This is a genomic window from Lysinibacillus sp. NPDC093712 (assembly GCF_050280025.1).
GTDB lineage: Bacteria > Bacillota > Bacilli > Bacillales_A > Planococcaceae > Lysinibacillus.
In genome coordinates this window covers 1,075,576-1,133,246 of the sequence record NZ_JBNNUU010000001.1, presented here as the reverse complement: position 1 = coordinate 1,133,246, position 57,671 = coordinate 1,075,576, and the positions used below count along the sequence as shown (strand labels likewise).

At 35.8% G+C, this 57,671-nt stretch carries 52 protein-coding genes, 2 pseudogenes and 1 other annotated feature (1 of these 55 running past the window's edge); of the genes and pseudogenes, 45 read left to right on the top strand and 9 right to left on the bottom strand.

The window, feature by feature from the left end; translation table 11 throughout:
- Positions 1–365, bottom strand: partial view of an ABC-F family ATP-binding cassette domain-containing protein gene (locus ACQKNX_RS05910; RefSeq protein ID WP_427428023.1) — the 5' end (the start) only. It extends 1,240 nt beyond the left edge of the window; the window shows 365 of its 1,605 coding nt (coding positions 1–365); it begins with the start codon at positions 363–365; its stop codon lies beyond the left edge, outside the window.
- A gap of 237 nt (positions 366–602) precedes the next feature.
- Positions 603–819: a binding site (T-box leader), on the top strand.
- Between the two features lie 45 nt (positions 820–864).
- On the opposite strand from ACQKNX_RS05910, the gene argS reads away from it, so the two are divergent.
- The 6 genes from argS to recQ all read left to right on the top strand — a co-directional run bounded on the left by argS (position 865) and on the right by recQ (position 8,370).
- Complete coding sequence (gene argS, locus ACQKNX_RS05905; RefSeq protein WP_427428022.1) at positions 865–2,538, top strand: arginine--tRNA ligase; 1,674 nt, start codon at positions 865–867, stop codon at positions 2,536–2,538.
- 197 nt (positions 2,539–2,735) lie between these two features.
- Positions 2,736–3,917, top strand: a complete 1,182-nt coding sequence (locus ACQKNX_RS05900; RefSeq protein ID WP_427428021.1) for a CynX/NimT family MFS transporter — start codon at positions 2,736–2,738, stop codon at positions 3,915–3,917.
- Positions 3,918–4,173: 256 nt separating this feature from the next.
- Complete coding sequence (locus ACQKNX_RS05895; RefSeq protein WP_427428020.1) at positions 4,174–4,533, top strand: hypothetical protein; 360 nt, start codon at positions 4,174–4,176, stop codon at positions 4,531–4,533.
- Between the two features lie 200 nt (positions 4,534–4,733).
- Positions 4,734–5,261, top strand: coding sequence for a DUF6241 domain-containing protein (locus tag ACQKNX_RS05890; protein WP_427428019.1), 528 nt, complete (start codon positions 4,734–4,736; stop codon positions 5,259–5,261).
- Between the two features lie 230 nt (positions 5,262–5,491).
- Positions 5,492–6,583: a TcaA NTF2-like domain-containing protein gene (locus ACQKNX_RS05885; protein WP_427428018.1), complete on the top strand. Its 1,092-nt coding sequence runs from the start codon at positions 5,492–5,494 to the stop codon at positions 6,581–6,583.
- 8 nt (positions 6,584–6,591) lie between these two features.
- Positions 6,592–8,370, top strand: coding sequence for a DNA helicase RecQ (gene recQ, locus ACQKNX_RS05880; RefSeq protein WP_427428017.1), 1,779 nt, complete (start codon positions 6,592–6,594; stop codon positions 8,368–8,370).
- An 84-nt stretch (positions 8,371–8,454) separates the two neighbouring features.
- Here the strand turns inward: recQ and msrA are convergent, their stop codons facing one another.
- Positions 8,455–8,976 carry a peptide-methionine (S)-S-oxide reductase MsrA gene (gene msrA / locus ACQKNX_RS05875; protein WP_427428016.1) on the bottom strand — a complete coding sequence of 174 codons (522 nt, stop codon included), beginning with the start codon at positions 8,974–8,976 and terminating at the stop codon, positions 8,455–8,457.
- 172 nt (positions 8,977–9,148) lie between these two features.
- Here msrA and ACQKNX_RS05870 point away from each other — a divergent pair, with 172 nt between their 5' ends.
- From ACQKNX_RS05870 to ACQKNX_RS05855, 4 genes are all read left to right on the top strand, one after another.
- Positions 9,149–10,099: an LCP family protein gene (locus ACQKNX_RS05870; RefSeq protein WP_427428015.1), complete on the top strand. Its 951-nt coding sequence runs from the start codon at positions 9,149–9,151 to the stop codon at positions 10,097–10,099.
- A gap of 63 nt (positions 10,100–10,162) precedes the next feature.
- The gene (locus ACQKNX_RS05865; RefSeq protein WP_427428014.1) at positions 10,163–11,362 is read left to right on the top strand and encodes an AI-2E family transporter; all 1,200 of its coding nucleotides are present in this window, start codon (positions 10,163–10,165) and stop codon (positions 11,360–11,362) included.
- A 168-nt stretch (positions 11,363–11,530) separates the two neighbouring features.
- A complete protein-coding gene (locus tag ACQKNX_RS05860) occupies positions 11,531–12,097 on the top strand; it encodes a MarR family winged helix-turn-helix transcriptional regulator (RefSeq protein ID WP_427428013.1) in 567 nt (188 codons plus the stop codon).
- Between the two features lie 41 nt (positions 12,098–12,138).
- Complete coding sequence (locus ACQKNX_RS05855; RefSeq protein ID WP_427428012.1) at positions 12,139–13,167, top strand: serine hydrolase domain-containing protein; 1,029 nt, start codon at positions 12,139–12,141, stop codon at positions 13,165–13,167.
- A 45-nt stretch (positions 13,168–13,212) separates the two neighbouring features.
- On the opposite strand, the gene ACQKNX_RS05850 is transcribed toward ACQKNX_RS05855, so the two are convergent.
- Positions 13,213–14,376, bottom strand: a complete 1,164-nt coding sequence (locus tag ACQKNX_RS05850; protein ID WP_427428011.1) for an aminotransferase class I/II-fold pyridoxal phosphate-dependent enzyme — start codon at positions 14,374–14,376, stop codon at positions 13,213–13,215.
- Between the two features lie 249 nt (positions 14,377–14,625).
- On the opposite strand from ACQKNX_RS05850, the gene ACQKNX_RS05845 reads away from it, so the two are divergent.
- Positions 14,626–15,438: a hypothetical protein gene (locus tag ACQKNX_RS05845; protein ID WP_427428010.1), complete on the top strand. Its 813-nt coding sequence runs from the start codon at positions 14,626–14,628 to the stop codon at positions 15,436–15,438.
- Positions 15,439–15,482: 44 nt separating this feature from the next.
- On the opposite strand, the gene ACQKNX_RS05840 is transcribed toward ACQKNX_RS05845, so the two are convergent.
- Positions 15,483–16,277, bottom strand: a complete 795-nt coding sequence (locus ACQKNX_RS05840) for an enoyl-CoA hydratase/isomerase family protein (RefSeq protein ID WP_427428009.1) — start codon at positions 16,275–16,277, stop codon at positions 15,483–15,485.
- 358 nt (positions 16,278–16,635) lie between these two features.
- Here ACQKNX_RS05840 and ACQKNX_RS05835 point away from each other — a divergent pair, with 358 nt between their 5' ends.
- Positions 16,636–17,511 (top strand): tyrosine-type recombinase/integrase, encoded by an 876-nt coding sequence (locus tag ACQKNX_RS05835; RefSeq protein WP_427428008.1) that lies wholly within the window; start codon positions 16,636–16,638, stop codon positions 17,509–17,511.
- A gap of 44 nt (positions 17,512–17,555) precedes the next feature.
- On the opposite strand, the gene ACQKNX_RS05830 is transcribed toward ACQKNX_RS05835, so the two are convergent.
- From ACQKNX_RS05830 to ACQKNX_RS05820, 3 genes are all read right to left on the bottom strand, one after another.
- Positions 17,556–18,410 (bottom strand): transglutaminase family protein, encoded by an 855-nt coding sequence (locus tag ACQKNX_RS05830; protein WP_427428007.1) that lies wholly within the window; start codon positions 18,408–18,410, stop codon positions 17,556–17,558.
- Positions 18,411–18,471: 61 nt separating this feature from the next.
- The gene (locus ACQKNX_RS05825; RefSeq protein ID WP_427428006.1) at positions 18,472–19,437 is read right to left on the bottom strand and encodes an alpha-E domain-containing protein; all 966 of its coding nucleotides are present in this window, start codon (positions 19,435–19,437) and stop codon (positions 18,472–18,474) included.
- Positions 19,391–20,881 (bottom strand): circularly permuted type 2 ATP-grasp protein, encoded by a 1,491-nt coding sequence (locus ACQKNX_RS05820; RefSeq protein ID WP_427428005.1) that lies wholly within the window; start codon positions 20,879–20,881, stop codon positions 19,391–19,393. The genes ACQKNX_RS05825 and ACQKNX_RS05820 overlap by 47 nt, the downstream gene beginning before the upstream one ends.
- Positions 20,882–20,957: 76 nt before the next feature.
- Between ACQKNX_RS05820 and ACQKNX_RS05815 the strand changes: the two genes are divergently transcribed.
- The 11 genes and pseudogenes from ACQKNX_RS05815 (at position 20,958) to ACQKNX_RS05765 (ending at position 28,910) form a co-directional block, all read left to right on the top strand.
- Entirely contained in the window at positions 20,958–21,371 is a 414-nt protein-coding gene (locus tag ACQKNX_RS05815) for a hypothetical protein (RefSeq protein WP_427428004.1), read from the top strand.
- 518 nt (positions 21,372–21,889) lie between these two features.
- Positions 21,890–22,852, top strand: coding sequence for a tyrosine recombinase XerC (locus ACQKNX_RS05810; protein WP_427428003.1), 963 nt, complete (start codon positions 21,890–21,892; stop codon positions 22,850–22,852).
- A gap of 70 nt (positions 22,853–22,922) precedes the next feature.
- Entirely contained in the window at positions 22,923–23,426 is a 504-nt protein-coding gene (locus ACQKNX_RS05805; RefSeq protein ID WP_427428002.1) for a DinB family protein, read from the top strand.
- Between the two features lie 320 nt (positions 23,427–23,746).
- Complete coding sequence (locus tag ACQKNX_RS05800) at positions 23,747–23,899, top strand: transcriptional regulator (RefSeq protein WP_427428001.1); 153 nt, start codon at positions 23,747–23,749, stop codon at positions 23,897–23,899.
- Positions 23,900–24,099: 200 nt separating this feature from the next.
- Positions 24,100–24,255, top strand: coding sequence for a transcriptional regulator (locus ACQKNX_RS05795; protein WP_427428000.1), 156 nt, complete (start codon positions 24,100–24,102; stop codon positions 24,253–24,255).
- The gene (locus ACQKNX_RS05790; RefSeq protein ID WP_427427999.1) at positions 24,252–24,422 is read left to right on the top strand and encodes a transcriptional regulator; all 171 of its coding nucleotides are present in this window, start codon (positions 24,252–24,254) and stop codon (positions 24,420–24,422) included. The genes ACQKNX_RS05795 and ACQKNX_RS05790 overlap by 4 nt, the downstream gene beginning before the upstream one ends.
- Before the next feature lie 359 nt (positions 24,423–24,781).
- The gene (locus tag ACQKNX_RS05785) at positions 24,782–26,503 is read left to right on the top strand and encodes a sensor domain-containing protein (RefSeq protein WP_427427998.1); all 1,722 of its coding nucleotides are present in this window, start codon (positions 24,782–24,784) and stop codon (positions 26,501–26,503) included.
- 237 nt (positions 26,504–26,740) lie between these two features.
- Positions 26,741–27,025: a CD3324 family protein gene (locus ACQKNX_RS05780; protein WP_427427997.1), complete on the top strand. Its 285-nt coding sequence runs from the start codon at positions 26,741–26,743 to the stop codon at positions 27,023–27,025.
- A 124-nt stretch (positions 27,026–27,149) separates the two neighbouring features.
- A pseudogene (locus tag ACQKNX_RS05775) lies at positions 27,150–27,582 on the top strand (GNAT family N-acetyltransferase).
- 14 nt (positions 27,583–27,596) lie between these two features.
- Complete coding sequence (locus tag ACQKNX_RS05770; protein WP_427427996.1) at positions 27,597–28,169, top strand: GNAT family N-acetyltransferase; 573 nt, start codon at positions 27,597–27,599, stop codon at positions 28,167–28,169.
- Positions 28,170–28,406: 237 nt separating this feature from the next.
- Positions 28,407–28,910, top strand: coding sequence for a GNAT family N-acetyltransferase (locus tag ACQKNX_RS05765; RefSeq protein ID WP_427427995.1), 504 nt, complete (start codon positions 28,407–28,409; stop codon positions 28,908–28,910).
- 206 nt (positions 28,911–29,116) lie between these two features.
- Here the strand turns inward: ACQKNX_RS05765 and ACQKNX_RS05760 are convergent, their stop codons facing one another.
- The gene (locus ACQKNX_RS05760; RefSeq protein ID WP_340824578.1) at positions 29,117–29,584 is read right to left on the bottom strand and encodes a MarR family winged helix-turn-helix transcriptional regulator; all 468 of its coding nucleotides are present in this window, start codon (positions 29,582–29,584) and stop codon (positions 29,117–29,119) included.
- Between the two features lie 227 nt (positions 29,585–29,811).
- On the opposite strand from ACQKNX_RS05760, the gene ACQKNX_RS05755 reads away from it, so the two are divergent.
- The 6 genes from ACQKNX_RS05755 (at position 29,812) to ACQKNX_RS05730 (ending at position 35,191) form a co-directional block, all read left to right on the top strand.
- Positions 29,812–31,011 carry a MalY/PatB family protein gene (locus tag ACQKNX_RS05755; protein ID WP_427427994.1) on the top strand — a complete coding sequence of 400 codons (1,200 nt, stop codon included), beginning with the start codon at positions 29,812–29,814 and terminating at the stop codon, positions 31,009–31,011.
- Positions 31,012–31,031: 20 nt separating this feature from the next.
- Positions 31,032–32,318, top strand: a complete 1,287-nt coding sequence (locus ACQKNX_RS05750; protein ID WP_427427993.1) for an amidohydrolase — start codon at positions 31,032–31,034, stop codon at positions 32,316–32,318.
- 41 nt (positions 32,319–32,359) lie between these two features.
- Positions 32,360–32,566, top strand: coding sequence for a DUF3311 domain-containing protein (locus ACQKNX_RS05745; protein ID WP_427427992.1), 207 nt, complete (start codon positions 32,360–32,362; stop codon positions 32,564–32,566).
- Between the two features lies 1 nt (position 32,567).
- Positions 32,568–34,055, top strand: coding sequence for a sodium:solute symporter family protein (locus tag ACQKNX_RS05740; RefSeq protein ID WP_427427991.1), 1,488 nt, complete (start codon positions 32,568–32,570; stop codon positions 34,053–34,055).
- Between the two features lie 62 nt (positions 34,056–34,117).
- Positions 34,118–34,774, top strand: coding sequence for a carboxymuconolactone decarboxylase family protein (locus tag ACQKNX_RS05735; protein ID WP_427427990.1), 657 nt, complete (start codon positions 34,118–34,120; stop codon positions 34,772–34,774).
- 33 nt (positions 34,775–34,807) lie between these two features.
- Positions 34,808–35,191, top strand: a complete 384-nt coding sequence (locus ACQKNX_RS05730; protein ID WP_427427989.1) for a RidA family protein — start codon at positions 34,808–34,810, stop codon at positions 35,189–35,191.
- Between the two features lie 62 nt (positions 35,192–35,253).
- Here the strand turns inward: ACQKNX_RS05730 and ACQKNX_RS05725 are convergent, their stop codons facing one another.
- On the bottom strand, positions 35,254–35,868 hold the full coding sequence (locus ACQKNX_RS05725; RefSeq protein WP_427427988.1) for a TetR/AcrR family transcriptional regulator: 615 nt from the start codon (positions 35,866–35,868) through the stop codon (positions 35,254–35,256).
- Positions 35,869–36,035: 167 nt separating this feature from the next.
- Here ACQKNX_RS05725 and ACQKNX_RS05720 point away from each other — a divergent pair, with 167 nt between their 5' ends.
- From ACQKNX_RS05720 to ACQKNX_RS05645, 16 genes and pseudogenes are all read left to right on the top strand, one after another.
- Positions 36,036–37,220 carry a YhgE/Pip domain-containing protein gene (locus ACQKNX_RS05720; protein WP_427427987.1) on the top strand — a complete coding sequence of 395 codons (1,185 nt, stop codon included), beginning with the start codon at positions 36,036–36,038 and terminating at the stop codon, positions 37,218–37,220.
- 665 nt (positions 37,221–37,885) lie between these two features.
- Positions 37,886–39,928: a helix-turn-helix domain-containing protein gene (locus tag ACQKNX_RS05715; protein ID WP_427427986.1), complete on the top strand. Its 2,043-nt coding sequence runs from the start codon at positions 37,886–37,888 to the stop codon at positions 39,926–39,928.
- A gap of 411 nt (positions 39,929–40,339) precedes the next feature.
- Complete coding sequence (locus ACQKNX_RS05710; RefSeq protein WP_427427985.1) at positions 40,340–42,508, top strand: acetate--CoA ligase family protein; 2,169 nt, start codon at positions 40,340–40,342, stop codon at positions 42,506–42,508.
- Between the two features lie 4 nt (positions 42,509–42,512).
- Positions 42,513–42,968 (top strand): MaoC family dehydratase N-terminal domain-containing protein, encoded by a 456-nt coding sequence (locus ACQKNX_RS05705; protein WP_401016724.1) that lies wholly within the window; start codon positions 42,513–42,515, stop codon positions 42,966–42,968.
- 69 nt (positions 42,969–43,037) lie between these two features.
- On the top strand, positions 43,038–43,454 hold the full coding sequence (locus ACQKNX_RS05700) for a MaoC/PaaZ C-terminal domain-containing protein (RefSeq protein WP_427427984.1): 417 nt from the start codon (positions 43,038–43,040) through the stop codon (positions 43,452–43,454).
- A 26-nt stretch (positions 43,455–43,480) separates the two neighbouring features.
- Positions 43,481–44,644, top strand: coding sequence for a thiolase C-terminal domain-containing protein (locus ACQKNX_RS05695; RefSeq protein ID WP_427427983.1), 1,164 nt, complete (start codon positions 43,481–43,483; stop codon positions 44,642–44,644).
- Between the two features lie 11 nt (positions 44,645–44,655).
- A complete protein-coding gene (locus tag ACQKNX_RS05690; RefSeq protein ID WP_427427982.1) occupies positions 44,656–45,072 on the top strand; it encodes a Zn-ribbon domain-containing OB-fold protein in 417 nt (138 codons plus the stop codon).
- Between the two features lie 36 nt (positions 45,073–45,108).
- Positions 45,109–46,305 (top strand): acyl-CoA dehydrogenase family protein, encoded by a 1,197-nt coding sequence (locus ACQKNX_RS05685; RefSeq protein WP_427427981.1) that lies wholly within the window; start codon positions 45,109–45,111, stop codon positions 46,303–46,305.
- An 18-nt stretch (positions 46,306–46,323) separates the two neighbouring features.
- Complete coding sequence (locus tag ACQKNX_RS05680) at positions 46,324–47,460, top strand: acyl-CoA dehydrogenase family protein (protein ID WP_427427980.1); 1,137 nt, start codon at positions 46,324–46,326, stop codon at positions 47,458–47,460.
- Positions 47,461–47,545: 85 nt separating this feature from the next.
- Positions 47,546–49,024: an aldehyde dehydrogenase family protein gene (locus ACQKNX_RS05675; RefSeq protein ID WP_427427979.1), complete on the top strand. Its 1,479-nt coding sequence runs from the start codon at positions 47,546–47,548 to the stop codon at positions 49,022–49,024.
- 70 nt (positions 49,025–49,094) lie between these two features.
- Positions 49,095–50,375, top strand: coding sequence for an MFS transporter (locus tag ACQKNX_RS05670; protein WP_427427978.1), 1,281 nt, complete (start codon positions 49,095–49,097; stop codon positions 50,373–50,375).
- 1,914 nt (positions 50,376–52,289) lie between these two features.
- Entirely contained in the window at positions 52,290–54,269 is a 1,980-nt protein-coding gene (locus ACQKNX_RS05665) for a Na+/H+ antiporter (protein WP_427427977.1), read from the top strand.
- Between the two features lie 267 nt (positions 54,270–54,536).
- Positions 54,537–55,679 carry an MFS transporter gene (locus tag ACQKNX_RS05660; RefSeq protein WP_427427976.1) on the top strand — a complete coding sequence of 381 codons (1,143 nt, stop codon included), beginning with the start codon at positions 54,537–54,539 and terminating at the stop codon, positions 55,677–55,679.
- Between the two features lie 154 nt (positions 55,680–55,833).
- Positions 55,834–56,135 (top strand): annotated as a pseudogene (locus ACQKNX_RS05655) (glycosyl transferase family 2); the annotation flags it as partial.
- Positions 56,136–56,274: 139 nt separating this feature from the next.
- A complete protein-coding gene (locus ACQKNX_RS05650) occupies positions 56,275–56,772 on the top strand; it encodes a DinB family protein (protein WP_427427975.1) in 498 nt (165 codons plus the stop codon).
- Between the two features lie 238 nt (positions 56,773–57,010).
- Positions 57,011–57,220 (top strand): hypothetical protein, encoded by a 210-nt coding sequence (locus tag ACQKNX_RS05645; protein ID WP_401016701.1) that lies wholly within the window; start codon positions 57,011–57,013, stop codon positions 57,218–57,220.
- Positions 57,221–57,671: the final 451 nt, after the last annotated feature.

The window sequence follows — 57,671 nt, the reverse complement described above, 5'->3', positions numbered from 1 at the left end:
TCACCTTCTAATTCAGCAGCACGCATGCCATCTTCATCAGAGAAATCTTCTTTTGCATAAATTGCATCTTTTTCAATTTTTACGTCATATAGGCGTTTGTTACCCATAATAACTGTATCAAGCACAGTATGCTCATCGTATTCAAAGTGATTTTGTTTAAGGACAGATAAACGTTCGTCCTTACCCATTGATACATTTCCTTCTTGTGCTTCAATTTCACCAGAAAGAATTTTTAGGAATGTTGATTTTCCTGCCCCATTTGCCCCGATTAAACCGTAGCAATTTCCTGGGTTGAATTTTATATTTACGTCTTCAAATAGTTTACGATCGCCATAGCGAAGACCTACATTACTTACTTGAATCATGCAAGTTCCTCCTTTTTTCACAATGGCTCTAGTATATCATGAAATATGTTCCATAGTCTATAAACATTATGACATCAACGTTTACCGATAATAGTTCTGTAACTAATAGAGCAATGAATAGTACAAGTTGTTCATTATGACTGAATAAAGATACAAATACTCATTTTAGAAGAAAAAATAATGTTGAAGTTGACTTTCAAGATTGGATAATATAGAATATTCCAAAATCAATAATTGCTAAATTCTGTGAAAAAGAAAGTAATTCATTTTGTGCTGCTAAGCGAATTAGGGATGGTGGAAGCCTAATGCAGACCGTATGAATGAAACGCACTTTGGAGAAGTTTCTCGAAATGTCAGTAGAGAATATCGGGGCGTCACCTCGTTATCAATAGAAAGTGGTCATAATAATGGCAACTAGAGTGGTACCACGGGAATCTATGCTCTCGTCTCTTATTGAGACGAGGGCTTTTTTTATTTTGGAAAAGGGGGAAATGGACAAATGAATTTACAAATTGCGAAAAGTATTGCTATAGCGCTTAAATATCAAGTGAAAGTAGAAGACATTGAAAATTTACTTGAAAAACCTAAACATGTAGACCTTGGTGATTGTTCCTTACCATGTTTTAAACTGGCTAAAAAGCTCGGAAAATCTCCTCAAATAATTGCATCTGATATTCAAAAAAATTTAACGTGTGATTTGATTCAGTCGATTGAAATAGTCGGCGGATATGTCAATTTATTTTTAAATCAACACATCATTACCCAACAAATACTAAGCAATATAATGAAAGAACAAAAATTATATGGAGCGAGCCCATTAAATAAAGGCAACGTTGTTTTCGATTTTTCTTCTCCTAATATTGCGAAGCCTTTTTCAATGGGTCATCTGCGCTCAACGGTCATTGGGAATGCACTTGCCAATATCGCTGAGAAAAATGGCTATAAAGCCATTCGCATTAATCATTTGGGGGACTGGGGAACACAGTTTGGAAAACTAATTGTTGCTTATAGACATTGGGGAAATCAACAGACAATTAAAGCTACGCCTATTAAAGAATTATTGAAAATTTATGTAAAGTTTCATGAAGAAGCAGAAAAAGATTCTACTCTAATTGAGCAAGCGCGAGCTGCATTTAAATCGTTAGAGGATAAGGATGATGAGGCACTTAAGCTTTGGCAATGGTTTAGAGATGTTTCATTGGAAGAATTCATGACACTTTATCAACTTCTTGGTATTGAATTTGATGCTTACGATGGCGAAGCTTTCTATAATGATAAAATGCAAAATGTAGTAAATGAATTACAAGCAAAAGGGTTGCTGACATTATCAGAAGGTGCTTATGTTGTTGAATTAGAGGAAATGCCTCCTTGTATCATTACTAAAACAGACGGCGCGACACTATATGCAACACGTGATTTAGCAGCTGCTTTTTATCGTATACAACAGTATCATCCTGAAAAAATATTCTATATTGTAGGACATGAACAAACGCTGCATTTCAAACAGTTATTTAATGTGGTGGAGAAAATGGGTTATGAATGGGCAAAAGATTTAAGTCATGTAGCTTTTGGGATGATCTTAAAAGAGGGCAAAAAAATGTCAACACGTAAAGGAAAGGTTGTTTTACTCAATGACGTGTTGACTGAAGCTATAGAGACGGCAAAACAAAATATTCAAATGAAAAATCCAAATTTACAAAATAAAGAACAGGTTGCTAAGCAAGTAGGTGTCGGTGCAGTTATTTTCAATGATTTAAAAAATTATCGCTTACATGATATTGATTTTTCAATTGAGCAAATGCTGCATTTTGAAGGAGAGACAGGTCCATATATTCAATACACGTATGCTCGTATTTTCTCAATTTTAGATAAAGCTGATGTTCAACTTGAGGAAATGACTTATCAACCATTAGGCGTGCAAGCATGGCCAGTCATTCTATTACTAGAACAATTTCCTCGCGTTATTACAGATGCTTATGAACAAACTGATCCGTCATTAGTTGCTAAATATGCATTACAATTAGCACGCGCTTTTAATAAATATTATGCTAATAATAAGATTTTATCGAATGATGATCTACAAAGTTCTCGTTTAACTTTATGTCATTGTGTAGCAATCATGCTAGAAGAATCGTTAGCACTTTTAGGTATTAGTGCACCAAAAAATATGTAATGTTGTTTGTATTATAATGTACAGTGTTATTTTCTTGAACTGAGCAATTTTATATGTAATTTACCGAAATATTGACTGTATGCAGAAAAAATGGTAAAAATAATATAAGAAATCAGATGTCTGACAACGACGAAAGTTAATCAGGTGCAGGTTGAAAGAGAAATAATGAATTTGGCGTGAAGAAAGGTATTAATCGCATGAATAATAAACAATGGACGACTTCAATAGTATTCGCTATTGTCAGTATATTTTTCGTTGCCCTCAATATGCGACCTGCTGTAACAGGGATTGGTCCCTTGTTTAATGTGTTAATAGAGTCGCTACAAGTATCCAATACACAAATGAGTTTACTGACATCCATTCCAGTGTTCTGTATGGGACTGTTTGCACCACTTGCTGTTCCGTTACAAAAACGTCTTGGTACGAAGTCTGCTATTGCACTGCTTTTAGCACTGCTTGTATTTGCTAATGGATTACGGTTGTTAAAAGAAAGCTATGCATTGCTAGTCGTGACAAGTTTTATAGCAGGGTTTGCTATTGCCATTATCGGTCCTATGTTAAATGCATTTATTAAAGAAAAATTCCCGAGTCGCTTTACTACAGTTGTTGGGGTGTATTCTTTTGGTATTGGAACAGGTGCCACATTAAGTGCGGCATTAACAGTATCATTTTACAATGGCTTTCATCAAAATTGGACAGTTGCACTTGGTAGTTGGGCAGTGCTTGCAGTAATTGCTCTTATGATTTGGTTGCTTGTTATCCAAAACAAACAAGGTCATCAGTCTGTACAAGGAGAATATCCTGAAAAGGAAACTGCACGTAATCCGTGGAAAAACGGTCGAGCGTGGACGATTTTACTTTATTTTGGTCTGCAAACATCGCTCTTTTTCTCTATGATGTCTTGGCTAACACCAATGCTACAAGATAAAGGCTTTTCACTTGTTGCTGCTAGTTCGATGCTTACATTTCTATCTATCGTACAAATGATCGGAAATATTGTCGTACCGATGCTAATGGAAAAATGGCGAAGTCGCATTCGTTGGCTTTTAACATTAGCCATTATGGGGGTCATCGGTTTTGCATTATTATGGATAGCAACAGGATTAATGTTATGGGTGGCTGTCCTCATTATAGGGGTAGTGCTCAGTGGATTGTTTCCAATCGGTTTATTATTACCATTGGATGAAGCACGTAACAATGAAGAAGCCAATAGCTGGTCATCAATGGTGCTGTCCGGGGGATTTATGATGAGCGCCGTTATTCCGACGTTAATTGGTTATTGCTATGATTTAACGGGCAACCATTCGTTCACCTATGCAATATTTTTAGTTTTAATGCTCGGTATTATTGGTACAGCACTCGTATTAAAGGAAAAATAAATACATTTACAAGACATGCTTGAATGGTTGAGCATGTCTTAAATGATTTCACTACATTTTAATTCAAAAGGCAGTAACGACAAGGATTTAACTCTTGTCGCTACTGCCTTTTGTTATTGTTATGTTTAGTTAAAATATATGAGATTAAATCTTTTTTTAAAAGAGGTTGTTAAACCGAATCAAAATTCTCCTTTAGAAAGCGTTAGAAAGTTAGCTAACTCTAGCAATTAAAAAAATACTATTGGAGGAATTAAAGATGAGATGTAGTAAAGGTTATGTCATAACAGGAGCAAGTGAACCAGTTATTTACACTTGCGTGAATAAGGATAGTAAAAACGTATATGTGACATTAGAAGGCGTAATAGGTGAGACATGGCCGTTCCAAGGATACGTTAAATTCATGTTACAACGTGAAGCGGATAACGCAGATGGTTGGATAGATGTTTCAACTCATTACGGTGGTTATTGGGGAAATTCAACAACTACGAAAAAACATTTTAGATTTAGTAACATTGGCTATATAGGGAAAGTTATGTTGGTGACTGCAGAATTTTATACTAATAGCAACTATACAAGCAAACTCAAATCATCAGCTTCGCATATGTTTGTGCGTTAATCTTAATTTTGTGTTGCTAGCAAAAAACAAGAGTCTCTCGTTTAGGCGGGAGACTTCTGTTTTGTGTTGAATTTTAGGAGACGTTGTGATAATTTTTGGGTAAATTATTAATTAATAAAGAAAGGTGGTAAAAAATGAAGTTGAGTCATGTTTTAGTTATAGTTGTTTTAACGGCGTTTCTGAGTATAAGTGGTACTTTTTTGATAATAAAAAAGAACTATGCAAACGATGAATCTGAAAGTGCCACAAGTCAACTAGAAAACAGTCAATCAATTTCGAAAGTAGATGAAGAGGAAGAGTTTGTATCGACAGTGGATATATACTTCGGTTGGGAAAATCCAACTCATTCCAAGATGATTGATGAATGGAAAACTGGAGATGAACCCTTTGTCGATAACCTAGTGCAAGAAGTTATTCAACAAATGTCACATCAAAAGATAATTGCAGATGAGAAAGAATCATCGATTATGATTACTCCCGAACGAATTAGTACATTGTTGCAAATGGTGGAGGAAAATAAAGATAGTTTCGATCATAGCGAAAAATACGTAGAGATATTAAAGCGTTGGAAACAAGATGATTTTTCAACGGTAGATCAAGACCATAACGAGATGTGGTTTATTCAAGGAACAAAACAAGGTGGTATAGCCACGGGTATTGCGTCAAAAGAACAAGAGCAAGACTACATATTCCGAGTTTTTGGTATTCCAGTAGAAAAACAGAATTAAATTCTGTTTTTCTTTTTTTATGTAGTATACGGAGAATGAATGAAAAAATCAGTTCGTTGTTACTATTAATAAATACTAGGTTTTTCGCTTTTTTTGATAGAAAGCGTTTATTCTAAAGAAAATAAATAAATAATAATATTATGTAAACTTGAAACGAATGACATCCTTGTTTATGATAGAATAGGAAAGAAGATGAGAAAGAAAGTACTGGTGAATGTATGAGAAACAAAATGCTAATCGTTGGAGCGGCAACCTTCCTATTAACTGGCTGTAGTGATCAGTCCGTTGCAGAAATGTTTAACAAGGAAAAGGCTGAAGTGAAATCGGAAAAGCCTGTGGAGAAGCAGGAGGAAAAGCTTGTTCCAGAGGTGAAGGTTGTAGGAGAGAACGGAATTGGTGCAGGCATTATAGTGAAAAAAGAGCCAAAGATGCTCTATATTGTAACGAATGGAGCACTCGTATCCTCAAAGCCAACAGCACTTGTGCAATTTAGTAACGATAAGCTTGTAGAAGCTGAAGTACGCTATATGTCGACAGCCTATAATATAGCCGTGCTACAAGTGAAGTATAACGCTACGGTCAACGTTCCAACAGTTTATAATGGGAATTTGGATAACCTAGCCGTGTATGTCGATGGTTTACCACACACAATCAAAAAATATAATGACAAGGTAGCTGCGTATTATATAGATGGAGAGGAAGCATTACCGCCTGGTAGCCCTGTAATGGAGGCAGAGAAAGGTCAAATCGTGGGCATTTATTTTAATCGACAGCAACAAGGTGTTTCACAACCATACATATTGCCATTGCAAGATATAGTACAGTTACTTGATGAATGGATTACAGACGGCATGAAGGCAAAAGATCGTTTGTCTCAATCAAAAAATCTATCTACGTATAGTGAAAACGGAGACAAAGAAGCAGTACAACAAGCTATCGAGAAATATGGTAAGGATGTTTTTGCGTATAATGAGGACGAGGTAAAAATATTTATTGACACATTTCATGAGCATCTAAAAGCAGCTGTTGCGATTAATGATGCAAGTGTAATGAAGACTGTCACTGGAGCAGATGATTTACAGAGCGCGCTTAATGACATGGTTGCCTATTATGCGTCTAAGCAAGCAAAAATTCATTTTTCGAATACGACAATTAAACGTATAGAGAAAGTTGGGCAAAACATTGTTGTGCGCGCTAAAACGGAATATGTGCTGACCAATTCTGCGGGGCAGGAGGCACTGGCCAATTCCATCATGACATATGAAATTTTTAAAAATGATCAGGGCGAGTATAAGTTAATTCGTCTTACAGCAGAGGAGTGAGAAATAATATGGAGCAAGCAAAACAAATGCTACAGCACCACTTTGGGTACGATTCGTTTCGCACCGGACAAGCCCAAATTATTGAGCAAACGTTAAGTGGACAGGCGAGCCTATGTGTTATGCCAACAGGTGGGGGGAAATCGATTTGCTATCAAATTCCTGCCCTGATGCTTGATGGCTTAACGATTGTGATCTCACCGTTAATATCACTCATGCAGGATCAGGTAGAGTCGTTGCGAGCAGCAAATATACCAGCTGCTTATATTAATAGTACGTTATCTACACAAGAAGTAGATGAAACAATGCAGCTAGCGAGTGCAGGCTATTTAAAGCTTCTATATATTGCCCCTGAAAGATTAGAAAGCGCCTCCTTTTTACAGGCGTTATCACAATTATACGTTCCATTGCTAGCAGTTGATGAGGCTCACTGTATTTCACAATGGGGACATGATTTTAGACCAAGTTATCGTGCGATTCAAAAATTGTTTACACTGTGGCCGCAAAAACCAACTGTTCTCGCATTAACTGCTACTGCGACACCGGCCGTTTGCGAGGATATCCGCCAATTATTAACGATTGATGAAGAGGCAACGCTTATTACTGGTTTTGAACGTGAAAACTTAGCTTTTACAGTATTAATCGGTGAAAATAAAGAACGATACATTAAAAATTATATTGAAAAAAATAAAACAGAAGTAGGTATTATTTACGCGGCGACACGTAAATCTGTCGATAGTTTGTATGAAATACTTGTTCGTGCTGGTGTATCGGTCGCAAAGTATCATGCAGGTCTATCAGAGGACATGCGCATGTCTGAGCAGGAACGTTTTTTAAAGGATGAGGCTCGTATTATGATTGCAACGAATGCGTTCGGGATGGGAATAGATAAAAGTAATGTTCGCTTTGTTATTCACTATCAAATGCCGCGAAATATGGAGAGCTACTATCAAGAAGCGGGGCGTGCAGGGCGTGATGGACTGCCAAGTGCCTGTATATTGCTATATGCTTCAGGAGATGTACAAACACAAAGATTTTTAATTGAGCAAACACGTGATGAAGCACGAATTGCACAGGAATTAGAAAAATTACAAACAATGGTTGATTATTGTCATACAGAAGGTTGCCTTCAAAATGCGATATTAACGTATTTTGGTGAAGAAGCAGGCGAACCGTGTAATCGTTGCAGTAATTGTAATGACAGCCGTGAAGTGAAAGATGTCACTGTAGACGCGCAAAAGGTTTTGGCTTGTGTCGTACGGATGGGGCAAAAATTCGGTAAAACAATGGTTGCACAAGTATTAATCGGCTCTAAAAATCAAAAGGTTCTTGAATTTGGGTTTTCAAGACTTTCAACATATGGCATTTTAAAAGGTCAGTCTTCCAAGGAAGTTTCAAATTTTATTGAATTTTTAATTGCGGAAGGGTTACTAGCTGTGAAGCATGGGACATTTCCAACGATTTATGTTTCAGAGGAAGGGAAATCTGTGCTTTTAGGCAGTCGAATAGTTATGCGAAAAGAAGCGGTTACTGTTCGAGTCCTTGCAGATAATGATCCGTTATTTGAACACTTACGATTATTACGAAAAGAGATTGCGGATGAAGAAAAGGTACCACCATTCGTTGTGTTCTCTGACAAAACGTTGCGTGAGTTATGTGATAAAAAGCCAATAGAGCTCGAGGGACTAAGACAGATTAGTGGTATAGGTGAAGTGAAATTTGAGAAATATGGTAAGCGTTTCTTTGAGGCAATGCAGTCATTTAATCTTACCTCAAAAATTAATGAGTAAAAGAAAAAGAATCCATTGTGTTTTTCACAATGGATTCTTTTCTTGTTGAAATGAAATAGGAGGGCCTCGCTACACTAAATCCGCTTATTTCTTCCAATGGTCTGAAATAAATTCATCACGCCCAGATATAGCGCGATCTTGCTTATAATGTTCTGATTCTTTTTTATAATAATCTTGATGGTAATCTTCTGCTGGGTAAAAGTGTTGAGCATCACGAATAATGGTTACAATAGGTTTATCAAAGAGACCACTATTCGCAAGTTTTTCTTTTGATGCCTCTGCAATTCGTTTTTGTTCTTCTGAATAAGTGAAAATTGCAGTTGAGTATGATTCACCTCTGTCGTGAAATTGACCATAGGCATCTGTTGGATCAATTTGCATCCAATAAATATCAAGTAATTGTTCATAGCTAAATATCGACGAATCAAATTCGATTTCTACTACTTCTAAATGCCCTGAGTCGCCCTTTTTAACATCTTCATATGTTGGATTTTCTAAATGGCCACCCATATAGCCAGATGTGACCTTATGTATGCCGTCCCACTCAACAAATGGCTTAACCATACACCAAAAACAGCCACCTGCAAATGTCGCTTTTTCAATCATGTTCATCATCCTTTCTATTGTGAAAATATTATAGCATTATTTTGCTCATAACTGGCAAATAGGGTGTAAAATAACGAATAGAGAGATGTTGATGAGGTTAGAGAGAAAAAATGAAACTTTCCTTACTAGCAATCGTTACATTACTATAAAAAAATAGAGGAGTTATTTTGATATGGAAGAGCAAGACTATACAAGACGCTCGCAACGTCCAAAAAAATGTCGATTGCGTAAAGGGAGAGCATTGTTTACGTTCTTATTACTCTGTGTCATTGTAATTGCGGGATATAGCATTATGCAATATCGTAGTGGTTTACAATTAGCAACTGACACAAAGGTAGCACAAGAAGATTTTAGTGGGGACCAAATCAATAGTGATATTGAAAACTATTTATTATTAGGGATTGATACACGTGGTGAAGAAAAATCACGAACTGATACAATGATGGTATTATCTTGGAATAAGAAAACCAATGATGTCAAGCTTGTTTCATTTATGCGGGATATTTATGCAGACATTCCTGGCTACCAATCCTATAAACTAAATACCGCATATTATTTAGGTGGTGTTCAGCTATTAAAAGATACATTAAGTAATATGTTTGGATTACCAATTCATCACTACGCACTTGTAGATTTTAAAAATTTTGAATCACTTGTTGATATTTTAGCACCAAATGGTGTGGAAATAGATGTTGAAAAAGATATGTCTGAAAAAATTGGCGTTACGCTTACTAAAGGTACTCATAATCTCAATGGGCAGGAATTACTTGGCTATGCAAGGTTCCGTCATGATGCGGAAGGAGATTTTGGTCGAGTTGCCCGCCAGCAAAAAGTAATTGAAGCATTAAAAAATGAAATATTAGCACCCCAAAATGTATTAAACTTACCAAAATTTATTGGTGCAGCCCAAGGCTATGTGACAACTGATTATTCATCTTCAGGCGAAATACAACAAGTTTTAAAAATGGTCTCTAAAGGGAAAATATCAATAGAGAAAGCGACAGTACCAATTGAAGGCAGCTATGATTTCCAAAACTTTAGCCATGCAGGGTCTGCGATTGTTATTGATGAGCAGAAAAATAAAGAGTTTTTAAGTAAATTTTTAGGTATTTCTTTAGAGTGATGTTTCGCAAAAACCAACATTATCCTGTAAAATATAGGGGAGCATTTGGATTGGGGTGTGAATATGAGAGAACAAAGACCAAGGGAGCATTCAAACTTTTTTTCGACGAAGTTTATCCGCTTTTTAGGTGGTAAAAATTTATTATTTACGTTGATTATTTTATTATTACTCGCATGTGTGATTTTTATGTTTGGAAAAGTTTCCTTCATATTTACCCCGCTACAAGTATTATTCGAAGTTGTTATTTTACCAGGGGTGCTTGCCGTAATAGGATATTATTTATTACGACCATTATTAGGAATACTTGAAAAGTGGCGTATACCTAGAGCTTGGGGCATCTTAATTTTGTATATCGGTGTCATTGGCGTCATTACGTTACTTGTCGTGCTAGTTTATCCTTTTTTACGTGATCAATTTACGAATTTAGCACAAGAATTCCCTGTGTATTTTATGGCACTAACCCAAAATGTTGTGGAATACTTGAATAACTCACGCGTAAATGAGTATTTAGCCAATATGGATTTTAACTATGAAAAAGTAGTGATGAATTTCACTACAGACATTATTGAAACAGTAAAAGATACAGCAGCTAATTTAGCGCAAGGTGTTGCTACTGGTATAACAGGATTTCTTTCAACCTTAACGGGCATTATTTTGTCGCTCGTTACAGTACCTTTTATTTTATTTTATTTACTGAAAGATGGAGAAAAACTACCGAGATTCGTCATGAAAATTTGCCCGCCACGCATGCGCACAGGGTTACATGATGTTTTACACGATATGGACAAGCAAATTAGTTCTTACATACAAGGGCAAATTTTAGTTTCAATGTGTATTGGAGCAATGGTAACGATTGGCTTCTTAATTATCGGCATGAAATATGCATTGCTACTTGGCTTCCTAGCGATGATTACAAGTGTAGTACCATATTTAGGACCGGTGATAGCTATAACGCCAGCAGCCATTATCGCACTTGTTAATTCTCCATTCATGCTAGTGAAACTTGCCATCGTTTGGACAGTAGTGCAGTTGATTGAAGGGAAGTTTATATCTCCACAAATTATGGGGAAATCATTAAGCATCCACCCAGTTTCCATTATTTTCGTATTATTAACAGCAGGTTCGCTATTTGGTGTCCCAGGTGTTATTTTAGGGATTCCGGGCTATGCAATATTTAAAGTCCTTGTAACACATTTATTTAAATTATTTAAGAAACGATACAATCGCTATGAGGATGAAGAAGTACAAAAATATGATGTGTAAAAGGAACAGCTACTGCGAGCATGCGGTAGCTGTTTTTTTCGTTGGATTTAAAATCCTGTGTTGTCATGCAGGATTTTTTTGTTCATCTTTATCGATGTGAGAAAAAATAGACAGTATATTGACTAAAATGTAAAATAGACAGTATAATGACTAAAATGGAGGTTGAATATGGATATTTACAAAGAACTTTTTTTAATGCAGCAAACGTATGCTACTTTATTTTCATTATCTAATAAAATTCAGGTAAAAGGCGATAAATCCCTTGAACTTTTAACATCAAGACAGTATATGGCGATGTTGTCAATTGCGCATTTACCAAAGGATGAAACGACTTTAAATAATATAGCTAGAAAATTAGGCACGACAAAGCAGAGTACTAAGCAACTGATTACAATCATTGAAAATAAAGGATATGTCAACGTCGTTCCTAGTAAAAAAGATAAACGTGCGATAAATGTAAAAATTACTAAAGCTGGAGAAAAAGCATTGCTTGTTGTTTCAGAAAAAGGAATCTACCTTTTAGAAGAACTTTTCCAAAAATTTTCATCTGAAGAATTAGAAACAATGTGGCATTTATTAAAGAAACTTTATCGTTTTGACGGTGAAGAACAAGACGGATTTGAAGAAGATGGAGATTTACCAATAGATGAAGACAATACGGAATTACAATTAAGAGTTTTGAAGGAATTTGAAAGACGAAGAGTTAACGCAATTAAGAATGGAAATATGATGTGAAAATAAATTATGAAAAGTAAACTTTAAGGAGGTCACTTAGTATGTTTGAAATCGGTGAAGAAACATTACGATTAATTAGAAAGACCTGTAGAGGTAAAAACCATTTAAAATTAACGCTTGGTTATTTAACAGACAACCATACTGTTATAAAAGTTTTTAATGAAAATGGTGAACTGGATTCATCAATAAAATATCATTATGAAATTGGTTCGATTACAAAGACTTTCACTACGTCCTTACTATCAAAATATGTCTTTGAAAATAAGTTGTCACTAAATGATTCAATCCAAATGTATATAGAAGAACTTAAGGGAGAAGATTATTATCCTACATTGCTTCGTCTTGCTACTCACACTTCTGGCTTTGGGGCAAAACTGCCACTAAATAATTGGCAATATTTAAATCTATTTTTAGATTTGATTAAGGGAAGTGGTGATATAAATAAGCATAATCCGTTAAATATGGATTTTAACAAAATGAAAATGTTAATTGAAAATAATAAACTGAAGGAAAAGGATTATTCATGGAAATATTCAAATTTTGGTATAGCACTTATTGGCTATGGGCTCGGAATTGTATCTGCTAAGGGTTATTGGAACACTATGAATGATTATCTTCAACATGAACTTGGACTAAATGATACTTATTTAGGCACAACGAATAATAATTTACAAGGTTATGACAAAAAAAACAATGATTGTGGTAATTGGCAATGGAACGAGGGAAATCTTATTTCACCTGCTGGCGCAATAACTTCAACTGCTGAAGATTTACTTCAATATGCAAAAATCATTATGAACGAAGATAAGAAATACATGTCTATTAGTCATCAGAAACATGGACACGGAACCAAAAAATATGATATGGGTCTTGGCTGGTGGCTATTAAAGAACAACAATCATGTGATGTTACATGGTGGGGGAACAGGTTGTTTTAGTACGTTTTTAGCAATTGATAAAGAAAAGAAAGTTGCATCTGTTGTTTTGGCCAATTACAGATTAGGTAGAAATGATGATGAAAAAATAGGGATTTCATTATTAGAAAGTCTACAAAAATCAAAAAATAGATAACAAAAAGCATGTGAAAGGAAAATCCTCATCACATGCTTTATATATTTAGATGGATACGTTTTTTAGACGATCTACAGCTTCTTGTAATAGCTCTTTTGGCTGTACTAGTGCAAGTCGCAAGTAACCTTGTCCTGCTGTTCCAAAAACAGTTCCCGGTACTGTGACAACACCGATTTGCTCAATTAGCTTAAATGCTAATTTGGTACAGTCAATATCGTACGGATATTTTGCCCAAACGAACATACCACCATCAGAAGGCGCTGCATCCCAACCTAGTTCATGTAAGCCGTTCATTAGTGTTTTATGACGCTCTGAGAAAGTTGCACGCAAGTTCGCTGTAATTTCTTCTGCATTATCTAATGCTACTACAGCAGCATCTTGAATCGGTTCAAAAATACCAAAGTCTAAATTCGATTTAAGTTGCTTTAAGACAGCAATCATTTCGGCATTACCAGCAATATAAGCAATTCGCGTTCCAGCTAAGCTGAAGCTTTTTGAAAGCGAATTAATTTCCATCCCAACTTCTTTTGCGCCAGGTGTTGCTAAAAAGCTAATAGGACCATCACCAGAAAAATAAAACTCTGAGTAAGCTGCATCATGAAGCACAATAACGTTATATTTTTTAGCAAAAGCAATGACCTTTTCGAAATATGCAAGAGAAGGCATAGCAGGTACAGGATTTCCTGGTAAATTTAAAATAAGTAGTTTAGCCTTTTGTGCAATTTCTTCCGGCACTGCATCTAAATCCGGTAAATAATCGTTTTCAGCCGTTTGAGGCATATAGTAAGGTGTTGCACCAGCTAGATGAATGCCAGCATCGTAAGCGACGTACGCTGGATTCGTTGATAGTACAATGTCTCCTGGATCACAAAAGGCGATAGGTAAATGTACTAAACCTTCTTGAGAACCAATCGTTTGAATAATTTCATTAGTAGGATCTAAATCGACGTTACTACGACGTTTATAGTAACGGCTTACCGCATCGTAAAAGCGTTGTGTTCCTGATAGCGTATAGCCATATGATTCTTCTAAGCTAGCTCGATACGATAAATGCTCACGAATTTTCGCATGAGGTGGAAGATCTGGGCTACCTAAGCTTAAATCGATTAAAGACATTCCTTTTTCTTGTTGTTGCTTTGCGAAGCTCTTTAAATCTCCGAAGATTGCTGGGGTGAATAAAGACATTTTTTTTGATGGTACGATTTTCAAAACTAGTACACTCCTTATAGTTGTATAACAGAATAATAGTAGTTCACATTTTAACATACTAAAGCACAGAAAGGGGGAGTTATTCTGAAAAAAGAATATATTCTATTAATGGAGAAGATGCTTGCATAGACTAGCGGAAAAATTTAAGCTAATATGAGAAAAGCTCGCGCATATGATAGCGTCTGGCCCATATCAGCAAAAATAGAGTGATGATTTTGCTATTATTAAGCGAGGAAGGTGTGTGTGTTGATGAAGGTATGCTCGTTAAGTGGACCGAGTGGAACAGGGAAAAGTACTAGTGCTCTAGTTTTTGCACATAAAATAGGGGTAGAAGCAATAATTGATGATGGTTTACTAATTGTCAATGGAATTAAAGTAGCGGGCATATCTGCGAAATTTGAAAAAAATACGATAACAGCTGTACGACGCGCGATTTTCACTGAGGAAACTCATCGTGAGGAAGTCATTAAAGCGCTCGATTCATACAGTGTTCAATCTATTTTACTCATCGGCACGTCCGATAAAATGACGAAAAATATTGCCCAGCGTTTAGAGCTAGGATCAATTGAAACCTATTATTATGTCGAGGATATTCGTTCGCAAAAGGAAATTCAAAAAGCGAAATTTATTCGTCAGACACAAGGAAAGCATGTTATGCCGATACCATATCGCCAAGTTGAGCAAAATTTCTTTAAACGACTCATTCAAAAGGGGAAAGAGATTTTCACTCCTAAGCGCGAAAAAATCGGTGAAACAACAATCGTTCGACCTGATTTCCAACAAGAATATATTGAAATTGAAAAACAAGTGTACGTTCAATTACTTACGTACTGTTGTAATCAGCAAGATATTGTGCAAAAGGTTGAGCAAATACAGTTTAGTCTTGGAGAACAGGCAAAGGCGACCATTTCATTGCAATTAAAAATGCCGATTGATTATTTATTACCACGTCGCTTATATCAATTACAAGAAGAGTTACAATGTTCGTTCTTTCAACATTTTGGCTATGAACTAGATGTCATCAATCTTTACGTTCATTCCGCTTTGCATAAACGAAAATAAAATACAGGTACTCCATACGCGAAAAGGCGAGAGTACCTGTATTTTTATTTTGACGACCGTGTAAATTGCGGTTGACGTTTTTCGACAAAGGCGCGACAGCCTTCTGTAAAATCGCTGCCTACAAATGGTGTAGAACCTTGCCAAAGTGCTGGTACACTATCGACACACTCTTGTACTGATTGTTTTACAGCTAGTAATGATTCTGGTGACATACCAGCAACAAGCTTACCTATTCGAATCATAAACTTATTTATGTCCTTTTCAGCAACTAAGTAGTTGAGCATGCCAAGCTTAAATGCTTCTTCAGCTTTAAACATCCGACCAGTAAATACTAAATCCTTCGTTGTAGAAGGGCCGACTAGTTGGACAAGGCGCTGAGCGAATTTGTTATTTAATGTAATGCCTAATTTGCCTACGGGAATGCCTAATTTCGCTTTTTCAGAGCCGATGCGAATATCACAAGCTAAAGCGAGCTCCAAGCCAGCACCCATCGCCGGACCATTAATAACACCAATAGTTGGAATTGGTAAACGTTCAATTGTTGAAATCGTTTTTTCCATATGTAAAAATGCTTCCTCTGCTTTTTCAAGTGAAATGGCGTTAAATTCTTTAATATCAGAGCCTGCAGTAAAGTTTTCACCGGATCCACGTAAAATAAGCACTTTATTTTTCGGATTATCCAACACTTTTAGGGCAATGTTAGCTAATTGATCCCACATATTTGCTGTTAGCGCATTTTTCGCCTGCGGTCGGTGAATAGTAATGATCGCAAGCCCAGCCGTTTCCTGATAAATAATTTTGGCATCCTCAGCTTCAAGACGAGTCGTTCTTACTTGCATAATTGAAAAGCCCCCTACATTCAGATAGTACTTATATTATATAACACAAAGGAGGGTAAACACTAAATAATACGAATTTTCATGTATTTTCAGCCTGTTATACAAAATTACAAACATTTTCAAGCGATTGTACTACAACAGAATATTGCTATTGTAATAAAGCAAAAGATATGAGAAACTACTATAGGAACATTTGTTTCTTTATTAAAAAAGGGACTTTTCCATATGAGAAGCTGTAATCTATTACTTTATAACAGATTATCCGACACTAAAGTTATTAAAAATAATACCACTACACGCTCACAAAATATTATAAAATTAAACTATCTTACGCTCTATCTAATAAGGAGGAAGCAAAATGGTGACATTGAAGGAGGCATGGCAAAGCTATTTATTGCTTTTAGATTCATTAAAGAAAAGTGCAGCTACTAAAAAACAATACAATATTGATGGACAGCAATTTTTAGCTTTTGCTAGTGAGCAAAACGTTGAACATGTTGATAACCAATTCAAAGAATTAATATTTATATATAGTAATTATTTAAAAGAGAACTATCCAAATGTTAATACATTCAATCACAAAATCGCTTCACTTCGGAGTTTTGTAGACTTTATTTTTTTGAGAGAATGGGCAGAACCATTCGATTATGAAAGCATTTTACAGCCCAAAAAGAGAGGTAAGGATTCCTTAAAATTGCTTACGAAAGAACAATTAATGAGCATTACAGAAGTATGGCCAACTTATTTTCAATACGCAAAAACGCAAGAGCATGCTTGGCTAGCAAGAAGAAATGGCTGTATTGTTCAAATGTTTATCGAAACAGGTTGTAAGCCAGCAGAACTTGTTCGCATGAAATGGGCGCATCTTGACCTTGATAATTTACATATTTCTATTGCCAATCATAACGGTAAGAGAGAAATTAAGCTTTCAAATGTTTTAGTGGAAATGTTGTTGCATTATAAAGCTGCAACGGAGGAATTACATCAGAAAAATGTGGGGGAATGGCTTTGGGTAAGTGAGGCAAGCCAAACAAAACCAATTACGACAAAAACAATAGAACGGATTTTCCAAACGATATCTAAAGATATTGGCACTAATGTACGAGCAACGGATGTACGTTACACTGTGCTTCAAAAAGCGTTACAAAGCGAAAAAACAATAGAAACGATACAGCAAAACATGGGGTATGTTCGAAAATGGGTGTTAACGGAACGAGGAGAAAGATTTAAATAGACGTGCAGTAAAAGATGTTTTCACACGTTTCACTGCACGCTCTATTAAAAATGTGTTAAAGCTTTAACATTTACTTTGACTGTCAAATTATGCTTGCCGCCTGTATATACACCTTCGACGGGACTAATATCTGTGTAGTCACGGCCAATGCATAAAATAATGTGATTTTCTAATACTTCTACATTATTTGTTGGGTCTAAACCAATCCAACCGATGCCAGGAATCATCACTTCAACCCATGCATGTGTAGCACTATCACCGATGAGAGCTGAATTTTCATCGACATATAAATAGCCACTAACATAGCGAGCAGGTATTCCTTTAGCACGTAAAATCGCTAGCATTACATGTGTAAAATCTTGGCAAACACCTCGTTTTAACTCAAATGCCTGGCTTGCAGTTGTCGTGACATTTGTTGCTGTTGGATCATATTCAAATGTCGAATATAAATACTGCATTAAATTAAGCGAAAACAGTACTGGATTTTCTGCGTGACCAATGGCGTGAAAAACATCTTCTATCTGTGCATCAGTCATAAACGTAAAGCTCGTTGATTTTAAATAGGGCAAATAATGCTCATAAAATAGCTGGGAATGGAAAATCGTCTGCATCTCTGGTGAATATTGAATCCGATGAATAAATGGTGCTCGTTGAATACTGACGATAGATGTTGTTTCTATTTCTAGTTCTTGATGTTGCTCAGGAATATAAAATGTACCGACCGTGTTGCCCCAAATATCCGCATGCTCGCGCGTTAATGATGAAGGCGAAATAGCAATTCGGTAGGACAGCAAGCGCTGACGCTCATCACTTCTAGGCTTTAAGCGGATTGTATTCAAGCTTTGATCGACTTCAGATTCATATTGAAAAATATTTGTATGTTGAATTTCAAATTTCATCGTGTCCGCTTCCTTTTGATTACTGACTTGCGTGTTGAAAAGGAGCTGTGAATTGTTCCTTTCAAGATTGTAGGCTGGGTTCATATAAATGATAAATTGTCGAAAATGTATGACCAAAATCAATACATTGACACAATCTTTCCTCCATTGAAAATATTGCTTCCTCTAAGGAAGATGTCGATAAATCGATATTGTTAATAGCACTTAACAATGCTCTTAACGGCGTGTTAAGCGCTAAAAATCGTTCTGTTAGATGGTCTTCTTCGATATGTGTAAATGCCTCTTCTAGTTTTTTGAGACAAACAATCACTGAGCGTGGAAAATGATCATCATGTAATAAATATTGTATAACATTTAGTAAATGTGTTTGATGATGCTTACGTAGGTAAGGCTCTGTTGCTTTTGATAAATCGAGCAAAAATGTTCCGTCTGCCTCTTGTAAATCGCTAGCCATTAGTTTTTGTTGCTCTAGCATAATTAAAATCATTCGAATCATTTTTTCTGCACGTTCAAGCCATTTGCCAACTTGCATAAAATAAAAAGGTAAATCTCGTTCCATTGAGCCCTCAATTAATCCAGTAACCGTCAAAGATGTCTTACGAACATTGTGTAAAAAATAGTTTAAAGATATTAACGGAAAAGGGCGTTCTCGCACTGTTATCTCTTGCTGCATATATAAATAAAAGGCATTGTGTAATTCCCATAACTCAATAGGGATACTATCACGCGTAATGCGTGCATTTTCCCGAATAGCTCTTAATGTTGCATGGATAGCATTGCTATTGTTCTCGGAAAATAAAAGGTATTCAATAAGAGGATTGACACGAATGACTTCATAATATGATATAAACTCTTCTTTCGATGCACAAATATCTAATATTGCTTCCCAGTGATCAAGATATTCATTTTCTTTACCTGATTGCTCCAACATATTCAACAGCTGTACTTGTAATATATGTGCATTCGTTTCTGTTCGTTCACTATATCTTGCCATCCAATATAGTGCGTCTGCTACTCGACTTAGCATGTTGCAATTCCTCCTTTAATATCCACGTATCTTTTGCTCCACCACCTTGAGATGAATTAACGATTAACGAGCCTTCTTTAAGTGCAACACGCGATAAACCTCCAGGAAGCACAAAAATATTACCACCGTTCATAACATAAACACGTAAATCGACATGACAAGGATAAAATTTGCCATGCTGATATGATGGTGCACGTGATAGCTGAATAGTCGGTTGCGCAATGTATTGGTTTGGATGTTTTACTATTTTTTCATAAAAGCTTGCGATTTCCTCTTCACTTGCATGTGGTCCAATTAGCATATCGTAGCCACCTGAAGCACTTACATTTTTAATCACTAATTCTTTTAAATGGTCAAGAACCCATGCTCGTTGACTTTCCTCTTCAAGATGATAGGTCGTCACATTTTCTAAAATCGGCTCCTCATTTAAATAATAACGAATCATGTCGGGTACATAGGCATACATTGCTTTATCATCCGCGACACCATTGCCAACCGCATTCAAAATTGCGATATTTCCCGCTTTATAGGCTTCTATTAAATAGGGTACTCCTAGTAAAGAATCTTCTCGAAAGACAGTAGGATCTAAGAAATCATCATCAATACGGCGATAAATGATATCTATTTGCTCAAGACCATAGATAGTCTTCATATAAACTTTAAGATCCTGAACGATTAAATCTCGTCCTTCCACAAGCTGAATATTTAATTGTTGCGCTAAAAATACATGATCGTAATAGGCAGAATTATACATACCCGCTGTTAAAAGTACTGCTTTTGGTTCTACATTTGCTTTTAAAGCTGTTGGGCGATGTGCAAGAAGGGCATTTTTCATAATTGTCATTTGTTTCTCAAGAGATTGGATTGTATGTTTTGAAAAGAACTCAGGATACACTTCCTTCATTACATATCGGTTTTGAAAAACGTACGAAATGCCAGAAGGATTGCGTAAATTATCTTCCAGTACACGATAAACACCATTTTCATCGCGAATTAAATCAATTCCTGCTAAAAAAATATGGTTATTAATAGGCACTTGTACACCTAACATTTCTGGATAATAAAATGGATTTTGTTCGATAAGGCTTCTTGGAATAATCCCGTCTTCAACAATTAGTTGTCTATTATAAACATCATGTAAAAAGCAGTTTAAGGCTTTAACACGCTGTTTCATACCTGTTTCAATTATGTTCCATTGTTCATGTGGGATAATAATAGGAACAAAATCAAAAGGCATTGTCCGCTCCGTCCCACCCTGTGCACCATATACAGTAAATGTTATACCTTGTCTAAGAAAGCTTGATTGAGCTTGCTGGTATTTTTCTTCTAGCTGATCTTGTGAAAAAGCACTAAGCTTACGATGGAAAGAACGATAATGTGGTTTCGGCTGATCACCATCTAACATTTCATCAAAAAAAGAACCTGAATCATACAATTTCATCATGTGAACCGCCTCCGAATTTAAGTAGTAGAAAAAACGTGTTACACTAATAAGGAAACCATAAAAGGAGCTAGTATAAATGACAAACATTAACTTAATGCAAGCTTATGAGTTAGACAAGCTATCAAAACTAGATTTATCTGACGAGAAGCTTTTACAGACTTTACGAACTGGGGATGTGTCATCATGGCGTAACCTAGAACCAAAATATGAATTTAATGAAACGTTGGCTCTTTATCAAGAAGGGGAACAAACATTTCTTAATGCCTATCACGGTAATTATCGAATTAAATATGTAACATTACCGGGCATTCAGCGTTTACTACATCTTCGTTTTCAATTAGAAGAAACAAAGAATTTCCAATTAGAAGAAACAGGAATTAACAATTTATCTTGCGACGAAGATACTATTTCGAAAATTAAAAATATGCTATCTTCTAACTGGAAGCTAACAAAGCAAAATGATGGTACATATAGTATTTTCGCTAAATAATTACAAATGTCCAAAAATTACCACGCACGTTATGAGACGAATCGACTCTTATCGTTACCCGACGTTTGATTTTTCGATTCGTCTCAGCGCATAGTAGTATACTAGAGTTTAATATTCATTCGATGAACGGTTTATGCATAAAAAGTGAAACCTAATAAAAAAATAGTGAAAAAGCTGATTTTTATTACGGAAAATATTTTTATTATAAGGTTGATAAATTTCCACGGGTTAGGCTTAAATCCCGTGAGATTTAATAGCTTCTTTAATGAAGAAATGAAGAGGGGACACCCTTAGCTGCAATGTGAGAAATTCGAGTGAAGTTTTAATGTCGATAATTAACAAACAGTTGGCGACTAACCGAGATGATTTCTATTACTTAGAAGTCATCTTTTTTTATTACACAAAACAGAACATTTGTTCCATTTGTTATAAATGGGCACTTTTTTATCAATAAAGTTCCCAAATTTATATTTGGGAACGTTTTTTCGTGGTAAAATAGAGAAAATAGAGGTGATTTTATGCAGAAGACTCAACTACCTAAAATAATGAAAGATTTCCTTGTCTACTTAACGACGATCAAAGGGAAATCGCAGCGCACTAGAAAAGAATACGAATACGATCTCACATTATTTTTTCGTTTCCACTTAGCTATGCAAAACGATATTGATATAGCGCAATTAGAAAAAATTAATATTGCTACTATTACAATAGAAGAAATCAGTGATATTACTTTGGAGGATCTCTACTTATTTATGGAATACTGCGAAGTGCAACGTCAAAATTCCGCTTCTGCTAGAGCACGGAAAGTAGCTACATTAAAATCGTTTTTCAAATACATTAAAGGAAAACGGCGTCTCATCGAAGAAAACCCAGCCGAAGAGTTAGAAACACCGAAAATTGGACGTAGAAAACCAATTTATATGAACATGGATGAGGCAAAACAGTTTATCGAGGGCATTCAAATACATCGCGCATCTCCACGCAATTATTGCATGATGATGTTTTTCTTAAATCTAGGTATACGAGTCTCCGAGCTTTGCCAACTAAATACATCGTCAATACAAGGACGCTATTTGACTATTATCGGAAAAGGCAATAAAGAACGTACAGTTTATTTGAATGATAGCTGCGTCCAGGCGCTAAAAAATTATGAACAAAGCGGAAAAGCGCCGTACAAAGGCGAAGGAGAAGAGCCCCTTTTCGTTTCGCAAAAAGGAACACGTTTTACACGGCAAACAGTAGCCAAAATCGTCAAACAAATAAACAAACAATCGGGGCTACAAAAAGAGCGGCTAACGCCTCACAAACTGCGCCATACATCCGCAACTATGATGTATAAAGCTGGGGCAGATATTCGAAGTTTACAGCATATACTTGGTCACTCTAGTGTCGCTACAACACAAATCTATACACATATTGAGGATGAACAATTACAACACGTTCTGGAAAATAACCCATTTAATATCGTCGAAAACAGCTAGAAAAAGAGAATATGAACTAGTACAGCGCATATATTCAGAGTAGGACCTTAAAATAGAAAGGGGATAGTGTATGATAACTTTATTACTTGACCAATTAAGTGCGACAAGAGAGCAATTACTTAAGGAAATAGCAATATTTAACGATGCACAATTTAATCAAAAACCAGACGTAAACAGTTGGAGCATTGCCCAAATATGTCATCACTTAGTGCTAGTAGAAGCATCGACTATCAAGGCAATTGCTTGGGGGTTATCCTCACAAGAAGATTCAGAACCTGAACGTCTAAATGTTCAGCTGATAAAAGATAGAACGAGGAAGCTTAAAGCGCCAAAAATTGTTGAACCTTCAGATGAACCATTCGAGATACAACAAATATTGACATTACTAGATGATACGCGAGAACAATTCACTACTTTTCTGCAAGCAATTGAAAATCCATCTCTGCTAGCAAAAAAAGCCGTTCAACATCCTGCTTTCGGTAAATTACCACTCGACCAATGGATTGAGCAGGTGTATTTGCATGAACAACGACATATTGAACAGATCCATGAAAGGAAAGGTATTGTAAGTTAAAGTATAATAGGAGTTAACATGAAAAGAAGAAAGATAGAGTTGTATACGAAAAAAATTTTAACAGAACTTAGAAACACTATTTTATTTGAAGTAATCTGGAATATCATTTTATGGATTCCAAGACTGGTCATTCGGTTATTGAAACATCTATGGTAATACAAACAACTATAAGCCCGATTTCTCACACTTGCATTTTACTGAGAAATCGGGCTTTTTTTCATCTTCCTACATGAATAACCTCTTGACGAACGGCATAATCTGTTATATATTAAATAAAAATAAAAACAACTGTTATAAAACAGTTTGTACTGGAGGAATTTATGATGTCGAAATATCGTGATGGTTATGAGTTTTATTGTGAAATGTGTGATCGTTATGGTTTAGAGCCAATTTCATTCCGTTATTATGTTATCCAATTATCGCAAGAACAGCTTTCCGCTTATAATATGCAAGCGAAACAACTTGGAATATAAAACATTAGCTACAAAGGATGTGGTTATGACGGACGCCAATGTGAATAGTTTATGAAAAGCCCAGCCATACTAAATTAGTAGACTGGGCTTTTATTGATATGAAAGAAATTTCAGAATTATTATTGACTTGAAAACATATCTGTTATATATTATTCATACAAACTAATAACTGTTATAGTACAAAGAAAAGAGGTAGCGCAATGGCACAGTATAGAGAAGGTTACGAGTTATATTGTAAAAAATGTGAGCAATTTAATTTAGAGCCAATTAATATTTATTACTATATTAATAAGTTATCGCAAGAACAATTAACATATTTCAATGAAGCAGCACACGAAAGGAAGTTAGTCGTATGACAGACTATCGACAAGGATATGAGTTTTACCGACAAGTATGTAACAAACACGAGTTAGAGCCAATTAATTTTCATTACTATACTTTAAATTTATCACAAGAGCAACTTGATGCTTATAATGAACAAGCGAAAATAGTAGGAGGTCATATAGCATATGAAATCTCTTAACATGTAAAATGCCTTACTGCCCAGCTGCGACAGTAAGGCATTTTCACTTATAAATAAATTTAGACTTTTGTAGTTAACAAGGTAAATAGTATTTCTATAGTTTAAATAGTAGTACAAATGTAATTATTGAAAATGGAAAAATGGTGAAACACGTGCGTTTAAAGTCATTCTTTTTTGTCTAATTTATAGAAATCTATTAAATTTGATATATGCAGATTGTATATTTGGGTTGAATTAACTGCTTTTCTAAGACTATAATATAATTACATAAAAAAGGGCCATCTACCACAACTTTATACCTCACTGTATTATAAAGAATAAGTACTAAACCCTCTTATTTTAACGAACGGAGAATGAAGATGATGAATATCACGCCTAGTAGTATTAATCAAGTTAACTACAGCCTGAAAGAATTACAAGATATTTTTTCAGCAATGAACAGTTCGATTATAGTCGCTATTACAGATCGGACAGGAAAAATTACCTTTGTTAATGATCATTTTTGTAAAATTTCTAAATATAAGCGTGAAGAATTAATTGGTCAAGATCATCGTTTATTAAACTCGGGTTTCCATCCCAAATCATTTTTCAGAGAAATGTGGAAAACAATCGGAAAAGGTGACATGTGGAATGGTGAGGTATGCAACCGTGCTAAAGATGGTAGTCTATACTGGGTGAAAACAACAATTATTCCGTTTCTCGATGATAATGACAAGCCTTATCAATATATTGCCATTAGAGTAGACATTACCGCACAAAAGGACATAAAAAAAATTACACATATTGCGTATCATGATGAATTAACAGGGTTACCAAACCGTCGTAAATTAGAACAACGTTTAGAAAATGAATTCCATCAATCTCGACGTACAGAAGAGAAGTTTGCGTTATTTTTCATTGATGTGAATCGTTTTAAAAACATTAACGATGGACTTGGCCACATCATAGGCGATATGTTCCTTGTGGAAATGGCAAACCGTTTACGCAATGTAGACTTCACATCCAATTCATTTTATCGTCATAACAGTGATGAATTCGTCATGATTTTAAATGATGTTTCACGTATCGAGGAAATGGCAAAAGAAATCATTGCTGTTTTCGATGACAGTTTCATCGTAGATGCATATGAATTTTATGCAAGTATTAGTATTGGTATTAGCATTTTCCCTGATCATGCTAATTCAATTGAAGATTTATTAAAAAATGCTGATATCGCCATGTATGCTGCAAAATCAACACGAGGTAATCAATATAAGCTTTATCGACATAATATGGATGAGGCAAATGATAAATGGTTACTACTTGAAACCAAACTTCATCAGGCATTAAAAAAGGATTTATTAGAGCTACATTATCAGCCCAAAATTGATTTAAAAACAGATCAAGTGGTAGGTATGGAAGCATTGCTTCGTTGGTATGATTCTGAATTAGGACAGATGCCACCAGATCGCTTCATCCCGTTTGCGGAAGAATGTGGTCTTATAAATGATATTGGTATATGGGTATTACATAAAGCTTGTGCGCAAGTATGTGCATGGAACGAAACATTTCAATCAAATTTACGCGTAGCTGTCAATATTTCACCTATCCATATTAGCACACCAGGTTTTGTTGAAATGGTACGCGATGTAATTGAAAAAACAAAAATTGACCCGCATTCATTAGAAATTGAAATTACCGAAATGAGTATGCTTGATTATACAGAAGAGTTGATAAATACGATTGAGCAGCTACGAGCATTAGGCATTACCATTGCATTAGATGATTTCGGAACAGGCTATTCATCATTAAATTATTTAAAAAAATTCCCTGTAGACGTATTAAAAATAGATCGGGCATTTGTGCGTGATATTGTGCCTGAGAAAACAGGGATAGCGATGATTTCTGCAATGATTTCATTGGCACATGCTTTAAACCTCAAAGTAGTAGCAGAAGGAGTCGAAGAAGAAGCTGAATTAAACGTTCTTCGTGAGCATGGCTGTGAGTTCGTCCAAGGCTATTATTTTAGCAAGCCGCTTTCAGTGGAAGACTTTACAACAAACATTTTAAATCAATCGCTAACAATTACATCTAGCTCCTAAGAGGGGCTAGTTTTTTCACCTCCTTTTTAGTTTACATAATAAAATTATAAAAATATATTTACATTTTCTAAAAATTACATGGTACAATTTGGATGGAAAAACTCTAGAAAAGGAGGTTTGGTCATATGAGAAAGCATACTATTTTTGCATAGCAAAGGCTATTGCATAAAATTAAATTTGAAATTAAATAGCCTTTGCTCTTCCTAAACGAACGATAATACATTTAGGAGTGCAAACATGAGCTATAAGAAAGCAAATAATCTGTTACCAGCAGAGTTAATCGCGTTAATTCAAAACTATGTAGATGGTGAATATATTTATATCCCCAGAAGGAAAGATAGTAAAAAGAGTTGGGGGGCGGGCACTACTACAAGAAATGAATTAGATGTAAGGAACAATAATATTTATCAGGAATATCTTTCAGGCACTGATATGGAGACTTTAAGTGCAACATATTATTTGTCTTTAAAGAGTATTCAACGAATTATCCTAAAGGAAAAAAGAAAAAGTACAAACATATAAAAAGAAGCTGTGTGGTTTTTACCACATGGCTTATTTTCTTTTATGAAACAAATATGAGGTTTTTCATTGAATGTCAGTCATTTATAATCGAACTAACAATATGAGCTGATAGGAGAAATAAATAATGTCTTTGTATATAACGAAAGAATTAAACGATCAAGCTAAACAAATAGTGAATAATGAGCTTTACAAATTTAATTTAAAGCATTTCCCAGTAGATTTAAGAGGCAATTACGAAGAAATTAATGTATTTCCTTAAAGATGAAAACGACAATGTTCGTGGTGGTATTCTTGCTGAAGTATGTTGGAATTGGCTAGAGATTCACACTTTAATGATAGATGAGGACATACGAAAATCAGGATTTGGCACAAAATTATTACTAGAACTTGAGCATCTGGCTTTAGCAAAGCAGTGCGATTTTATAAAGGTAGATACATTAAGTTTTCAAGCGTTAGAATTTTATGAAAAGCACGGTTATCAAGTATTTGGGACTTTAGACAATGTAGGTAGAGACTTTAAGCATTACTATTTGAAAAAAGATTTAACTTCGAAATAAATGGAGGTTTAACAATGTACAATTTATTTACAATCGACTGTGATGAAATTTTATTGAGAGAGTTTAGTAGTGAAGATGTCGATGCGATTTATAAGCTTACTTCACAACCAGAAGTATATGAGTTTTTGCCAGATTGGCGTTCTACGAGAGAACAACGATTAAACTGGATCATAAATGACGAAATACCTTCCAACAAAGCATTTTTATCTGCTGTTCCTAATATCAAGGATCAAAATTACTTGAAACTAGCAATCATATTAAAGGAAACTGGGGAATTCATTGGTTTTTGCAATACGGGGCCGAAAGAAGAGCTAAGCGAACCAAATCAAGAAATTGCCTATGCTATGTCAAAACATTTCAGAAATCGTGGCTACACAACTAAAGCAGTAAAAGGTTTAATACATTTCTTATTTGAACAGACAAATATCGAACAACTGAATGCTATCGTTCAACCTCGCAATGTAAGTTCTTTGAAGGTGATTGAAAAATGTGGCTTTGTTTTCAAAGAAAATATTGAAATAGATGCTCTAATATATCATCATTACACATTGCATATAGAGGATTGGAAAAATAGAGAAGTTCATTAGTTTATCTAATATAGTATGTCGCCCAAGTAGCCACCCCATATTAGAGCTAATCATATACCTAATGTACAATAATTATAATTAATGCTACTATTTATGTACCATTTAATATAACAATACAATATGTAATGCTACAATTAATTTGGAAAAAACATAATGGGAGTAAATGCCAATAACGTATACCTATTTTAATATTTTTGCCTTTAAAATGACGTCAAAAATGATAATAGGAGAATAAGTATGATTGAATTGAACACAGAAAGATTAAGAATACTTGCGCTAAATGCAGAAAACCTAAGATTACTCATTGATAACCCAAAGAAGTTGGAGCTTCAATTATCATTACTGGAATCAAATAGCTTTTTAGATGCGGAACTTCAACAAGCGATGGAAATTCGACATGCTAAGTTGGTACGTGATAAGGAAAACTATATGTGGTATACCAATTGGTTAATTGTGTCGAAAAGTCAAAACTGTAGTGTTGGAGGAATCATGTTAAAAGGTCTTCCAAACGTCTATGGTGAGGTAGTAGTAGGGTATTACACTTTGCCTGAATATCAAGGAAATGGCTATATGACAGAAACGATTAATTCAATGAAAAACTGGTTGTTAAGCCAACCTAATGTGAAATTTGTTGTTGCTGATACTGAAAAGGATAATATCGCATCTCATAGAGTATTAGAAAAATTAGGTGCTGTACTTTATAAAGAAACTGCGGAATTATTTTATTGGAGATTTGGCTGAACATAATTTCTACTTACTTGCTAATCCTAAAATTAGCTCTATGGTGTGAGAACGCAAATAATATACCATTAGCAGTTGAAAATGTATTTCAACATTAGTTAAACTGAAAAATTAAAGAGCCATCGTATTTATGATGGCTCTTTTTGTTATGAAAAAGTAAAAAAACGCACATTTTAGTCTGAAATCGTACTATACGCTTCATTGTATTAATCTCTATCATTTAGCACATTTCGTGTCCTTCGATTAATTACGTTTAATATCGTAATATAGTTCTGGAAATCTTCCACTGTAAATTGCTCAAGATTCTTCAAATGGCTTCCGTACTCTTCTTCATCGAGCTTTTTATGATATTCATACACTAACTTTCCTTTTGATGTTAATTCGATAGTCAATTCTCGATAATTGTTAGGATTTCTATATTTAATTGCTAAATCCTTTTTGATTAGTTTATCGACCATTTGAGAAACAGCACTTTTTGTGCGATTCGTTATTTCCGCAATTTCAGAAGTATTTGTTTTTACTTTATCGCCAATCAAGTTCAGAGTATGTACTTCTATCATGTAAAGCTCATCGTCAGTACCATATTTTCTTGGGATATTTTCGTATGAACTAATCAGCCTAGATGTCTCGTAAAGCGTTTCCATTAGTTCATAAAAAACTTTCTCCTTATCCATCACCCAGCCTCCTTCCAATAATTTATAGAGGATTATTATTTTATTCTAACATATTCAAAAATTTTATAATGAAAGTTACTTGTAAAACAAATAATTTTTAAAAAAATCTGAATTTTTGCATTGACCATTTTACAGTTAAGGTGCTAAACTGAGAAAAATTAATTTTAAACGTTTAAAAAAACGTATTTAAACAGAATTATTTGTGAAAAGTTAGAGGGGGAAATAGAATGCAATACAATTTTGATGAAATGGTTCAGCGCCGAAATACGTATTCCTTAAAGTGGGACGGTGAGGAGTTAATCAAACAACTTGGTTATACAGAGAGATATGATCATGAAACGATTCCACTGTTTACAGCTGATATGGATTTACCAGTACCTCAACCATTGATAGAGGCGCTTCATAAAACCGTCGATCATCGTATTTTTGGATACTCTATTTTTCCAAACGAGTATTATGAAGCGATACAACATTGGTTTAAAAAAAGACATAATTGGACGATTGAAAAAGATGAAATTGTTTTCAGTCCTGGAACAGTTCACGCATTAAATATCGCGGTAAGAGCATTAACTAAATGCGGTGAAGGTATCATAATCCAACGTCCTGTATACCCACCATTCACAGCTGCTATTGAAGGGAATGGTAGGGTTGTTCGTAATAATGCATTGATTCGTAACAGTAATGGCTATTACACCATTGATTTTGAAGATTTTGAAGCGAAAGCACAAGAAGAAAACACTAAAATGTTTGTTCTTTGTAATCCACATAACCCGACAGGTAGAATTTTTACGAATGAAGAATTGAAAAGGCTTTCAGATATTTGTGAAGAAAATAATGTCATCATTGTTGCGGATGAAATACATGGAGACTTGATTAGAAAAAATCAAACCTTTACACCATTAGCTAAAATTGCAAGTAATTCAGACCATCTTATAACTTGCACAGCCATCAACAAAACATTTAATGTTGCTGGTCTACATTGTACGAATGTTATTATTTCAAATCCTGAAATTCGAAGGGCCTTTAGCGAAAAAATGGGCATGCAGCTACCATCTCCATTTACAATTGCTGCTCTTATAGCGGTTTACAATGAAGGGGAGGAGTGGTTAGAACAATTAACCGAATATATTGATGACACAATGATCTATGTGAAAAGTTTTCTAGCTGAAAAACTGCCAACAGTGAAAGTCAGTATACCTGAAGGAACTTACGTCATGTGGATGGACTTTAACGGATACGGTCTTTCAGCACAAGAAGTTCATCATCGAATTTATAACAAAGCGAATGTACTGCTTGAAGATGGGGATCTGTTTGGAAAAGAAGGTGATGGGTTCCAACGAATTTGCATTCCATCACCGAGACCACTTATTAAAGAAGCACTTGAAAGAATTGCTAAGGAATTTCAGGATATCGAAACGAACAATTAGTTAGAAAGGTGAGAATAAATATGAAAACTTCCTATGAACTTGAAACGTTAAAATGGGCACAAGAAATAGAGGACTATGTAATTGGAATAAGACGAGATCTTCATAGACACCCAGAGATTGGTTTACACGAAGTAAGAACAATAAAAGTGGTGACAGAAGAGTTAAGCAAACTTGGGATTGACTATGAGATTGTCCCTAATGGTGGCATTATTGGTTTTATCGATGGAAATCAAGCTGGAAAAACTTTAATACTTAGGGCTGATTTAGATGCACTACCAATGAAAGAGGAAGATACTAATTTAAAAATGAAAAAAATAGTCGTTTCTAATACCGATGAAGCTGCTCATACGTGTGGACACGATGGACATACCGCCATGCTATTAGGTGCTGCGAAAATTTTAAGTCAACATAAAGACAAAGTGAAAGGTAGAGTGCTACTCGTTTTTGAGCAAGGGGAAGAAATGGGCGGAGGCATTTTTAACCTTTTAAAGCGATTATGCGGAATTGGGGCAGACGGTGTTTGGGGCATCCATTTAAAATCTGATATGCCGACAGGAAAAATATCTGTTGAAGCAGGACCGAGAATGGCAGCTTCATTTAGTTTTAATGTTGTCATAAAAGGAAAAAGTGGTCATGGCTCAAGACCAGATTTATCAGTTGCGCCATTAGATTGTTTTACAGACTTTTATAGTAATTTGAAAGCGATGCGATTAAGCTCTCTAGATCCGTTCAAAACGATTACTTATTCAATCGGAACAATAAATTCAGGCACTGCAATAAATATTATCCCCGAAAGTTTACAGTTTTCGGGTACTGCAAGATATTTAGATTTTGAACAAGGTGCTCATGCCGCAAATGAATTTAAGAGAATACTAGAAAAAGTTTGTGAATTACATCATTGTACTTTTGAATTTATTACAGAGCCTAAGGAATGTGATTTAATTGTCAGGAACCAAAAAGATTGTGCTCAACTAGCCATAGCTGCAGTAGAAGGTGCAGTTGGGGTAAATGCTTTGCATTCCACACCAGCGTGGATGGCTTCCGAATCATTTGCATTTTACGAAAAGTATTTTCCTGGCGTCTTTGCATTCGTTGGTATACAAAATATAGATAAAGGAATAGGGGCAGAACATCATAATGTTTATTTTGATATCGATGAAGATGCATTAAAGCTTGGTGTAGCGGCTACCGTACAATACACAATCGATTTTTTAGATAATGAAAATCAAATAGAATTTACTCCTGACAAAAGAGATATTAAAAGTTTATTTGTTGAAAACGGTTTTGCGCAGTTAGTAAGACAATAAGCTACATTCAAAAATCGATTGAAAAAAGGAGATAGAGAAATATGACACGAAAAAGACTTTGTTACTTACTATCGTTCATTGCTTATTTTGGAATGCCTTTAGGAATCCCTTTTATTAGAAGTTCCGAACCTTACGTTCTAGGTCTTCCATTTCTATTATTCTGGATGGTTTTATGGATTTTGTTAGGGACAGGCTTAATGCTAATAGTGCATCGAATAAATCCTAGTGCGAGAGAGGAGCTAGAATAATATGGTTATTTCAGTAGGAATCATTGCATTTTTCTTATGTGTTGCTTTACTTTTAGGTGTTATAGCAAGTAGAGGAAAGGATATGAGCCTAGAGCAATGGAGTGTGGGTGGCAGAGGATTTGGCTCTATTTTCATTTTTCTATTAATGGCTGGCGAAATATATACAACTAGTGCATTTTTAGGTATTAGTGGCTGGATGTATGGAAAAGGCGGCGCTGCATTTTACAATATTATGATGCTGAACTATGTTATTGCATATTGGTTAACACCTAAAATATGGGGTTATGGAAAGAAACATAAATTACTATCGCAATCTGACTTTTTTGAAAAGGCCTATAAAAGTAAAGCGCTTGGCATGCTTGTAGCTGTTGTAGGGTTAGCGGCTTTAATCCCTTATTTAATTATCCAACTAAAAGGTCTAGGCATTATTGTTTCTGAAGCTTCTTATGGAGCAATTGATCCGAAAATTACGATTTGGATTGGCACAATTGCTATGATTGTTTATGTAATGGTTTCCGGCATTCATGGCTCAGCTTGGACAGCGGTTATTAAAGATTTTCTTATTCTTGGTGTAGTGTTATTTTTAGGAATTTACTTACCTTTCCATTATTATGGGGGCATTCAACCAATGTGGGAGGCAATAGAGGTTGCTAATCCAGGGTTTTTATCACTGCCAGACTCAGGTTTGAGTGCATCATGGTATGTATCAACGATGATGTTGACTTCATTAGGGTTTTATATGTGGCCACATACATTTGTTGCAACATTTTCAGCGAAAAGCGGGAATGCCTTAAGGAAAAATGCGATTATGCTCCCTATTTATGCTTTATTTATCTTATTTGTTCTTTTTGCGGGAGCAGCAGCTATTTTACAAGTTCCAAATCTCTCAGGTGGGAATGTGGATTTAGCATTATTTAAAATTTCCACACAAACATTTAATCCAGTTATCGTTGGCTTTATTGGTGCAGCAGGGCTGTTAACTGCCATTGTGCCAGGTTCATTAATTTTAATGTCTGCAGCAACGCTCTTTGCAAAAAATATTTTAAAACCGCTTCGACCTCAAACTACTGATCAGCAAATTGGAATCATTGCACGTTATACAGTTCCTGTGGTGGCATTGATTGCATTGTACTTTACGTTTAGTGGAGGAGGAGCCATTACATTATTATTCTTAATGGGTTATGGTCTCGTTACGCAATTTGCACCAGCTGTTGTCTTTAGCTTTTTTAAGAGAAACCCATTCACAGTACAGGGCGTATTTACAGGAATTATTGTTGGTGTGGCGATAGTTGGTTGGCAGGCTGCTACTGGCACAAATTTAAGTAAACTGTTCCCAAGTTGGCCATCCTATTTTCAAGACATCAACATTGGTTTCCTTGCATTAGGTGTTAATATATTTGTAAGTTTAACTGTTAGCGCATTTACTAGAAAGGGAATCGTTATGAATGATGAGTCTTCCAACGAAAGTGCAGTAGAAAGTATTTCGTAATTATTATTTTCTGAAAATTATGAATATAATTATAAATTAAAAGATAAATGGAGGCATTTCTAATGGAGAATAATAATCTATACCAAAAATCATTTATTCGTAGATTACCTGAGCTTGCAAAACTAACACCTGAGACATTTAATGCATTTGCTGAATTCGATAAATTAGCGCTTTCCGATGGCATAATTCCTAAAAAAACGAAGGAGTTAATTGCGATTGCAGCTGCGCATGTCACTGGTTGTCCTTATTGCATCGATGCTCATGTTACGAATGCGAAAAGATTACACATCTCTAAAGAAGAAATGGCAGAAGCTATAATGGTGGCCACTGCATTAAAAGCTGGCTCTGCTATAGCGCATAGCTTAAATGCATTACAGGCATATGATGGAGAGAATAATGAAGATTTATATCAAAAATCAAATCTTGCTCGCTTTAAAGAACTGAATCAATTAAACCCTGAAGCTTTTCGTGCATTTAATAAATTTGATTTAGAAGCATTAAAACCAGGACTTTTAAGTAAGAAAGACAAAGAGTTAATCGCTGTTGCGATTGCCCATATAACTGGTTGTGCATATTGTATTGAAATTCACGTCAAAAATGCAAAGAAGTTAGAAGTTTCCCGAGAAGAATTAGCCGAAGCGATTTTTGTTGCTACAGCGTTAAAAGCAGGATCAGCGCTTGCCCATAGTGTTAATGCACTTAATGCGTATGACTTGTAACAATAAACATTTAGAATAAGGATGGATTAGCAAATGACACAAATTATTTATACGGACAAGGCACCGAAAGCGATTGGACCCTATTCTCAAGGAGTAATTGTAGGAGAGTTATTATTTTTATCAGGACAAATTCCTGTTGATTCAACAACAAATGAAGTAGTAGAAAGCGAGATTATTACGCAAACCAATCAAGTTATGAACAATATAGCAGCTATTTTGGAATCTCAGCACCTTTCTATAAAGAATATTGTTAAAACGACAATTTTTTTAAAGGATATGCAACAATTTGCACTTGTAAACGAGGAATATAGCAGACATCTGGGAGATCATCGTCCTGCGAGATCCACTGTAGAGGTAAGTCGACTTCCAAAAGATGTACTTGTAGAAATCGAAGTCATTGCAACATTTAAAAACTAAATGGAAATATTTTAAAACTAAGAGACATTCCCTATCAATTTTAGGGAATGTCTCTCTTCGTTTTATTTCTTCAAGCCTGCTGCAAAAAAAGGACCATTTAGCGTAATGGTGGATAAAATTTGAGCCATTTCTTGTGGTGTTTCTTTTCGATCTTGCAGTAACCATTGTTGAATAACGCCGATATGTGCTGAGGCAATATAGGAAACTAAGTATTCACCTGGCACAAGTAATTTGCCCGGTTTTAACGGATTATCAGTGCTTTCAAATAACGTTTTCCACATAAAATTTTTTAATTTTGTTTGAAAAGATAAGTCTCCATTAGGGCCTAAAATTGCCTTCAAAAATTTTCTATTGCGCTCTAAAATTTCAAAAATTAATACTGCAATTTCAAGTGGTTGTACACTTGGATTATTCGTACTTAAACTAGCCACCATTTTTGATATATTTTGCTTTGCGATATTTGATATTTCGAGCATAAATTCTTCTTGGTAACGATTCATTAAATCATATTTATCTTGATAATGTGCATAAAATGTACCTCTATTGATTTTGGCTTTTAATGTAATGTCCTTAACCGTAATCGCCTCAAAGCCTTTTTCTTCGATTAATTCAATAAACGACTCTTTAATTGACTCTATTGTTCGAACTACACGTAAATCACTATAGTTTTCTTTCAAGTTAACTCCTCCAAAATTTTATCCGACATATTGCTGTAATGTGTTCTATAAACGACATTAAGACCATTTTTGATTATTGAATGCATACGATCTCAAACTTATAATTCAAATTGTAATAAACAACAGGTTGTTCATTATTATAACTCAAAAAGAGAAGAGGAAATGAAATGTTCAAAAATAAATTCGTTTGGTTTGCGCCCATTCTAGCTATAGTAGTAATTTTTATTTTTTCACTCACTTTATTTCCGTCAGTGCAAGCAAAACCAAAAAATTTACCGATAGCTATTGTCAATGAGGATCAGGGAGTTGAAATACCTAATCAACAAAAAGTAAATTTAGGTGAAAGTATTGTTGAAATGATCCAAACTACCGCTGGGACAACAAAAGATGAAGAACCTGCAGTAAAGTGGATTATTGTAAAAAGTAATGAAGAAGTCCAAAAGGGATTAGATGAGCAAAAATACTATGCGGCGCTAGTATTTCCGAAAGATTTTAGTGCCAAACAAGTGTCTTTACAAACTGCTAAGCCTACTTTACCCGAAGTTCAAATATATATTAATCAGGGGATGAACATGGCTGCTTCAACTATAGCAGGGCAAGTTCTTAACGGGGTAGTAGATAATATCAATAATAATGTCCGTACACAACTCATTGCAGGATTTGCAGCGCAAGGGGGAACATTAACGGTAGAGCAGGCTTCAAATTTGGTCGCACCAATTTCAAAAACCATCACAAATGTCAATGTAACAGGAGAACATAGTGCAAACGGCAATGCGCCTGTTTCTTTGTTTCAACCATTATGGATGGGTATTATGGTTAGCGCAGCCATCGTCTTTATTGCAATCAATAAATTAGCAATTAATACACGTAAAGAGAAGCTTACTGTAATGGTTGGTCAGATAATAATTGGAGCGATAGTAGCTCTCGTTGTAGGTTTCGGACTTCCATGGATAGTAGATGGTATGGTAGGAATCGAAATTCCTGCATATATGGACACTGCTTTATTTTTAACTATAACATCCTTTAGTTTCTTCTTATTAATTACAGCTGTTATTTCATGGCTTGGCATTCAAGGAATAGCTATTTTTGCCTTAATGCTATTCTTTGGTGGACCACTGCTTGCGTTAGCTCCTGAAATGATGTCTTCTTTTTACCACGATTGGATTTATCCATGGTTACCAATGCGGTTTATGGTTGAAGGTTTACGAGAACTCTTTTTCTTTGACAAAGGGTTTTCTTGGAACAACTCCGTATCGGCCCTTGTGTGGATTGGAGCAGTTAGTTTGATTGCCATTTTTGCATCCGTTTTAAAAATTAAAGCAGTGCGTTTGGAACAAGAAGTACAAGATTGAATAATAATTACATTTAAAACCTTTAAAAGTTCAAATGAGGTTTCAGAGTGTAGACAAACGGCATCAAGCATAACTTCTTGATGCCGTTTGTCATTTTTTTATCCATTTAATAACTATAAATTAGAATTTCTTTTATATGTGTTCTGTTGATTGAAGTATAAGGCTGGTGACTCCTGCGGGAAAGCACAAAACGTAAGACGCAACAAACCGCGCGTATAGCGAGGGTTGTGGCTTACGTCTGTGCCCGCGGAAAGCACCAGCCCGTAACGGAAATCAACTGCAGGAGAAGTCTTCTATATCTATTTTGGCTAAGCTTCTTATCCCATGATCAAAAAACTTTATTAATAGAAGAATTTTTCATTGCCTATTAAGTTGATTGGAGTGAAGGGCTGGCGACTCCTGCGGGAAAGCACAAAACGTAAGACGCAACAAACCGCGCGTATAGCGAGGGTTGTGGCTTACGTCTGTGCCCGCGGAAAGCCCTAACCCGTAACGGAAAACAACTGCAGGAGAAGTCTTCTTTTTATAAAGTAAATTCCATATAAATAAACACTATCAAAAAGATAAATATAGAATATTCTGTTAACTGGTGATAAAATTACAATTATAAACATATAGTACAAGTTAAAAGTCTTACTGTTCGTATTTTTTTCAAGGAGGTATTCATGATAAATAAAAATGATTACGAGAATGTTGCCTTTAACCAATTGGAAATGCTTCGAAATGAAATTAATAGAACGAAAATGAATAGAAATTTATTCAATAAAATTGATAACTATTATGTACTTTGTATTTATGAACAACAGAAAATTGCCAGTAATGATAACACGACCAAAGCTATTACATTAACTAAAAATGTAATCTCCAATTCTTTTGTTATTTGGGATCGTACCTATAAAGAGAGTGAACAATTATTCATGAATTTACGAATTTCTTCTAGAAATCGCGTAATTACTGAAATAGCAAAAAACATCGTTTCGTTTTTACTGCAAAAATACGAGGACCAGCTAAACGAATCACAGAAGCGAAAATCAACACATCGTAATGCACTTCAATTTGAAAAATATGTCCTTCGTATGGAGCATATTATCAAAGCTAACACTTTTCTTGGTGAAGATACTGCATGGGAAGAGTTTTGCTCTTGGTTTCAAGTCTATTTAACAGAATGGGTACTTGAGGAGCTAGAAAGTTTAATTGGCTATGAAATGATGGATCAGATGAGCAATCAGGAATTAAATGAAGTATTTTATCAACAAATGACGAAAAACCTGTCATCAAATGATACGTTTATTTCAAAATATACAAACATAGTGAACAACTATATGACAGAATGGTTTCATAATATTGTTGAATCCATGAAGCTAGCGGTTTTAACAGTAGAAGAAATTGAAACTATGCTGCAAATAACTGCAGCTCAGAATCAAGATGCCCTGCCTCTTAGTAAAACTATCGCATTTTCATTAGGCGTAGAACATCATCTACATGTCATGAATAATGCCCCTTATCAATATGTGAGGGAAGCACTTTATAAAAACAGTTTTCAAAACATAGAAACTACACCATGGCCCACAACACCTTTATATAAAGGTAATTTAGAAGGAATTATTCAAATACGTCCATATCACACTACTGAGCACTCCTTCGCTACACAATTGTTGATGGAGAAAGCACATAATCAAGCGCAAAATTTAACAGATTTAGACGTAGATATGTTTGATGCATTATGTAGTATTTTTTTATCAAAAGCACGGTATACAGAAGATATCATTGAAATACACTTTACTGATTTATTGATGATTCGCGGTTTGAAACCAAAGTTAGGCGGTGAAGGGAGAAGAGGTGGGTATGAGCAACAACAAAAGGACAAAGTTTTGCAATCGCTTACAAAAATTCAGAGCTTGTGGCTCGAATTAAATAAAGCAACGGTCTATGAAAAAGGAAAAGCTGTTCAAACGCAGCTTAAAGGACGGACATTCCTTTTTATCGATCATAATCGAAATGAATATGATATCGCACAATTAGATAAACAAAAAACATTTACATTTACAGTTGATAAAGTTTTTACAAAGTATTTGTATGGATCAGGACGGCAAATTGCCCTTCTACCTATTCAAACGCTTCATTACAATCCCTACAGTCAAAAATGGGAAAAACGATTGGCGAGATATTTTAGTTGGCGATGGCGAACACAAGCAAGAAAGGGGGATTTCTTGCAGCCAAATAAAATTCGAACTTTACTAGAGGCTATTGGGGAAAATGTAAATGAACGCACACCCTCCCGTACGAGAGACCGCTTAGAAAAAGCATTGGATCAATTGCTGGAAGATGGTGTACTGTCTGCTTGGCATTATCATAAATGGGATGAAACGATTGCTAATAATAAAGGCTGGGTTCGGTTATGGTTAGATTCGACCATTCTTGTTGAACCACCTGAAATTATAAAAGAACAATACCGGTCTATTGAAAAAACAAAAAGTACAACTCATTATGCACTAGATTTCCAAGACAGTGCCCAACATAAAGCGAAAGGAGCCGTAATTGGTAATCAATTAAGAGCAATACGTAAGCAATTTCATTTGTCTCTGTTACAAGTTTCAGAAGAACTTGAAATTTCACCTTCTTATATTAGTAATATAGAAAGAGGGGTTAAAATCCCCTCGGTCAAAATCCAAAATAATATAAGTCGCTGGTTGCAAAAGTTTATTTAAAAGAATATCTAAACTGCCTTCATATATCGAGCAAATACGATATAAAAGGGCAGTTTTTTTATTTGTCGCCACCTATCTGCTATTTTCATTTTTTGCTCCTTTCACCATTTCTACGGCTTTTATCTTGTACATTGCTAATCATTTCAATAGCGTATATTTCGTTTTTTAGCTTTTATCCTTCCCATAAGTCGAGGTTATCGTGCGTAGATGTCGTGAGTAGTATGTACACGAAATAAAATACAAATATTTAAACCCTTGCTATACGTATGTTTTCCACATGTTTTTCTTTTTTTTACTCCCTAATAATTAAATCATTTTACATGTATTTATTTTCAGAATATTTAAAACAGGTTCGTTACAATAGACAACATAATCAATTGTTTTTCTATTATTCGAAACCGAGGTGAAATAATGAATAAAGAATTGAAAGCTTATGAATCGCTAGAACCATTGTTTAATCCAAAGTCTGTTGCAGTACTTGGTGCTTCCACAAATCCGTATAAAATTGGATACATTCAATTGAAAGCGCTTATAGATGGAGGTTTTGCTGGAGACATTTATCCCATTAATCCGAAAGCTAGTGAAATAGAGGGCCTAACTTGCTATCCTTCCATCACAGCTGTCGCAGGGGAAGTAGATTTAGCAATATTTTGTGTAGGTGCAGAACAAATTCTGGACAATTTAAAGGCATGTGCGAAGAAGAATATAAAAGCAGCAATTATTTTCGCATCTGGATTCTCTGAAACTGGGGAAGAGGGTGTACTGTTACAACAGGAGTTAGCTAACATTGCAAAGGAAAATGGCATTCGAATTATAGGACCAAACTGCGTTGGGTTAGTTAATACAACGAATGGAATGATTGGCACTTTTTCACCAGCCATTTTGGCAGTACCATTACATGAAGAAAAAGCTGTAGGCTACGTTTCGCAAAGTGGCGCATTTGGTGTATTAACGTATATGGCTGCAGCGCAAAATGGTTTAAGCTTTAATTATTTTGCAAGTGTTGGAAATGAAATGGAAACAGAATTTTCAGATGTAGTAGAATACATGATTCATGATCCAAAAACAAAAGTCATTACAGGCTATTTAGAAGGGGCTAAAGATACTAAGAAGCTTCGACGTTTAGCAAAGGAAGCACTTAATCGTAACAAGCCAATTGCATTGATGAAAACAGGCAAAAGTTCAGCCGGCAGCAGAGCAGCGGCTTCACATACAGGCTCGCTTGCTGGATCAGATTTAGTTTATGATGCATTTTTCAGGCAGAGCGGTATCGTTAGAGTCGATGATTATGAAGATATTATTACGTTTTCTAAATTATTTTTATCTAATAGACTACCACAAGGGAAAAATACAGTATTAATTACAAGTTCGGGTGGACGAGGTATTAACGAAGCAGATCGTTGCGAAGGGCTAGGGTTGAATATTATTGCGCTAAGTGAAAAGACAAAGGCAGAAATTAAAAAGCATGTTCCATCTTACGCAAGTGCAATCAACCCAATTGACTTAACAGCTGCCGCTTCAGTAACGAATCCAGAATTATATATAGCACCACTTCGAGCACTTGTAGCTGATCCGGAAGTTCATAATATTATTCTAACTGAATTTCCGTTGTACTGGGAAGCAGATAATCCATACTTACAGGAGTTTATTGATATATGTAAAAACTCAGATAAATTCGTCTTTATTACGACATTCCCATTAGAAGGCATGTCTGTGCCTAAAGGAAAAGCTGAACTTGAGAAAAATGGCATTCCTGTCATTCCAGGTAATTTAAATCCAATCAAAGGCTTAGCAAAGCTAGTAGAGTATAGCGAAAGTTATAGGAAACATCAACAAGCAACGGTCCAAGAAGATGATTCCGCTAAGAAAAATATAGACATGTCACATGTAACCGGCTCGACATTAAGTGAAGCCCAAGCAACTGACATTTTAGATCTTTACGGGATTCCAACAACAAAACGAACTGTCGCTACGACGGCTGATGAAGCTGTTCAGTTTGCAAATAGGATTGGTTACCCAGTCGTGTTAAAAGTCGATTCAGCGGATATTCCACATAAAACCGAGGCAGATGCAATTCGACTAAATGTTCAATCAGCGAACGATGTAATGAAAGCGTTTACCCAAATTTATCACAATGCAAGAAACTATAAAGCAGATGCTAACATCAATGGTATTTCTGTTCAAGAAATGCTTCCTGAAGGTACAGAGGTCATTATCGGCGCAACAAAAGATCCGAATTTCGGACCAGTCGTCATGTTTGGCTTAGGTGGTATTTTCGTTGAAGTATTTAAAGATATTTCATTTAGAGTGGCGCCACTAACAAGAACCGATGCTGTTGAAATGATTGAAGAAGTAAAAGGCAAAGCACTTCTGACAGGTGCTCGTGGAAAAGCCCATGGCGATATTGAAGCCATCATTGATGTGTTACTGAAGGTATCGATGCTTGTCACTGAAAATGAAGAGATTATAGAAGAATTAGATATCAATCCTTTAATCGTCTATGAAGACGGCGTAAAAGCAGCAGATGCAATGATCGTCGTGCAGAAAGATGTGTTAGAGAAATCAGCAGTCAGGGGGTAAAGGTATGGAGCTAGATCAAAGCTTAATTGGTTTAACAGGACCACAATATGTTTTTGAAGTAGAAAAAAGGCACATTCGTCAATTTGCCGAAGCAATTGGTGATCCTAATCCATTATACGTGGATGAAGAATATGCAAAATCAACTATTTATGGCAGCATCATTGCACCACCAAGCTTTCCAGTCGCGATAGGAGCTGACAGTGGGCAAGGAATTAATTTGCCTTTGGATTTTAGTCGTATGCTGCATGGCGAGCAAGAGTTCATTTATCATCGTCCAATTCGCCCAGGTGATCGTTTGCACTGTCAAATGAAAGTGACTGACGTATATGAAAAAGAAGGAAAAAATGGGCCAATGCAGTTTTTAGTAATGGATACAGAAATGAAGGATGAAGAAGGTGAGCTAGTTGTAATTAGCCGTACAAATATCATTTATCGTGCTGTAGCGAGTAGCAAAGCGTAAATAAACTGTTGAACGAAGATACAGATGTCTTCGTTCAACTTTTAATCCATCACTAAAGGGGGAAAAAACATGCTTCAATTGAACAATTTACAAGAAGGACAAAAGCTCGACCCACTTGTGAAGCCTGCTGTGACAAAGGTGCAGCTTGTGAAATATGCCGGTGCATCAGGGGATTTCAACCCGTTACATACAGATGATGCATTTGCGCAAAGTATTGGGATGCCGGGTGTTATTGCACATGGCATGCTTGTAATGGGCTTTCTTGGTCAGTACATGATGGACCTAGCAGGGACTTCAGCTGCACCGACTAATTTTAAAATGCGCTTTGGTGCGATGACAAAACCTGGTGATGAAATTACATGTTCTGCCATTGTCAAAAAAATTTATGAAAACGAAGCTAAACAATTGGTTGATTTAGAACTATATGCGGAAAAAGCTCCAGGAAAAGTAGTTGGATTTGGAGAAGCGACATTACAAATGATTTAACAAATGGAAACAAGGAGGTTGGCAATATGGCTACTATTAAAGATCGCTATGCCATTGTAGGCGTAGGAGAAAGTGAACGTTCCAAAAATTCAGGTACAACACCTTTACATTTAGCATTAGACGCTGCTCGTGCTGCGTTAAAAGATGCAGGTTTAGAAGCGAGAGAAATCGATGGCTTTATGAGCTACTCTGAAAATGATTCATGTACATCCCATCAGTTAGCAACCTATTTAGGCGCGCGACCGAAATATGTCAAAGACATTATGGGAGGCGGAAGCAGTACAGAAATGTTAATTGCGGATGCCATCGGATTAATCGAAACAGGTCAAGTCAATACCGTGCTAATTTATCGTGCAATGAATGGCCGCTCTGGCGTTCGCATGGGCGGTGGTGGCTGGGATGTAAATATGCTTCAAGGGGCAATGGATGGCGGAAGTTTTTTCATTCCTTATGGGGCAGGTGGACCAGGTCAATGGTTCGGCTTATTTGCTACGCGTCATATGCAACAAACAGGACTTACACACGAACATTTAGGGCACGTCTGTGTGAGCTTTTATGAGCATGCACAACGAAATCCGAAAGCATTCTTCTATGGTAAGCCATTATCAATGGAAGAGTACTTAAAAACACCACCTTTAAGCTATCCATTCAATAAACATGATTTTTGCTTGGAGTCGGACGAGGCAAATGCCATTATTGTCACATCTGCTGAGAAAGCAAAAGATTGCAAGTCAAAACCTGTTTATATTATGGGCATAGAAGCGCGACGTACCGTATCACATGCGCATTACTGGACGAATTTAGATGAAGTCGCATCAGATTTCGTAGCACCTTCCCTTTATAAAAAAGCAGGGGTTACACCACAAGATATTCAAGTTGCTTCGATTTACGATTGCTTTAGTTGGGTAGTATTGCGGCAATTAGAAGCATATGGCTTTGCTGCACGTGGCGAAGTCGGTGATTTCGTTGCAAGTGGCAATCTGAAAATGGGTGGCAAGCTTCCTACAAATACAGCAGGGGGCATGCTATCGGAAGGTTATACGCATGGCATGAACAATGTCCTTGAAATTGTTCGTCAAATTCGTCACGAGTATAAAGGTACAGATCGTCAAGTCGAAAATTGCGAAATTGGCATTTGTACTGGCTGGTCTGGCCCAGATATTGCGGGTGCAATGATTTTAAGAAATTAGGAGGGAAAATCATGAGTTATCAAAAACCAATTCCACTTAAAACACAAGACAATCAACCATATTGGGATGCAGCTGATCGGCATGAGCTAGTCCTACAAAAATGTGAAACATGTAATTCTTATAATCATCCACCTGGCCCAGCTTGTTCAAAATGTGGTTCCACCGAACTTAGCTGGGAAAGTCAAGGTTCAGATATTACGGGAACTATCTATTCGTATGTTGTGTCCTATCGCCCATTCCTACCGGGTTTCCAAGATGATTTACCAACGATTATTGTTGTTGTACAACTAGACAATTTAAAAGAAGTAAAAATCATTGGCAATGTGCTTGCATGTCCACCAGAGGAAGTGAAAATCGGCATGCCTGTAAAAATGACTTGGCAAGATATTACGGAAGATCGTGCTCTTCCACAATGGATACAAGCATAACAGATTAATATCTTTTGAATAGAAAGGAATGATTACATGGATTTTTCATTTACGAAAAAGGAAGAGCAATTTCGTCAAGAGTTAAGAACTTGGCTGGAAACGAACTTACCAGATGGTTGGTTACAAGGCGAAGGGCCATTAGATAAGGAATCGAAAGAATATGAGTTATTTTTACGAGATTGGCAAAAGAAACTATATGAAGGCGGTTGGGCAGCGATTGCGTGGCCGAAACAATATGGTGGACGCAATGCAACGCTTATGGAAGAAATTGTCTATCAACAAGAGATGGTACGTGTCAAAGCACCACCGTTAATAAATTATGTAGGTCTGCATATGGTTGCACCGACATTAATGCAAATTGGTACGGAAGAACAAAAGGAAAAATATATCGAAAAAATCATTACAGGTGAAGAAGTTTGGTGCCAAGGTTATTCAGAGCCGAATGCAGGATCAGATGTAGCGGCTATTCAAACGACAGCTGTAAAAGATGGTGACCGTTGGATTATTAATGGGCAAAAGGTTTGGACGAGTTTCGGTCATGTAGCGGATCGCTGCTTTTTAATAACTAGAACGAGCCGACTAGAGAAAAAACATAAAGGTATTACAGTATTCCTTCTCGATATGCATCAGCCAGGGGTGGAAACACGACCAATCGTCTCAATGGATGGTCAAAAAGATTTTAATGAAGTGTATTTAAATGATGCCATTGCGTATGATGCAGAAATTATCGGTCAAGTAGATGAGGGCTGGAAGGTTATCATAGCACTTCTAATGCATGAACGAACTGGAATTGGTGGTCAAGTATTTACTCTAGAACAACAATTCAATGATCTAGTTGCGTTAGCTAAGGAATTGAATGATGAAGATGAGCCGCTTATTAAAAATCCATTTATTCGTAAAACAATGGTGGATCTATACACTCGTTCACGTGGGTCACTATTAAACTATTATCGAAATTTAACAAAGCAATTGAAAAATGGTCATCCTGGTGCAGAAAGCTCTATGGATAAACTACTTGTTAGTGAATTAACAAAAGAACTGTTTGCGCAAGCGATTTCGATGCAAGGCCATCATGGTGTTCTATGGAAAGAAAACGCATTAATGGATCGGTCCTATTGGCAGGACAATTATTTGTACTCTTTTGGTCAGACAATTGGCGGAGGAACAAGCGAAATACAAAAGAATACCATTGCTGAACGAATTTTAGGTTTACCAAAAGATATGGGTCGATAAAAAGCGGGGGTGTAAGATATGGATTTTTCTTTAAATCAAGAACAAGAAATGTTTCGAAACTATGTACGCAAATATTTAGATGATGTCGGACAAACAAAAGTAGCCCGTGAGTTTACAGAAGGCAATACAAGCTCATTTCAAGCGCTGTATGCTGGATTAGCTGAACTTGGCTGTGCAAGTGTAAATGTGTCAGAAGAGAATGGTGGCATGGGGCTAGGTCAGTTAGATTTAGTACCCATTTTAGAAGAGACAGGTCGAGCATTGCTTCCAGGCTTATATTTAGAAACAAATGCTTTAGCGGTACCGTTATTGGAGAAATATGGTACTGAAGAACAAAAAGCTAAATATTTAGCAGCTATAGCTAGTGGTGAGCATACTTTTACTGTTGCATGGTTAGAGCCTAGCGGAAACTACAAGCCTTCAAATGTGAAATTAAATGGCACATTGCAAGATGACGTTCTAACGCTGAATGGTGTGAAATCATTAGTACCAGACGTTGAGCTTGCAAATAGCTTACTCGTTCTAGTGCGCACTTCTGAAGGGCAAGGTGCGGAAGGAATATCATTAGTAATCGTTGATTGTGATGATGTGTCGCTACAAGTGCAACCTCAAAAAAACATGGATGAAACCCGTTTGCTTGCCGAAGTGACTTTTAATGATGTCCAAGTTTCAAGTCAGCAAATTCTTGGCACTATTGATCATGGGTGGGACGTTTTGCAAGAGGGTCTATTATCATTTAATGCAGCCCTTTGCTCATCGATTGTTGGAAGTATGGAAAAAATCGTTGAAACTGCCGTTGAATATGCGAATATTCGTGAACAGTTTAATCAACCCATTGGAAGATTCCAAGCGATTAAACACCGATTAGTCGATATGAAAATGGATTTAGAAACAGCTCGTTCATTAGCGTATTATGCAAACTGGGCGATTGAAAGTAATGCAGATGATAAAGTAGAAGCGGTTTCAAGTGCTAGATTATTTGCTACTGAGGCATTTATTAAAGTCGCATCTCAAAGTATTCAAATTCATGGTGGTATCGGCTTTACAGAAGAAATTGATTGCCATTTATATGTGAAAAGAGCTCGTTTCTATGAGAATTACCTAGGGAGCACACAGCAATATTATGAGCAGGCAGCCGTTGCCTTAGGTTGGTAGTAGATTATCTTACGGCTTAAACATTGCAAAGGCAGTATGTTGCAATGTTTAAGCAAATCTCATATTTGAAAGGGTGGGAAAGACATTGAAAACATTGAATAATTTGAAAGACTATCAAAATGTCATTAACGGTAAGGCAATTCCATCATCTTCAGGTAATAAAATTGATAGCTATGATCCGGCAACCGGTAAGGTGTGGGCAACCATTCCTTGTAGCACTGTTGAAGATGTTGAAGCAACAGTGACAGCTGCTCGTACTGCGCTTCCTAGTTGGTCAGCACTTCCTGCTAGTGAAAGAGCAAATTATTTACGACGTATTGGCGATATGATTGCACAATATGGCGATGAATTGGCTGAATTAGAAACGAAAGATAATGGTTGGGTTATTCGTGAAACAAAGTTCGGACTTATTCCTATCCTATCAAGTATGTGGTATGATGCCGCAGCTGCAGCGACAAATGTTGGGAGCAAGGGCGAAACCGTACAGCTTGGGCCAAATACTGTAGGATTTACAATGCGTGAACCTTACGGGGTTGTGGTAGGCATTATCCCTTGGAATTCAGCATTATGGACATTTACGGTGAAAGCAGCTGCAGCACTTGCAGGTGGTAACACAGTCATCATTAAACCATCAGAGTTAGCAGCAGCTGCACCGCTCCGCTATGGTGAAATCATTCAAAGTATCTTACCACCAGGCGTATTAAATGTTATTTCTGGTACAGGTGCTGAAGTGGGCGATGCGCTTGTCCGTCATCCAAACGTTCACAAAGTAAGCTTAACAGGTTCAGGAAAAACGGCGCAGGCAATCGCCAAATCTACTGCGCAACATCCTAAATCAATGGTATTAGAATTAGGAGGCAAATCACCGAATATTGTTTTTGAAGATGCTGATTTAGCGAAAGCAGCAAATGGTGTCACAGTAAATGGTATTTTCACAGGCAATGCAGGACAGCTTTGTGTCGGCGGCTCACGTATCTTAATTCAGCGTTCGGTCTTAGATAAAATGATTGCTCTCATGAAAGAAGAAATGGCAACACATATTCAATTGGGCAACACATTGGACATGCAGACGCCAATGGGACCAGTTGCCAATGAGATGCAATATAAAAAGGTTTGCTCATATATTGAGTTAGGGCAACAAGAGGGTGGAGAAATCATTGTGGGCGGACGCTTCGGTGGTGCGAACTTGTTACCAGGACAAGATGATTTAGCGGATGGCTATTGGATTGAACCGACCTTACTAAAAGTAGAAAGTAATAACTTGCAAGTTTGCCAAGAAGAAATTTTTGGGCCAGTTGCTGTCGTGATACCATTTGATACAGAAGAAGAGGCACTTGCCATTGCCAATGACACAGAATACGGCTTAGGTGCAGGTGTTTGGACATCTGATTTAAATCGTGCCCATCGAATGATTCGCTCTATCGAATCTGGAAACGTGTGGGTAAATACGTATCGCATCGTTGGAACTGAACTTCCATTCGGTGGCCAAAAAGCGAGTGGCTTTGGTACAGACTCTGTACTCGAATTCACGCGTGAAAAAACATGCTATATTCAAATTGGCTAAAGGGTAATAACGGATAGACAGGTATGAAAATATAATCGTTAGGACAAGTAAACATGAAACGGGGAAGAGTATGCCACAAGCAAAAAACGGACTATTTTATGGATGGTACATTGTTTTAACAAGCTTCTTGATTATGTTTTCGGCATTCTCCATTGTAAATTCTCTACACAGTTTATTTCTTGTGCCGGTAACAAGTGAATTGGGCATGACAAGAACCACTTTTTCAATTGTTCTTTCCGTTGGAGGTCTTGGTGTTGCGATAGCTTCACCTTTTATGGGAAAGCTCCTTGCTAAAGGCAATATGAAGTTAATCATGTCTGTATGTGTTATTTTTGCAGGCTGTGGCTTTATGTTGTATTCCTTTGGGCAGTCGGCAATCTATTTTGCCATCATCGCTTTTTTTATAGGAGTATGTGTTGCTGGATTTTCCAATATTCCTATATCCATTATGCTAACGAATTGGTTTTATGAAAAAAAGGGGCTAGCAATGGGATTGGCATTCGCTGGTTCGGGTGTCGGGACGGCAGCACTTAGCCCTATTTTAACAACATTAATTTCAAATTATGGTTGGAGAACAACTTATGTCATTGCAGGCGTATTAATTATCGTCATTTCATTGCCATTAATTTTATTTTTTACTAAGAAAAATCCTGCTGAGAAAGGGACGATGGCACTTGGTGCAGATCGTGTCCAAGAGAAGCAAGCGAATATGGCTCAATCTGGTTTAACACTGGCTGAGGCAAAGAAATCAGGCGTGTTTTGGCTATTTATTTTCGGTGTCGTATGCTTTGCGCTTGTTGCAGGCGGAGTACAAATGCATATACCAGCTTATTTAATTGATATTGGCCACCCTGCGTTATTTGCTGGAACCATTTTTGGTCTGTTATCTTTATCAAACACTGTTGGGAAGCTAATTCTTGGAGCCATTTTTGATAAATTTAGAACAACAGGCGGAATCCTATTTGTAGGTGTTTGTATGACAATAGCGATGGTGTCATTGCTAATGGCAAACGCTAAGAGCTTTGCATTCGTTTTCGCGATCGCTTACGGATTTAGTATTGTCATTGCGACAATCGGCCCTCCGTTTATGACAGATGACTTGTTTGGCAAAAAAGATTTCGGTGCCATTTTTGGCTTCGTACAAGTATTCTTCGTTGCAACGAGCTCATTAGGCGTTATCGTTTCTGGTCTTATCTATGACCTTACAGAAAGCTACAAAGTGGCATGGATCATTTTTCTAGGTTTATTTATACTTAGTATGCTTTGTATTTTAATCGCAACTAATATGAAAAAGAAACAGCGCTCAAATGCTAAAGAAATTGTAATGGAAGAAAGTATTGAAGTTATTTAATCGTTTGTATTTTCTCCAAGAGTTGATAGTCAGAAAACGTGGAAAAAAGTTAGACTAACTGAACATAAGTTATATCCGATAATGATTAGTAGTGAAAAACGCTTGGAAAACCAAGCGTTTTTTCAATGCAGTTTTTCTGCCTTACGATTCGGTTCTGCATTGATTTATCATAGAAATAATCTATTTGGATTCATGAACTCTGTATGGGGTTGGTATCTGTTTGCTATTCCAATGGAGCACCTAGAGCGTTGTTGATATGACAATGTTTTAGGTGTTTTTGAGTGACTGGCACACTTTTCTGCAACTAATTTTAGCTTTTGTAAGTGGTAGCCTTCCTGGCGCATTTTTAGGTGTTCAAATCAATGTGCTAATTTCTGATTTTCTGGCAAAACTGCTTCTGTACTTATTTATTCTGGTAGCTGGATAGAAGATAATACAGTATTTATCTCTTACTTAAAATCAGCAAATTAAATGGCCTTTCTAAGTAGGAAGGCTTATACATGTTAGTAAAGCCTATATTCGTGACAGAAGCGGAAAAAAAATTAAGGTTCTTTGCATAAGACATTCTTTCAAAGTCAGATGAAACAAACATGTACCACAAGAAAAATTCTTATCCATTAAAAAGTGGACGAGAATCCTGTAAGAATAGGAAACAAAAGATTTAATGACGAACATTATTTAGATAATTCCATTTTAATGTTCGTATAAATTGATTGAAAATGCGCTTCACTCATCGACTGGACACATTACTAGATGTTTGAAACACGAACAATACATTGAATGCATACTTAACATCAATGTTGAAGTGTTGGAGCGGCATTAATTGTATGAACGAATGTAATTAATATTTGGAAATGTGTATTATGGCATCTGCCATTATGGTTTGTAGTTGGTTCAAATCAAACGAGCATGAACTTTCTTTGGTTTACACTTATTGCTTTAGCATTATCATTTTTAATGACAATCATTAATCAATACACGAAAAGTATTTTCCTCTGTATTATATTTCATGCTTTGATTAATTCATTTTGGGAAGTGTATATTCCAAATTCAAATGTTTCGTCCGGGTTACTTACGCTTGTATTAGCACTAATTGTTTTTATTGTAATCTCATTTGTTTAAATTGTATTTTCCAATGGATTTGAATCATCTACACCGAAAACGGCATAATCAATTTTTCCAGCAGATGTTTTGTCAACAACTACTTTGTTTAAATCGAAATTTCTCGCTCTAGCTGCATAATATTTAGATTTTGTTGCTTCAGAAAGATTAGTAAATTGAATTTTCCCACCACCAGCTGGGTTATCTTTAGCATAAGCAATTTGTAGTACACTCCTTTTTTATCCATTATTCACAATCTCGCTGGCATATACCCGTTAAAGGTGAAAGCCAAACCGAAATCCTTTTTCTTCACTCCTATTACACCCAAGAAAGGGGGTTATTAGTTCTATTGTTAATAAGAACTATATTAATATTATATTTCACTATTTTATTACTTATAGAAATAACATCATTTTTAATAAACTACCATTTTCTTTATCTCCATTGTATTCAGCAATTTCAAATGAAACTAATAAATTGTCGTCTAATGAAATATTCTATTGAGTAGGGGTTAATCGCTAATTATTTGCATAACAAAATTGTACATAAGTCCAAGCCTTTTTTAAGCATTATTGCAGAAAAGCCGCTTCCCTATAAGGAAACGGCTTTATCGATGCCTATAAACGCTTTGTGTTGGGAAAAATGAGTGTAAAATACAGTCATTTAACAAAAGCTAACTGTTGAAAAAGCGTTTACTGCAGTAGAGAAGAACAAATTTGGGTAGTTTATAAGTCAAGGGGAAATTAATCCATTCTAATTTTCTTGGATTTGAAAAATTAGAATACAGAATGCTTTACAAAAAGGGGACTGTACATGGAAATTTTAATATCAATATTATTTCTACTCGTTTTATTATTAGTTACAAATGTGCTAGCACATTATATTCCTTTCATTCCAATTGCTCTTATACAAATAGCAGTTGGCATTGTCGTTGCTTTAATAGCAAAAGATTTCACCATTGAGATTGAATCAGAATGGTTTTTACTATTGTTTATTGCTCCGTTACTTTATTATGATGGGGCACATTTTCCTCGTGAACAATTATGGAAAATGAGGTTACCTATTTTAGGTAACGCAATTGTCTTAGTATTATTAACTACTATCGTTGGGGGTCTATTTGTGCACTGGATGATTCCTTCAATACCATTAGCTGCTGCATTCGCTTTAATGGCTATTCTATCGCCAACTGACCCAGTCGCGGTCAATGGTATCGCCAAACGAGTCCACATTCCAGATCATATTATGAATTTGGTTCGTGGCGAATCTTTAATTAACGATGCATCGGGGTTAATTGCATTTAAATATGCTGTTGCAGCAATTGTAACAGGGTATTTTTCAATGAAATCAGCAACAATTGACTTTGTTTATATGTTCATTATAGGCGCACTTATCGGGATATTCGGTGCATTATTTCTGTTTTGGATTCGCCTTCAATTACGACGCATAGGAATTGTAGATGTAACATTTTACGTATTGCTACAAGTATTAGCACCCTTTATTTTATTTTTCCTATCCGAAGAAGTATTTCACGCATCGGGTGTTATAGCTGTCGTTGCAGGAGGAATTATTGCAACTATTATTAAAGAAAAAGCAGTAAGTATTATTGCACAGGAACATTTAGTAACACAGCATTTTTGGTCAATGCTTACATTTACATTAAATGGAATAATTTTTATTTTACTAGGATTGATGCTACCTACTGCGACAAAACTTATACTCGTCAGTGAAGAAATTAACAATAGTGTACTTATTTTATATGTATTGGTTATTGGTTTTCTAGTGTTAGGTATCCGCTTTATTTGGACGATGTTTTTCGATCTTCTGGATAAAAAACTATTTAAAAGTGAAGATACTTTAACATTTAAAGATCATATCGTGACAACACTTGTAGGGGTTCGAGGAACAATTACAATGGTAGGGATTTTATCGATACCGTTACTAACCAATCAAGGGGATCTATTTCCTGAGCGACAATTACTCCTCTTCTTAGCAGCAGGTGTCATTTTATTTACCTTGGTAATGGCTACTTTATTTTTACCTTTTTTAAACAAACAGGAAGCACCACAACAATCCAATTTAATGAATGAAAAACGAAAGATGATTGAACATGCAATTCATAGTATTCAACGTGAAACGGATGAGGAAAATGCTCCAGTAGCTTTAAGTTTAATAAATCAATATAACGCCATGCTATTAAATATTGAGCTAGAACAGTCAGAAGCAGTACTTCAAACTTATAAGCAAAAAATACTGGAAGCTAGGAAAGTTGGGATGGAATTAGAAATATTTTATACACACCAATATATGACTGCGCACGGATTTAATCAAACAATCCAACATGAAGTCAACTATATTCTGAAAGAAAGAAAAGATATGTTGAAGAACCGGTCATTTACTTTATTAAAACGTCGTTTGCGTAATTTTTCACATGAACGCAAGTTAAGCAAATTACCTATCGATATTGTAGAACAAATAAATACTGTAAAAAAAGATTTAACGGATTATGTATCATCATCTATTGTAAGGCATGTCCAAGAAACGAATGAACATTCTTTAGATATTGCGCAAAAAGTGGCGATGTACTATCGTCACCCACAATATGCTAGTTATAAAATGGATTCTTCCAAACAGGAGGAACTAAAAGAATACTTAGCTCTAATAGCCATTGAAACACAACGAAGCCTTATAAATGAATGGTATCAAGCTGGTAATATAAATAATGAAGTGGCAAAAGAACTAAGAAGATTCGTCATTAATTTAGAAAGTGTTATTTTACTCGAAGAAGAAGAGTAGAGCGTAAATGCCTAGGTTCATTCTTCTTCGGAATAAACAGTTATATTCAAGTTACAACAACAGTCATTATCAAGATCAAAAACTTTTGAAGTGAAAATTTTTGCTTGTAAAGTGAAACAATAGATTATATTATTTATATTAAATAATTGAATAAGGCGACATGACTATGGACGTCATGTTAGCGAATTAACAAAGAAAATGTTTAAATGCAGCGCCTCCTAGCATCTTAGGAGCGCTGCATTTTTTATTTTATTTAGGAGTGAAAAGATGGATAAAAGAATTTACCTACTTGCGATAATTACTTTTATAGTAGGTCTAGTTGAATTAGTTATTGGAGGATTGCTTCCACTTATAGCTGAAGATTTGAATATTTCATATGGCCAAGTAGGATTGTTAATCTCAATGTTTTCGTTAAGTTTTGCAATATCAGGTCCCATTTTATTATCCTTAACCTCAAAGATGGAACGCAAAAAGTTATTTCTAATTGTCTTGTTCATTTTCTTTGTGACGAATATGATCATTGTGTTGAGTGATTTGTATGTTTTTCTTATGGCAGCAAGAATTTTATCTGCTATGTGTGCGTCGCTACTTGTTTCGTTGTGTATCACAATCGCTTCTCAAATAAGCGATGATTCGCATACGGCAAGAGCAATTGGCCTTGTACTAATGGGGGTTAGTGCATCTCTCGTTTTTGGAGTTCCGTTTAGTCTATGGTTGGGAAGCGAATTAGGTTGGAGAGCACCATTTTTATTTATTGCCATTTTGACATTGTTGCTTATGTTATTAGTATTTCTTGCATTGGGAAAAATTGAGCCAAATAAGAAATTGCCATTGAAAGCACAAGTAAAAGCTATAAAGGATAGAAAAATTTTACTTATTCATTCGATCTCTATCGTGTTTTTTACAGGTCACATGACTCTATATGCTTATTTAACACCATTTCTACAGTCAACGCTGCATCTGTCAGAGAAATCTCTTAGCCTTATGTATTTAATCATTGGACTATTCTCGATCTTTGGAAGTTTATTAGGTGGTTATTTTACAGATCGTATTAGTGCAAAACGTACTATCATTTCAGTATTGTCCTTATTTACAATAACTATTATTGCGATACCACTACTGAAATTTTCCGTTGTTCTATTCATTGGGGCAATATTATTATGGAGTTTGCTAAGTTGGTCACTTCAACCTGCAATTCAAAGCTATATCGTTTCTTCTGCATCGACTACATCAGATATCCATCAAAGCTTAAATAATTCTGGTGCTCATATTGGGATGGCTATAGGCTCCACAATAGGTGGAACTATTATAGACTCATATTATGTTGAATTAAATGCAATAATCGGTGGTACAATTGCTTGCATCGCAATAGTCATCTCTATAATAACCTTTAAAATGCAAAGAAACTAGGATATTTAGAGTAGGTTAAAATAAAACTAGTCCCCTAAAAAATGGAGGTTAGTTTTATTTTTCTGTGGAACAAACTAATAGTGCACTTTAGTTCGAGCAGGCATTTTTCCTTTTACATTTGAATTTATTTTAATGAGAAAGCTAATATATTGGGCCACTACTCGTAAAATATGGTGCAATTTCTGTATGGATATTTTGGTGCTACAAGAAGGATTATGAATCGATAAAAGGATTTAATGAAGACATGCTTATGACCGAAGATTCGGATTTTAGCAAACGATTAAAAGAGTGGGGAAAAATACGGGACAATTCAAAATGGGATGCTAACTTCCAGCAGAAAGTTTGATAATCATGGCAACTGGGTTTGCTTAAACGTCCGAAAATGATTTTAGCCTATCTTAAAGGAACAGCCAAAAATATGGAGATAAAGAATATTATGAAAATCAAGACAGATAAAAGGAAACAGATTGTAAAAAACTATATAAATAAATTGTGACGTTAATCGAAGAAGGATTAACGCTTTTTTTGTTGAAGTTATCAAAATAAATATGTCAGGCAGACTTTTATAGCTAACGATAAAGGAGGAGAGGAATAAATGGTTAAACCATTAATTATTGGCGACGTAACACAAGAATTATCTTCTACGCGTCGCATTTTGGAACTTTTGCCTGAGGAGCATATGTCATGGCGGCCACACGAAAAATCGATGACGCTCGGCGGGCTAGCCACACACCTGATTAACCTATTAAATTGGCAAATTGCAATATTTCAGTACCAGGACTTTGATCTTGTTACAGTGCCGCTGCGACGAGAGGCTTTAGAAAAACGCTCTGACATTCTGGATGAGTTTGATATGAACGTCGGCAAGCTTAAAAAGTTACTGTCCGAATGCGACGAAAAAACGCTTGGCGAAGAATGGACACTTCGCTATGGTGATCATATCATCCGACGTGAGCCAAAAGCAATTGCGTTCCGGACCTTTGGTATAAGCCACATGGTCCACCATCGTGCGCAGCTTGGGGTATACTTACGCCTACTCGATATTCCAGTGCCAGGTTTCTACGGTCCCTCAGCAGACGAGGAAACCCAATGAACTTGTAGGATAGCTATTCAATAAAAGGTAGTCAAAAATAAAAGTAAACACAACCCCCTTACTTGATGTAGTAAGGGGGTTAATGGCGTTGAATTTAGTTTAATTAGATACCTTTTATCTGTTTTATTGTGTGTCAGCTCATGTTATAATGAGGAGCTTAAGATAATTAAGACTTTTTTATTTAAACGGATGCCAAAAGAAGCCTCCGCAGAACGATAAAGTATAGAGGTGTATGAGAATGAATAAACGTTGGACGATTGGTGAAATTAAAAAATTTGTTGAAAATAATTCGGAAAGTAAGTTGCTAACGACGGAGTATCTCGGATTTTCTCAAAAGTTACTATTCAAATGTGCATGTGGTAATAACTTTGAAAAAACATTTGCGAAATTTAAAAATAAAAACCAAACAAAATGTGAAGTATGCCAGCCTATAAAAGAATCACGCTAAACGTAGTGCCAATGTTTATTTTAAAATAATTGGTGTTATTTTTATTAGTTTGATTTAAATCACCTTATTCCTATAGTTACTTTATAGATGAGGTGATTTTTTGGATATTTATTACTGAGTAAATTTTGATAGTTGATAATATTCGTCAAGAAGGCATTCCTTATTAAACTAATGAGTTGCGTTAGTTCAATAATAAAAATTAACTATCCGGGTTGTTAACTTATCAGGCAATGAGAAAGCATCAAAACATGTAAAATTGGATTTACCAGAAACAGACGTATGTAGTATTCATCTTGTCAATCAATCAAAAACATGTTGTTAAAAAAGGACTGTTAGCGCATGCTAACAGTCCTTTTCACTTAACTGCCGGTTTTAGGAGCTTAAACTTATTTTGAATTATTTTCGTTTGCATAACGACCAGAAGCATATTTTTTGTTCGTTTCTGCTTGTT

Bases quoted from the DNA above. Each gene is read 5' to 3' on its own strand.
- recQ (WP_427428017.1), top strand. From the start codon at position 6,592: ATGGAGCAAGCAAAACAAATGCTACAGCACCACTTTGGGTACGATTCG.
- ACQKNX_RS05770 (WP_427427996.1), top strand. From the start codon at position 27,597: ATGTACAATTTATTTACAATCGACTGTGATGAAATTTTATTGAGAGAG.
- msrA (WP_427428016.1), bottom strand. From the start codon at position 8,976: ATGATTGAAAAAGCGACATTTGCAGGTGGCTGTTTTTGGTGTATGGTT.
- ACQKNX_RS05755 (WP_427427994.1), top strand. From the start codon at position 29,812: ATGCAATACAATTTTGATGAAATGGTTCAGCGCCGAAATACGTATTCC.
- ACQKNX_RS05795 (WP_427428000.1), top strand. From the start codon at position 24,100: ATGGCACAGTATAGAGAAGGTTACGAGTTATATTGTAAAAAATGTGAG.
- ACQKNX_RS05870 (WP_427428015.1), top strand. From the start codon at position 9,149: ATGGAAGAGCAAGACTATACAAGACGCTCGCAACGTCCAAAAAAATGT.
- ACQKNX_RS05720 (WP_427427987.1), top strand. From the start codon at position 36,036: ATGTTCAAAAATAAATTCGTTTGGTTTGCGCCCATTCTAGCTATAGTA.
- ACQKNX_RS05810 (WP_427428003.1), top strand. From the start codon at position 21,890: ATGCAGAAGACTCAACTACCTAAAATAATGAAAGATTTCCTTGTCTAC.
- ACQKNX_RS05835 (WP_427428008.1), top strand. From the start codon at position 16,636: ATGGTGACATTGAAGGAGGCATGGCAAAGCTATTTATTGCTTTTAGAT.
- ACQKNX_RS05715 (WP_427427986.1), top strand. From the start codon at position 37,886: ATGATAAATAAAAATGATTACGAGAATGTTGCCTTTAACCAATTGGAA.
- ACQKNX_RS05685 (WP_427427981.1), top strand. From the start codon at position 45,109: ATGGATTTTTCATTTACGAAAAAGGAAGAGCAATTTCGTCAAGAGTTA.
- ACQKNX_RS05845 (WP_427428010.1), top strand. From the start codon at position 14,626: ATGAAGGTATGCTCGTTAAGTGGACCGAGTGGAACAGGGAAAAGTACT.
- ACQKNX_RS05650 (WP_427427975.1), top strand. From the start codon at position 56,275: ATGGTTAAACCATTAATTATTGGCGACGTAACACAAGAATTATCTTCT.
- ACQKNX_RS05785 (WP_427427998.1), top strand. From the start codon at position 24,782: ATGATGAATATCACGCCTAGTAGTATTAATCAAGTTAACTACAGCCTG.
- argS (WP_427428022.1), top strand. From the start codon at position 865: ATGAATTTACAAATTGCGAAAAGTATTGCTATAGCGCTTAAATATCAA.
- ACQKNX_RS05700 (WP_427427984.1), top strand. From the start codon at position 43,038: ATGCTTCAATTGAACAATTTACAAGAAGGACAAAAGCTCGACCCACTT.
- ACQKNX_RS05740 (WP_427427991.1), top strand. From the start codon at position 32,568: ATGGTTATTTCAGTAGGAATCATTGCATTTTTCTTATGTGTTGCTTTA.
- ACQKNX_RS05820 (WP_427428005.1), bottom strand. From the start codon at position 20,881: ATGATGAAATTGTATGATTCAGGTTCTTTTTTTGATGAAATGTTAGAT.
- ACQKNX_RS05730 (WP_427427989.1), top strand. From the start codon at position 34,808: ATGACACAAATTATTTATACGGACAAGGCACCGAAAGCGATTGGACCC.
- ACQKNX_RS05895 (WP_427428020.1), top strand. From the start codon at position 4,174: ATGAGATGTAGTAAAGGTTATGTCATAACAGGAGCAAGTGAACCAGTT.
- ACQKNX_RS05690 (WP_427427982.1), top strand. From the start codon at position 44,656: ATGAGTTATCAAAAACCAATTCCACTTAAAACACAAGACAATCAACCA.
- ACQKNX_RS05680 (WP_427427980.1), top strand. From the start codon at position 46,324: ATGGATTTTTCTTTAAATCAAGAACAAGAAATGTTTCGAAACTATGTA.
- ACQKNX_RS05750 (WP_427427993.1), top strand. From the start codon at position 31,032: ATGAAAACTTCCTATGAACTTGAAACGTTAAAATGGGCACAAGAAATA.
- ACQKNX_RS05855 (WP_427428012.1), top strand. From the start codon at position 12,139: ATGTTTGAAATCGGTGAAGAAACATTACGATTAATTAGAAAGACCTGT.
- ACQKNX_RS05735 (WP_427427990.1), top strand. From the start codon at position 34,118: ATGGAGAATAATAATCTATACCAAAAATCATTTATTCGTAGATTACCT.
- ACQKNX_RS05665 (WP_427427977.1), top strand. From the start codon at position 52,290: ATGGAAATTTTAATATCAATATTATTTCTACTCGTTTTATTATTAGTT.
- ACQKNX_RS05695 (WP_427427983.1), top strand. From the start codon at position 43,481: ATGGCTACTATTAAAGATCGCTATGCCATTGTAGGCGTAGGAGAAAGT.
- ACQKNX_RS05885 (WP_427428018.1), top strand. From the start codon at position 5,492: ATGCTAATCGTTGGAGCGGCAACCTTCCTATTAACTGGCTGTAGTGAT.
- ACQKNX_RS05765 (WP_427427995.1), top strand. From the start codon at position 28,407: ATGATTGAATTGAACACAGAAAGATTAAGAATACTTGCGCTAAATGCA.
- ACQKNX_RS05710 (WP_427427985.1), top strand. From the start codon at position 40,340: ATGAATAAAGAATTGAAAGCTTATGAATCGCTAGAACCATTGTTTAAT.
- ACQKNX_RS05745 (WP_427427992.1), top strand. From the start codon at position 32,360: ATGACACGAAAAAGACTTTGTTACTTACTATCGTTCATTGCTTATTTT.
- ACQKNX_RS05670 (WP_427427978.1), top strand. From the start codon at position 49,095: ATGCCACAAGCAAAAAACGGACTATTTTATGGATGGTACATTGTTTTA.
- ACQKNX_RS05805 (WP_427428002.1), top strand. From the start codon at position 22,923: ATGATAACTTTATTACTTGACCAATTAAGTGCGACAAGAGAGCAATTA.
- ACQKNX_RS05815 (WP_427428004.1), top strand. From the start codon at position 20,958: ATGACAAACATTAACTTAATGCAAGCTTATGAGTTAGACAAGCTATCA.
- ACQKNX_RS05865 (WP_427428014.1), top strand. From the start codon at position 10,163: ATGAGAGAACAAAGACCAAGGGAGCATTCAAACTTTTTTTCGACGAAG.
- ACQKNX_RS05830 (WP_427428007.1), bottom strand. From the start codon at position 18,410: ATGAAATTTGAAATTCAACATACAAATATTTTTCAATATGAATCTGAA.
- ACQKNX_RS05825 (WP_427428006.1), bottom strand. From the start codon at position 19,437: ATGCTAAGTCGAGTAGCAGACGCACTATATTGGATGGCAAGATATAGT.
- ACQKNX_RS05645 (WP_401016701.1), top strand. From the start codon at position 57,011: ATGAATAAACGTTGGACGATTGGTGAAATTAAAAAATTTGTTGAAAAT.
- ACQKNX_RS05660 (WP_427427976.1), top strand. From the start codon at position 54,537: ATGGATAAAAGAATTTACCTACTTGCGATAATTACTTTTATAGTAGGT.
- ACQKNX_RS05800 (WP_427428001.1), top strand. From the start codon at position 23,747: ATGATGTCGAAATATCGTGATGGTTATGAGTTTTATTGTGAAATGTGT.
- ACQKNX_RS05860 (WP_427428013.1), top strand. From the start codon at position 11,531: ATGGATATTTACAAAGAACTTTTTTTAATGCAGCAAACGTATGCTACT.
- ACQKNX_RS05900 (WP_427428021.1), top strand. From the start codon at position 2,736: ATGAATAATAAACAATGGACGACTTCAATAGTATTCGCTATTGTCAGT.
- ACQKNX_RS05790 (WP_427427999.1), top strand. From the start codon at position 24,252: ATGACAGACTATCGACAAGGATATGAGTTTTACCGACAAGTATGTAAC.
- ACQKNX_RS05705 (WP_401016724.1), top strand. From the start codon at position 42,513: ATGGAGCTAGATCAAAGCTTAATTGGTTTAACAGGACCACAATATGTT.
- ACQKNX_RS05780 (WP_427427997.1), top strand. From the start codon at position 26,741: ATGAGCTATAAGAAAGCAAATAATCTGTTACCAGCAGAGTTAATCGCG.
- ACQKNX_RS05760 (WP_340824578.1), bottom strand. From the start codon at position 29,584: ATGGATAAGGAGAAAGTTTTTTATGAACTAATGGAAACGCTTTACGAG.
- ACQKNX_RS05840 (WP_427428009.1), bottom strand. From the start codon at position 16,277: ATGCAAGTAAGAACGACTCGTCTTGAAGCTGAGGATGCCAAAATTATT.